The organism is Rhodanobacter lindaniclasticus, assembly GCF_004799035.1.
In the GTDB taxonomy this organism is placed as follows: Bacteria; Pseudomonadota; Gammaproteobacteria; order Xanthomonadales; family Rhodanobacteraceae; genus Rhodanobacter; species Rhodanobacter lindaniclasticus.
Map to the genome: position 1 here is coordinate 1 of NZ_MWIO01000025.1, position 57,671 is coordinate 57,671.

47 protein-coding genes, 1 other RNA gene, 1 pseudogene and 1 riboswitch (1 of these 50 running past the window's edge) are annotated in these 57,671 nt (G+C 69.4%); of the genes and pseudogenes, 19 read left to right on the forward strand and 30 right to left on the reverse strand.

Going from position 1 to position 57,671, the window contains the following annotated elements; translation table 11 throughout:
• The 16 genes and pseudogenes from B1991_RS07965 to rsmI form a co-directional block, all read right to left on the reverse strand.
• A pseudogene (locus tag B1991_RS07965) lies at nt 1-360 on the reverse strand (cell division protein FtsZ); the annotation flags it as partial.
• A 121-nt stretch (nt 361-481) separates the two neighbouring features.
• On the reverse strand, nt 482-1,714 hold the full coding sequence (ftsA, locus tag B1991_RS07970; protein ID WP_136258193.1) for a cell division protein FtsA: 1,233 nt from the start codon (nt 1,712-1,714) through the stop codon (nt 482-484).
• A 10-nt stretch (nt 1,715-1,724) separates the two neighbouring features.
• Entirely contained in the window at nt 1,725-2,459 is a 735-nt protein-coding gene (locus tag B1991_RS07975) for a cell division protein FtsQ/DivIB (RefSeq protein ID WP_136258194.1), read from the reverse strand.
• Nucleotides 2,456-3,487 carry a D-alanine--D-alanine ligase gene (locus tag B1991_RS07980; protein ID WP_246031109.1) on the reverse strand — a complete coding sequence of 344 codons (1,032 nt, stop codon included), beginning with the start codon at nt 3,485-3,487 and terminating at the stop codon, nt 2,456-2,458. Before B1991_RS07980 ends, B1991_RS07975 begins: the two co-directional genes overlap by 4 nt.
• Nucleotides 3,487-4,926, reverse strand: a complete 1,440-nt coding sequence (murC, locus tag B1991_RS07985) for a UDP-N-acetylmuramate--L-alanine ligase (protein ID WP_136258195.1) — start codon at nt 4,924-4,926, stop codon at nt 3,487-3,489. Before murC ends, B1991_RS07980 begins: the two co-directional genes overlap by 1 nt.
• On the reverse strand, nt 4,923-6,029 hold the full coding sequence (gene murG, locus B1991_RS07990; protein WP_136258196.1) for an undecaprenyldiphospho-muramoylpentapeptide beta-N-acetylglucosaminyltransferase: 1,107 nt from the start codon (nt 6,027-6,029) through the stop codon (nt 4,923-4,925). Before murG ends, murC begins: the two co-directional genes overlap by 4 nt.
• Before the next feature lie 23 nt (nt 6,030-6,052).
• Nucleotides 6,053-7,288 (reverse strand): putative lipid II flippase FtsW, encoded by a 1,236-nt coding sequence (gene ftsW / locus B1991_RS07995; protein ID WP_136258197.1) that lies wholly within the window; start codon nt 7,286-7,288, stop codon nt 6,053-6,055.
• Nucleotides 7,289-7,309: 21 nt separating this feature from the next.
• Entirely contained in the window at nt 7,310-8,410 is a 1,101-nt protein-coding gene (gene mraY, locus B1991_RS08000) for a phospho-N-acetylmuramoyl-pentapeptide-transferase (RefSeq protein WP_136258198.1), read from the reverse strand.
• Nucleotides 8,400-9,782 (reverse strand): UDP-N-acetylmuramoyl-tripeptide--D-alanyl-D-alanine ligase, encoded by a 1,383-nt coding sequence (locus B1991_RS08005; RefSeq protein ID WP_136258199.1) that lies wholly within the window; start codon nt 9,780-9,782, stop codon nt 8,400-8,402. The genes mraY and B1991_RS08005 overlap by 11 nt, the downstream gene beginning before the upstream one ends.
• Nucleotides 9,779-11,284, reverse strand: coding sequence for a UDP-N-acetylmuramoyl-L-alanyl-D-glutamate--2,6-diaminopimelate ligase (locus B1991_RS08010; protein WP_136258200.1), 1,506 nt, complete (start codon nt 11,282-11,284; stop codon nt 9,779-9,781). The genes B1991_RS08005 and B1991_RS08010 overlap by 4 nt, the downstream gene beginning before the upstream one ends.
• On the reverse strand, nt 11,281-13,095 hold the full coding sequence (locus B1991_RS08015; RefSeq protein ID WP_136258201.1) for a peptidoglycan D,D-transpeptidase FtsI family protein: 1,815 nt from the start codon (nt 13,093-13,095) through the stop codon (nt 11,281-11,283). The genes B1991_RS08010 and B1991_RS08015 overlap by 4 nt, the downstream gene beginning before the upstream one ends.
• Nucleotides 13,095-13,355: a cell division protein FtsL gene (gene ftsL / locus B1991_RS08020; RefSeq protein ID WP_168709606.1), complete on the reverse strand. Its 261-nt coding sequence runs from the start codon at nt 13,353-13,355 to the stop codon at nt 13,095-13,097. The genes B1991_RS08015 and ftsL overlap by 1 nt, the downstream gene beginning before the upstream one ends.
• 5 nt (nt 13,356-13,360) lie before the next feature.
• A complete protein-coding gene (gene rsmH, locus B1991_RS08025) occupies nt 13,361-14,320 on the reverse strand; it encodes a 16S rRNA (cytosine(1402)-N(4))-methyltransferase RsmH (RefSeq protein WP_210772104.1) in 960 nt (319 codons plus the stop codon).
• 26 nt (nt 14,321-14,346) lie between these two features.
• Entirely contained in the window at nt 14,347-14,793 is a 447-nt protein-coding gene (mraZ, locus tag B1991_RS08030; RefSeq protein ID WP_136258204.1) for a division/cell wall cluster transcriptional repressor MraZ, read from the reverse strand.
• Nucleotides 14,794-15,106: 313 nt separating this feature from the next.
• An RNA gene (gene rnpB / locus B1991_RS08035) (RNase P RNA component class A) lies at nt 15,107-15,469 on the reverse strand.
• Between the two features lie 68 nt (nt 15,470-15,537).
• Entirely contained in the window at nt 15,538-16,365 is an 828-nt protein-coding gene (rsmI, locus tag B1991_RS08040) for a 16S rRNA (cytidine(1402)-2'-O)-methyltransferase (RefSeq protein ID WP_136258205.1), read from the reverse strand.
• A gap of 74 nt (nt 16,366-16,439) precedes the next feature.
• Here rsmI and B1991_RS08045 point away from each other — a divergent pair, with 74 nt between their 5' ends.
• The 11 genes from B1991_RS08045 to dusB all read left to right on the forward strand — a co-directional run bounded on the left by B1991_RS08045 (nt 16,440) and on the right by dusB (nt 28,750).
• Nucleotides 16,440-18,332, forward strand: coding sequence for a penicillin-binding protein activator (locus tag B1991_RS08045; RefSeq protein WP_136258206.1), 1,893 nt, complete (start codon nt 16,440-16,442; stop codon nt 18,330-18,332).
• Entirely contained in the window at nt 18,332-18,688 is a 357-nt protein-coding gene (locus tag B1991_RS08050; RefSeq protein ID WP_136258207.1) for a YraN family protein, read from the forward strand. Before B1991_RS08045 ends, B1991_RS08050 begins: the two co-directional genes overlap by 1 nt.
• Nucleotides 18,689-18,714: 26 nt before the next feature.
• Nucleotides 18,715-20,085, forward strand: a complete 1,371-nt coding sequence (locus B1991_RS08055; RefSeq protein ID WP_136258208.1) for an FAD-binding oxidoreductase — start codon at nt 18,715-18,717, stop codon at nt 20,083-20,085.
• A 28-nt stretch (nt 20,086-20,113) separates the two neighbouring features.
• The gene (locus B1991_RS08060; RefSeq protein ID WP_246031100.1) at nt 20,114-20,731 is read left to right on the forward strand and encodes a uracil-DNA glycosylase family protein; all 618 of its coding nucleotides are present in this window, start codon (nt 20,114-20,116) and stop codon (nt 20,729-20,731) included.
• 106 nt (nt 20,732-20,837) lie between these two features.
• Nucleotides 20,838-22,118, forward strand: a complete 1,281-nt coding sequence (locus B1991_RS08065) for a nucleoside permease (protein WP_136258209.1) — start codon at nt 20,838-20,840, stop codon at nt 22,116-22,118.
• Nucleotides 22,119-22,193: 75 nt separating this feature from the next.
• Nucleotides 22,194-24,317 (forward strand): TonB-dependent receptor, encoded by a 2,124-nt coding sequence (locus B1991_RS08070; RefSeq protein ID WP_136258210.1) that lies wholly within the window; start codon nt 22,194-22,196, stop codon nt 24,315-24,317.
• Nucleotides 24,299-25,426, forward strand: coding sequence for a PepSY-associated TM helix domain-containing protein (locus B1991_RS08075; protein ID WP_136258211.1), 1,128 nt, complete (start codon nt 24,299-24,301; stop codon nt 25,424-25,426). The genes B1991_RS08070 and B1991_RS08075 overlap by 19 nt, the downstream gene beginning before the upstream one ends.
• A gap of 61 nt (nt 25,427-25,487) precedes the next feature.
• Nucleotides 25,488-26,108 carry a CDP-alcohol phosphatidyltransferase family protein gene (locus B1991_RS08080; protein ID WP_136258212.1) on the forward strand — a complete coding sequence of 207 codons (621 nt, stop codon included), beginning with the start codon at nt 25,488-25,490 and terminating at the stop codon, nt 26,106-26,108.
• The gene (locus B1991_RS08085; RefSeq protein ID WP_425466663.1) at nt 26,108-26,704 is read left to right on the forward strand and encodes a lysophospholipid acyltransferase family protein; all 597 of its coding nucleotides are present in this window, start codon (nt 26,108-26,110) and stop codon (nt 26,702-26,704) included. Before B1991_RS08080 ends, B1991_RS08085 begins: the two co-directional genes overlap by 1 nt.
• Nucleotides 26,701-27,642, forward strand: a complete 942-nt coding sequence (locus tag B1991_RS08090) for a phosphatidate cytidylyltransferase (RefSeq protein WP_136258214.1) — start codon at nt 26,701-26,703, stop codon at nt 27,640-27,642. The genes B1991_RS08085 and B1991_RS08090 overlap by 4 nt, the downstream gene beginning before the upstream one ends.
• A 121-nt stretch (nt 27,643-27,763) precedes the next feature.
• A complete protein-coding gene (gene dusB, locus B1991_RS08095) occupies nt 27,764-28,750 on the forward strand; it encodes a tRNA dihydrouridine synthase DusB (protein ID WP_136258215.1) in 987 nt (328 codons plus the stop codon).
• Between the two features lie 26 nt (nt 28,751-28,776).
• Here the strand turns inward: dusB and B1991_RS08100 are convergent, their stop codons facing one another.
• Both B1991_RS08100 and olsF read right to left on the reverse strand, forming a co-directional pair.
• Nucleotides 28,777-28,965, reverse strand: coding sequence for a hypothetical protein (locus tag B1991_RS08100; protein WP_136258216.1), 189 nt, complete (start codon nt 28,963-28,965; stop codon nt 28,777-28,779).
• A 232-nt stretch (nt 28,966-29,197) separates the two neighbouring features.
• On the reverse strand, nt 29,198-30,892 hold the full coding sequence (olsF, locus tag B1991_RS08105; RefSeq protein WP_136258217.1) for a bifunctional ornithine lipid synthase OlsF: 1,695 nt from the start codon (nt 30,890-30,892) through the stop codon (nt 29,198-29,200).
• Nucleotides 30,893-31,070: 178 nt separating this feature from the next.
• On the opposite strand from olsF, the gene B1991_RS08110 reads away from it, so the two are divergent.
• The 5 genes from B1991_RS08110 to B1991_RS08130 all read left to right on the forward strand — a co-directional run bounded on the left by B1991_RS08110 (nt 31,071) and on the right by B1991_RS08130 (nt 36,613).
• Complete coding sequence (locus B1991_RS08110) at nt 31,071-32,225, forward strand: transporter substrate-binding domain-containing protein (protein WP_168709604.1); 1,155 nt, start codon at nt 31,071-31,073, stop codon at nt 32,223-32,225.
• A gap of 164 nt (nt 32,226-32,389) precedes the next feature.
• Nucleotides 32,390-33,586: a methionine adenosyltransferase gene (gene metK / locus B1991_RS08115; protein WP_136258219.1), complete on the forward strand. Its 1,197-nt coding sequence runs from the start codon at nt 32,390-32,392 to the stop codon at nt 33,584-33,586.
• A gap of 114 nt (nt 33,587-33,700) precedes the next feature.
• Nucleotides 33,701-35,563 (forward strand): ATP-binding cassette domain-containing protein, encoded by a 1,863-nt coding sequence (locus B1991_RS08120; RefSeq protein WP_136258220.1) that lies wholly within the window; start codon nt 33,701-33,703, stop codon nt 35,561-35,563.
• Nucleotides 35,564-35,709: 146 nt separating this feature from the next.
• Nucleotides 35,710-36,339 (forward strand): glutathione S-transferase family protein, encoded by a 630-nt coding sequence (locus tag B1991_RS08125; protein WP_136258221.1) that lies wholly within the window; start codon nt 35,710-35,712, stop codon nt 36,337-36,339.
• Nucleotides 36,340-36,343: 4 nt separating this feature from the next.
• On the forward strand, nt 36,344-36,613 hold the full coding sequence (locus tag B1991_RS08130) for a GIY-YIG nuclease family protein (RefSeq protein WP_136258222.1): 270 nt from the start codon (nt 36,344-36,346) through the stop codon (nt 36,611-36,613).
• A gap of 63 nt (nt 36,614-36,676) precedes the next feature.
• On the opposite strand, the gene B1991_RS08135 is transcribed toward B1991_RS08130, so the two are convergent.
• The 11 genes from B1991_RS08135 to ppc form a co-directional block, all read right to left on the reverse strand.
• A complete protein-coding gene (locus B1991_RS08135; protein WP_136258223.1) occupies nt 36,677-36,997 on the reverse strand; it encodes a DUF5056 domain-containing protein in 321 nt (106 codons plus the stop codon).
• A complete protein-coding gene (locus B1991_RS08140; RefSeq protein WP_210772105.1) occupies nt 36,994-37,566 on the reverse strand; it encodes an RNA polymerase sigma factor in 573 nt (190 codons plus the stop codon). The genes B1991_RS08135 and B1991_RS08140 overlap by 4 nt, the downstream gene beginning before the upstream one ends.
• Nucleotides 37,559-37,930 (reverse strand): DUF6249 domain-containing protein, encoded by a 372-nt coding sequence (locus tag B1991_RS08145; RefSeq protein WP_136258224.1) that lies wholly within the window; start codon nt 37,928-37,930, stop codon nt 37,559-37,561. The genes B1991_RS08140 and B1991_RS08145 overlap by 8 nt, the downstream gene beginning before the upstream one ends.
• A 59-nt stretch (nt 37,931-37,989) precedes the next feature.
• Nucleotides 37,990-39,504, reverse strand: a complete 1,515-nt coding sequence (locus B1991_RS08150; RefSeq protein WP_136258225.1) for a serine hydrolase domain-containing protein — start codon at nt 39,502-39,504, stop codon at nt 37,990-37,992.
• A gap of 215 nt (nt 39,505-39,719) precedes the next feature.
• Nucleotides 39,720-41,054, reverse strand: coding sequence for a sensor histidine kinase (locus B1991_RS08155; protein WP_136258226.1), 1,335 nt, complete (start codon nt 41,052-41,054; stop codon nt 39,720-39,722).
• A complete protein-coding gene (locus B1991_RS08160) occupies nt 41,044-42,441 on the reverse strand; it encodes a sigma-54-dependent transcriptional regulator (RefSeq protein ID WP_136258227.1) in 1,398 nt (465 codons plus the stop codon). The genes B1991_RS08155 and B1991_RS08160 overlap by 11 nt, the downstream gene beginning before the upstream one ends.
• Nucleotides 42,442-42,546: 105 nt before the next feature.
• Nucleotides 42,547-44,967, reverse strand: a complete 2,421-nt coding sequence (locus B1991_RS08165) for an ADOP family duplicated permease (protein WP_136258228.1) — start codon at nt 44,965-44,967, stop codon at nt 42,547-42,549.
• A 2-nt stretch (nt 44,968-44,969) separates the two neighbouring features.
• Nucleotides 44,970-47,411 carry an ADOP family duplicated permease gene (locus B1991_RS08170; protein WP_136258229.1) on the reverse strand — a complete coding sequence of 814 codons (2,442 nt, stop codon included), beginning with the start codon at nt 47,409-47,411 and terminating at the stop codon, nt 44,970-44,972.
• Nucleotides 47,408-48,172 (reverse strand): ABC transporter ATP-binding protein, encoded by a 765-nt coding sequence (locus B1991_RS08175; RefSeq protein ID WP_136258230.1) that lies wholly within the window; start codon nt 48,170-48,172, stop codon nt 47,408-47,410. Before B1991_RS08175 ends, B1991_RS08170 begins: the two co-directional genes overlap by 4 nt.
• A gap of 42 nt (nt 48,173-48,214) precedes the next feature.
• Nucleotides 48,215-49,462 (reverse strand): efflux RND transporter periplasmic adaptor subunit, encoded by a 1,248-nt coding sequence (locus B1991_RS08180; protein WP_246031101.1) that lies wholly within the window; start codon nt 49,460-49,462, stop codon nt 48,215-48,217.
• 182 nt (nt 49,463-49,644) lie between these two features.
• The gene (gene ppc / locus B1991_RS08185; RefSeq protein ID WP_136258232.1) at nt 49,645-52,350 is read right to left on the reverse strand and encodes a phosphoenolpyruvate carboxylase; all 2,706 of its coding nucleotides are present in this window, start codon (nt 52,348-52,350) and stop codon (nt 49,645-49,647) included.
• Between the two features lie 110 nt (nt 52,351-52,460).
• Nucleotides 52,461-52,565: riboswitch (S-adenosyl-L-homocysteine riboswitch) on the forward strand.
• A gap of 81 nt (nt 52,566-52,646) precedes the next feature.
• Here ppc and ahcY point away from each other — a divergent pair.
• Together ahcY and B1991_RS08195 are read left to right on the forward strand one after the other, a co-directional pair.
• Nucleotides 52,647-54,086, forward strand: a complete 1,440-nt coding sequence (gene ahcY, locus B1991_RS08190; RefSeq protein ID WP_136258233.1) for an adenosylhomocysteinase — start codon at nt 52,647-52,649, stop codon at nt 54,084-54,086.
• A 163-nt stretch (nt 54,087-54,249) separates the two neighbouring features.
• Nucleotides 54,250-55,170 (forward strand): MurR/RpiR family transcriptional regulator, encoded by a 921-nt coding sequence (locus B1991_RS08195; protein WP_136258234.1) that lies wholly within the window; start codon nt 54,250-54,252, stop codon nt 55,168-55,170.
• 63 nt (nt 55,171-55,233) lie between these two features.
• On the opposite strand, the gene B1991_RS08200 is transcribed toward B1991_RS08195, so the two are convergent.
• Nucleotides 55,234-56,694: an APC family permease gene (locus tag B1991_RS08200; protein WP_136258235.1), complete on the reverse strand. Its 1,461-nt coding sequence runs from the start codon at nt 56,692-56,694 to the stop codon at nt 55,234-55,236.
• Between the two features lie 50 nt (nt 56,695-56,744).
• Here B1991_RS08200 and dgcA point away from each other — a divergent pair, with 50 nt between their 5' ends.
• On the forward strand, nt 56,745-57,671 hold the 5' portion of the coding sequence (dgcA, locus tag B1991_RS08205; protein ID WP_136258236.1) for an N-acetyl-D-Glu racemase DgcA. The gene runs 63 nt beyond the window's last position; 927 of the gene's 990 nt are visible here — the first part of the coding sequence; its start codon is at nt 56,745-56,747; its stop codon lies beyond the right edge, outside the window.

The window sequence follows — 57,671 nt, forward strand, 5'->3', positions numbered from 1 at the left end:
CAGTTGCGCCACCACCGGCGCCGCGCCGGTGCCGGTGCCGCCGCCCATGCCGGCGGTGATGAACACCATATCGGCGCCTTCGAGCATCGCCTCGATGCGTTCGCGGTCCTCCAGCGCAGCCTGGCGGCCGACTTCGGGATTCGCGCCGGCGCCGAGGCCCTTGGTCACGTTGCCGCCGAGTTGCAGGTGGGTGCGCGAGCCGCAGTTGGTCATCGCCTGGGCATCGGTATTGGCGACCACGAACTCGACGCCTTCGATGTTGGCATTGAGCATGTGCGCCACGGCATTGCCGCCGCCGCCGCCCACGCCGATCACCTTGATGACTGCATTGGGTGCAAGTTTATCGATCAGTTCAAACATTTCCCGTCCTCCGTAGAGTTGTTGTCGTTTTAACCATGGGGGACGACTCCTGTCGGTCCATGGTGGTGGGTGGATTTCCTTCCACCCTGGGCGGCAGCTCCCGCCGCCCGAAAACCGCTTGCTAGAAATTCCGGGTCAACCAGCCGCGCAGCTTGTCGACCATCCCGCCCATGCTGCCGCCGACCGGCCCACCGACCCGCGTGCCGCCGGCGCGCGCGCCATGCAGCAGCAGGCCCACGCCGGTGGCATGCAACGGGCTGGAGACCACCTCGCCGAGGCCGTCGACCTGCTGCGGCAGGCCGATGCGCACCATCTTGTGGAAGATCTCCTCGGCCAACTCCAGCGCGCCTTCCATCTTCGAGGCGCCCCCGGTCAGCACCACGCCGGCGGCGACCAGGCTCTCGTAGCCGGAACGGCGCAACTGGTCCTGCACCATCTCGAAGATTTCCTCGTAGCGCGCCTGTACCGACTGCGCCAGCGACTGCCGCGCGAGCCGGCGCGGCGGGCGATCGCCGACGCTGGGCACCTGGATGGTTTCCTCCGCGTGCGCCAGGCCGGTCTGTGCGCAGGCGTACTTGATCTTGATTTCCTCCGCGTGCGCGGTCGGCGTGTGCACGCCGTAGGCGATGTCGCTGGTGACCTGGTCGCCGCCGACCGGCAGCGAGGCGGTGTGGCGGATCGAGCCCTGGGTGTAGATCGCGATGTCGGTAGTGCCCGCACCGATGTCGACCAGGCATACGCCCAGCTCGCGCTCGTCGTCGGTCAGCACCGCCTTGGCGCTGGCCAGCGCGGAAGGCACCAGTTCGTCGACAGTGAGCCCGCAGCGCTGGATGCACTTGGAGATGTTCTGCACCGCGGCGGCCGCGCCGGTGACCAGATGCACGTTGGCCTCCAGCCGCACACCGCTCATGCCGACCGGGCGGCGGATGCCGTCCTGGCCGTCGATGCGGTATTCCTGCGACTCCTTGTAGAGCACCTTGCGGTCGGCCGGGATCGCCACCGCGCTGGCAGCTTCCAGCACCTGCTCCAGGTCGGCGGCGGTGACTTCGCGCTCGCGGATGGCCGCATTGCCGTGCGAGTTGCGCGTTTCCAGGTGGCTGCCGGAGATCGAGGCGTAGACCGAGCGGATGTCGCAGCCGGCCATCAGCTCGGCCTCCTCCACCGCGCGCTGGATCGAGTGCACGGTCGATTCGATGTCCACCACCGAGCCGCGCTTCATGCCGCGCGAGACGTGGGTGCCGATGCCGATCACGGTGATCGGCTCGCCCGGTTCGTACTCGCCGACGATCGCCACCACCTTGGAGGTGCCGATGTCCAGTCCGACGACCAGCTGCTTTTCGTTGCGCGTTTTCATGGCGAGACAGTCATGAGCGGGGTGAACCTCCAGCCGGGGCGCCAGCCGCGTCGGGCCAGCGCACGGCAAAACCGTTGGTGTAGCGAAGATCGGCGTAGACGAAGCCGTCGGTGTGGCCGGCGATCAGCTGCGGGTAGACGTCGAGGAAGCGATGCAGCCGGCGTCCAGCCTGCTCGCGGTCGCCGATCACGATGCGCGCGCCGCTGCCGGTGGTGACGCTCCAGCTGCCGCGCTCGGTCAGCGCCACGCCATTGATGCGCAGATGAGTGCCGGCAAACGCCTTGCTGACGTCGGCGTAGAAACTCACCACCTCGGCCAGCCGCGCATCCGGACCACTCAGGCCGGGCAAGGCGGTCAGCTGCTCTACGCCGGGGGCGTCGAACACGCGGCCTTGGCGGCTGATCAGCTGCTTGTCGTTCCAGCGCGCGAATGGCTGGCGCTCGTAGATACGCAGCTGCAAGGTATCGGGCCAACGCTTGCGCGCCTCCACCGACTCCACCCACGGCAACGCGGCGACGGCCTTCTGCACCGCGTCCAGATTCAGCGCGAAGAAACCCTTGCCCAGTCGCGGCAGCACCGCCGTGCGGATCTCGGCAGCGGTGACGTGCTTGAACTCCGCCTGCACGGTCAGCTGGGTCACCGGCCAGCGATCGGCGGCGAACCACCCGCGCAGCAGCCCGACGACCGGCAACGCGACCAGCGCGATGGCCAGGCACCAGGCGGCGAGGCGGATGGTTCCTTTCACCGGGCGTCTCCTTCGGAGTCGCGGGAATGGACAGAACCGGCGTTTGCCGAATCCCGTATCCCTAATCCCGCATCCCGGGCGAAGCTCGTCTCCAGCACCCGCCAGCACAGTTCCTGGTAGTCGATGCCGGCGGCGGCGGCAGCCTTGGGGACCAGCGAGTGCGAGGTCATGCCCGGCGCCGTGTTGACTTCCAGCAGCCAGTAACGGCCGTTGCGGTCGCGCATCACGTCGACGCGGCCCCAGCCGGCGCAGCCCAGCGCGTCGAACGCAGCCAGCGACAGCGCCGCCAGTTCGTCCGCCGCCGCACCTTCGGCGCCGGGGCAGAGATACTGGGTGTCCTCGGCCACGTACTTGGCGTTGTAGTCGTAGAACGCACCCTTGGGCACGATCTGGATGCTCGGCAGCACCTGGCGGCCGAGGATCGCGACGGTGAGCTCGTCACCCTCGATCAGGGTTTCCATCAGCAGGTCGCCCGGATAGCGCGCGGCCAGCTCGACCGCCGCCGCCAGGTCCTGCTCGGCGAACACCCGCGTCACGCCGACGCTGGAGCCTTCGCAGGCGGGCTTGACGATCAGCGGATAGCCGATCCGCCGCGCGGCGGCGAGCACGTCCGCGCCACGCGGCAGCGCGGCGAAGGTCGGCGTGGACAGGCCCAGTGATTGCCACACGCGCTTGGAGCGCGTCTTGTCCATCGACAACGCCGAACCGAGCACGCCCGAACCGGTGTACGGCACGTGCAGCGATTCCAGCGCTCCCTGCAGCACGCCATCCTCGCCGCCGCCGTGCTGGCCGTGCAGGATGTTGAACACGCGCGCGAAGTGGCCCGCACGCAAGGCATCGAGCAGCGCGGGAATGCCGTCGATCGCATGCGCGTCGATGCCGCGCGCGCGCAGTGCGGCCAGCACGTTGCGGCCGGAATCCAGCGACACCTCGCGTTCGGCCGAGCTGCCGCCCATGACCACCGCCACGCGACCGAATTGCGCCGGGTCGGTGATGTGCGGAGTGCCGGGATTCGTGATTGCGGCCATCATGCGGCCCCCTTCGTCTTGAGTTGGCCGGCGTTCGCCAGCTCGACCGCCGCCGCGCCGATGTCGCCGGCGCCGAGCAGCAGCAACAGGTCGCCATCGCGCAGCAGCCTGGGCAGGCTGGTGCGGAACTCGCGCGGATGTTCGACCAGCACCGGATCGACCTTGCCGCGCGCACGCACCGCGCGCGCCAGCGCACGGCCGTCGGCACCGGCGATCGGCGCTTCGCCGGCCGGGTACACGTCGGTCAGCACCAGCACGTCGGCATCGGCCAGCACGTTGGCGAAATCGTCCAGCAGGTCGCGCGTGCGGCTGTAGCGATGCGGCTGGAACGCCACCACCAGGCGCCGTTCCGGCCAGCCGCCGCGCACCGCCGCAAACACCGCGGCGATCTCGCGCGGGTGGTGGCCGTAGTCGTCGACCAGCAGCACGCGGCCGCCATCGATGGCGAGCTCGCCACGCCGGTGGAAGCGCCGGCCCACGCCCTGGAAACCCTTCAGTGCGGCGGCGATGGCCGCCACCTCGACACCAAGCTGCCAGCCGATCGTGGCCGCGGCCAGCGCGTTGAGCACGTTGTGCCGTCCGGGCAGGTTCAGGGTGACCGGAACGGCCGCTGCGCCATCGGGCAACTGCAGGTCGAAATGCATCTCGAAACCCTGCTGGCGCAGGTTCAGCGCGCGCACGTCGGCGTCGGCGCTGTCGATGCCGTAGCGGATCACGCGGCGATTGGTGGCCCTGGCCAGCGCGGCCACTTCCGGGTCGTCCACGCACAGCACCGCCAGGCCGTAGAACGGCAGCCGGTGCAGGAAATCGGCGAACGCCTTCTTCACCTCGGCGAAATCGCCGTGGTAGTTCTCCAGGTGATCGGCGTCGATGTTGGTGATCGCGGCGATCACCGGCGACAGCAACAGGAACGAGCCGTCCGACTCGTCCGCTTCGGCCACCAGGTACTGGCCGGTGCCGAGCCGCGCGTTGGCGCCGGCAGCATTGAGCTGGCCGCCGATCACGAAGGTCGGGTCGTAGCCGGCCTCGGCCAGCACGCTGGCGGTGAGGCTGGTGGTAGTGGTCTTGCCGTGCGTGCCGGCGATGGCGATGCCGCGGCGGAAGCGCATCAGCTCGCCCAGCATCTCCGCACGCGGGATCACCGGAATGCGCGCGGCCAGCGCGGCGGCCAACTCCGGATTGTCCGGTTTGATCGCGCTGGAGGTGACCACCACGTCCGCGCCGACCACGTTCTCCGCAGCGTGGCCCACGTACACGGTGAGGCCCAACTGCTGCAGCCGCTGCACCGTGGCCGAGCCGGCGCGGTCGGAACCCGACACCGCGTAACCCAGGTTGTGCAGCACCTCGGCAATGCCGCTCATGCCGACGCCGCCGATGCCGATGAAATGCACCCGGCGGAACGTGCTCATCGGGTCCTGCTGGGCGGAGAGCCGGCTCATGCGGCCACCTCCGTGCAGGCGCGCGCGATCACCTGCGCCGCATCGGGCTTGGCCAGCGTGCGCGCCGCTTCGGCCATCGCCAGCAAGGCGACCCGGTCGCCGAGCAGCACAGCCAGGCGCTGCGCCAGTTGATGAATGTCCAGTTGCTTCTCCTGCATGATTTCGGCGGCGCCGACCGCCGCCAGCACTTCCGCGTTGCGCGTCTGGTGGTCGTCCACGGCATGCGGGAACGGCACCAGCAACGCGCCCAGCCCCGCGGCGGAAAGCTCGGCCAGGGTCAGCGCGCCGGCGCGGCATACGGCGAGGTCCGCCCAGCCGTAGGCATCGGCCATGTCGTCGATGAAGGCCACCACGCGCGCTTCCACGCCAGCCTGCGCATACGCCGCGCGGGCCTCGTCGAGGCCGCGACTGCCGCACTGGTGCAACACCTCGGGCCGCTGCGCGGGGTCGAGTTGGGCCAGCGCCTGCGGCAGCGCGAGATTCAGCGCGCGCGCGCCGAGGCTGCCGCCCAATACCAGCAAGCGCGATGCGCCTGACCGGGCCGCCATGCGTTGCGCCGGTGGCGGCAGCGCAGCGATCGCCGCACGCACCGGATTGCCGACCCACTGCGCCTGCGGCAGCACATCGGCGAAACCGGCCAACACGCGGCGCGCCAGCGTAGCCAGCTTTCGATTGGTGAAGCCGGCCACGCGATTCTGTTCGTGCACCAGCAGCGGTCGACGCAGCAACCACGCGGCGAGCCCGCCGGGACCGGCCACGTAACCACCCATCGACAGCACGCTGCGCGGACGCAGCCGCCGCAGCAGCGCCAGCGAAGCGGCGAGCGCGCGCAGCAGCATCAGCGGGGCCAGCAACCGGGTCTTCCAGCCTTTGCCGCGCAAGCCGCCCACCGCCACGGTGTGCAACTCGATTCCGTGTGCCGGCACCACCCGCGTCTCCATGCCGCCGATCGCCCCCAGCCACGCCACCGGCACGCCCTGCCCGCGCAGGCATTCGGCCACCGCCAGCCCGGGGAAGATGTGCCCGCCGGTGCCGCCGGCCATGATCAGGACCGGCCGCGAATCGGCAAAAGCAGGCTGCGGCGCGCGCCGGCCTTGCTCCATTCTCGACTCCCGCGCTCCGGCGTTCATGCGGCCTCCGCATCGCGCGGCAGCACCGCGGCATTCGCATCGGCGGCGGTGACTGCTGCCGGCATGCGCGTCGCCATCTGGCGGGCGTCGAGTGCGCGGTTGATCTCGAAAGTGGCGCGCAGCAGCACGCCGGCCATGGCGCAGGTGAGCACCATCGACGAGCCGCCATAGCTGATCAGCGGCAAGGTCAGGCCCTTGGTCGGCAAGGCGCCGAGGTTCACGCCCACCGACACGATCGCCTGCATCGCCAGCATCAGCGATACGCCGAAGGCCACGTAGCCGGCGAAGCGCTGGTTCACGTCGACTCCCTTCAGGCCCATCTGCAGCCCACGCCAGACGGCGAGCGCGAACAGGCCGATCACCAGTACCACGCCGGCCAGGCCCAGCTCCTCGCCGATCACCGCGAAGATGAAATCGGTATGCGCCTCGGGCAGGTAGGAAAGCTTCAGCACGCTGGAACCCAGGCCCACGCCATCCCACTCGCCGCGGCCGATCGCCATCAGCGACTGGGTCAGCTGGAAGCCGTCGTTGAACGGGTCCTTCCACGGGTCAAGGAACGAGGTCAGCCGCTTCATGCGGTAGCTCTCGCCGGTTGCCGCGATGTACAGCAGCGGCATCAGCGGCAAGCCCATCAGGAACAGGAAGATCGGTCGTGCGCCGCCCAGCCAGACCATGGCGATGGTCACCGCAATCACCAGCGTGGCCGAACCGAAATCCGGCTGCGCCAGCAGCAGCAGCACGATGATGCCGGCCACGGCGATCGGCTTGATCAGGCCGAGGAAGCGGGTCTCCACGTTGACGCGGTGGCGCACCAGGTAGCTGGCGATGTAAATCACCAGGATCAGCTTCACCGCCTCCACCGGCTGGAACGTGGTCACCAGCAGGTTGAGCCAGCGCCGCGCGCCGTTGATGCGCATGCCCAGGTGCGGCACGAACACCGCCAGCAGCAGCACGAATGCCAGTGCCAGCAGCGGAAACGCGAACTTCTCCAGCAGCCGCAGCTCCGTGCGCATGGCCAGCCCGGCCGCGACCATGCCGATGCCGAGGAACACCAGGTGCCGGCGCAGGAAATAGAACGCGCCCAGGTCCTGGCTGTCCGCCACCGCGATCGAACTGGACGCCACCATCACCACCCCGAGACTGGCCAGCCCCACCAGCGCAACCAGCAGCCACGGGTCGAAATGCCCGCGCGGACCATTGCGACGACGAGCCTGGGAGGCAGCGTCAAACATGGACTTGCTCCCGGGCTTTCATCAGCGCACCTTCAACGTGGCAAGACCGACCAGCACGAGCACGACGGAGATGATCCAGAAGCGCACGATCACGCGCGGCTCGGGCCAGCCCTTCAGCTCGAAGTGGTGGTGCACGGGAGCCATGCGGAACACCCGCTTGCCGGTGAGCTTGTAGCTGGCCACCTGGATCATCACCGAGGCGGTTTCCATCACGAACACGCCGCCCATCACCAGCAACACGATCTCCTGGCGCACGATCACCGCGATGCAACCGAGCGCCGCGCCGATCGCCAGCGCGCCCACGTCGCCCATGAAGACCTGCGCCGGGTAGGTGTTGAACCAGAGGAAGCCCAGCCCCGCCCCGGCCAGCGCACCGGTGACGATGGCCAGCTCGCCCGCCCCGGGAATCGCCGGCACGCCGAGGTACTCGGAGAACACCCGGTTGCCGGCCACGTAGGCGAACACGCCGAGCGCGCCGGAGACCAGCACGGTCGGCATGATCGCCAGGCCATCCAGTCCATCGGTCAGGTTCACCGCGTTGGAGAAGCCCACGATCATGAAATAGCTGACCACCACGAAGAACAGCCCCAGCGGCACCACCACATGCTTGAACAGCGGCACGTACAGCGCGGTCTCCGCCACGGTGGCGCCATGCACCGCGTGCGGCGCGGTATGGAACAGGAACAGCGCGGCACCGAGGCCGAACACCGATTGCCAGAAATACTTCCAGCGGCTGGCAAGGCCGCGGCTGTCCTTCAGCACCAGCTTGCGGTAGTCGTCGTAGAAACCGATCGCGCCGAAGCTCAGCAAGACGCCGAGCACCACCCACACGTAGCGGTTGTGCAGGTCGGCCCACAGCAAGGTGGCCACGGTGACCGAGAGCAGGATCATCACGCCGCCCATGGTCGGAGTGCCGGCCTTGACCAGGTGCGTCTGCGGCCCGTCGCTGCGCACCACCTGGCCGGCCTTCAGCGCGGCCAGCCGATTGATCAGCCACGGACCGCACAGCAGCGACAGCGACAGCGCGGTGAGCGCGGCCATGATCGCGCGGAAGGTGATGTACTGGAACAGGTGCAGGGCGGTGAAATGCCGTGCCATCCAGTCGGCCAGCTCAAGCAGCATCGTTCGCACCTCCACGGGCAGGAGCGTCGACGAGCGCGGCCACCACCTGTTCCATGCCAGCCGAACGCGAACCCTTGACCAGGCAGGTGACGCCCGCATGCAGTTGCGCGCGCAGCGCGTCGATCAGGGCCGGCTTGCCGGAAAAATGCTCGCCGCCCGCCCCGAACGCCTCCACCGTGGCCGCGCCCAGCGGGCCGACGGCGAACAGCCGATCGACGCCGCGCTCGCGCGCCCGCGCGCCGATGCCGGCATGCAGCGCGCGCGCGTCCGGACCCAGCTCGGCCATGTCGCCCAGCACCAGCCAGCGCTCGCCCTCGGCCAGCAGCAGCGTGTCGATGGCAGCGGCCATCGAGCCGGGGTTGGCGTTGTAGCTGTCGTCGATGATCGTCCAGCCCCCGGCGGCAACCAGGCGGCGCAGGCGTCCGGCCACGCCGGGCACGTGCTGCAGGCCGGCGACGATGGTCGCCAGCGGCACCTGCAGCGCCAGCGCCACCGCGGCGGCGGCCAGCGCGTTGGCGACGTTGTGGCGGCCGGGCAGCGGCAAGTTCACCTCGGCCTCGCCTGCCGGCGTGTGCAGCATGAAGCGCGAACCGTCGGCGCGCAGTTCGATCGCCCCGGCGCCCACGTCGGCCGGTTGCTCCAGGCCGAAACGCAGCGTCTTGCGCGCACCGGCGAGCCCGCCGAAGAAGCTGGCAAAAGCGTCGTCCGCGTTGATGATGGCGATGCCGTCGGCCGGCAAGGCCTGGTACAGCGCGCCCTTGGTTTCGGCCACGCCCTCGATGCTGCCCATGCGCTCAAGATGGGCCGGCGCGATGAGCGTGACGAGGCCGATATCTGGCCGTGCGATGGCAGCGAGGTAGGCGATGTCGCCGGGCTTGCCGGCACCCATCTCGAACACCGCGTACTCCGTGTCGACCGGCATCGCCAGCAGGCTCAGCGGCAATCCCAGCTCATTGTTGAAGTTGCCGCTGCTGACGTGGGTGCGGCCGTGGCGCGACAGGATCGAGGCGACCAGGGTCTTCACCGTGGTCTTGCCGTTGGAACCGGTGATGCCGACCACGCGCACGTCGCGTTGTGCGCGCACGGCGCTGGCGAGGTCGCCCAGCGCCACCTCGACGTCGTCCACGCGCAACTGCGGCAGCGCGCTGTCGACCGGATGCGTCACCAGCGCCGCCACCGCGCCGCGGGCCAGCGCATCGTCCAGGTAATCGTGGCCATCCACGTGCTCGCCCTTGATCGCCGCGAACAGCTCGCCCGGGCGCAGCTTGCGCGTATCGATCGCCACGCCGGTGATCTCGGCCTGTTCCAGCGCGGCGGCGTTACCGAGCAGGCGGCCGTGCAGCCACATCGCGATGGCGCCCAGCCGCATCATGCGTGCGACTCCCGGCCCAGTCGATCCAGCGCGGCGCGTGCCACCGCCAGATCGTCGAACGGATGCTTGCCGGTGGCGCCGTCCTGATAGGTCTCGTGGCCCTTGCCGGCGATCAGCACGACGTCGCCGCTGCGCGCCAGCTGTAGCGCGTCGGCGATCGCCACCGCGCGATCGCGTTCGACCGCCATGGCCTTCGCGTCAGCCATGCCGGCCACGATTTGCGCCACGATCGCGTCGCCATCTTCGCCGCGCGGGTTGTCGTCGGTGACGATGGCGATGTCCGCCAGCCGCGCCGCGATCGCGCCCATCAACGGGCGCTTGCCGCTGTCACGTTCGCCGCCGCAGCCGAACACGCAGATCAGCTTGCCCGCGCAGTGCGCGCGCAGGGCGGTCAGCGCCTGTTCGAGCGCGTCGGGCGTGTGCGCATAGTCGACCACCACCAGCGGCAGGCCGTGCAATCCGCCGAGCCGGTTCATCCGGCCGTTGACCGGCTGCAACTGCTCGCTCACCTGCACGATGCGCTCGAACGGCTCGCCCAGCGCACCGAGGCAGGCGATCACGGCGAGCAGGTTGGCGACGTTGAAGCGACCGAGCAGATGGCTGTGCAGCGTGCGGCTGCCCCAGGGCGTGCGCAACTTGAAAGTAAGCCCGCTGGCTGAGGTCACGACATCTTCGGCGGCGACATCTGCCGCGCCGTCACCGGCTGCGCTGAAGCGCAGCACGCGCAGATCCTCGGGCAACGTGCCGACCAGTTCGCGGCCGAACGCGTCGTCGCCGTTGAGCACCGCCACGCGCAGGCCGGGCATCGCAAACAGCTTCGCCTTGGCCGCGCCGTAGGCTTCCATCGAGCCGTGGTAGTCGAGATGGTCACGGGTGAGGTTGGTGAACGCTGCCGCCTCGAACTCCACCGCAGCCACACGGCCCTGGACCAGCGCGTGCGAGGAGACTTCCATCGCCACATGGCTGACGCCATCGTCGCGGAAGCGCGCCAGCAAGGCGTGCACGCTGATCGCGTCGGGCGTGGTGCGCTCGCCTTCGAGCAACTGGCCGTGCACGCCGGAGCCCAGCGTGCCGATGGTGGCGGCGCGGTGACCGAGCAGCGTCCAGGCCTGCGCCAGCAACTGCACGCACGAGGTCTTGCCGTTGGTGCCGGTGACGCCGACCACGCGCATCGACTCGCTGGGCCGGTCGTGGAAGCGCGCAGCGATCTCGCCCACCTGCGCGTGCAGGTCGTCGATCCACAGCACCGGCACGTCAAACTCCTCGACGTCCTCGACCGGTGCTTCGGCCAGCACCACGCGGGCGCCGCGCTGCACCGCGCCGGCGGCGAACGCGATGCCGTGCGCACGACCGCCGCGCAGGGCGAAGAAGGCGTCGCCGCGACGCACCTGGCGCGAGTCCAGGGTCATGCCGGACACCACCATGCGCGCCGCTGCCGGGTTCGCCGCCAGCTGCGCGTCGGCGATCCCCAGCAGCAGCTGGTCGAGGTGGACGGTGCTCATGGCGTGCCCTCGTCGATCGGCGCGTCGTCGATCGGCGCCTCCACCGGCGGCTTGCTGCCGGCGAGTCCGCCGGTGCCCTGCAGCGGGCCGCCGACGTACCAGCGCCCGATGTTGTCCGGCGGCACGTCGAGCAGGCGCAACGCACCGCCCATCACGCGCGAGAACACCGGCGCGGAGACCATGCCGCCGTAGTAGCTGCCCTTGCTCGGGTTGTCGACCACCACCACGCCGACCAGGCGCGGATTGCTGGCCGGCACGATGCCGGCGAAGGCTGCGGTGTAGCTGTGCTTGTCGTAGCCGCCGGCATTGGCCTTGTGCGCGGTGCCGGTCTTGCCGGCGACGGCGTAGTTGGCGATGCGCGCCTGCGGCGCGGTGCTGCCCGGGCCGGTCACGGTCTCCATCATCCCGATCAGCTCGTGCGCCACCTCGGGCGAGATGATCTGGCGCGAGGGCGTGTCCGCGCCCTTGATGAAGCTCGGGCCGTGCATCAGGCCGTTGTCGGCGATGGTGGCGTAGGCGTTGGCCAGCTGCAGCACGGTGACGTTGAGGCCGTAGCCGTAGCCCAGGATGGCCTTCTCCAGCGGCCGCCAGTCGGCGCCGATGCGCAGGTAGCCGGAGGCTTCGCCGGGGAAGCCGCTGTTGGTGCTGTTGCCGAAGCCGAACGCGCGGTAGGTGTCGTACATCAGCGTGGTGTCCAGATCCATCGCGATGTGTGCCGCACCCACGTTGCTCGACTTGGTGATCACGCCGGTCGGCGTCAGCAGGCCGTAGTTGTGCGTGTCGTGGATGTCGTGGCCCTGGAAGTACCAGTGCCCGCCGGTGGTGTCGATGATCGGGCTGGTGGGGGTGAACTTGCCGCTGGACAGCGCCGCGGCCATCAGGATCGGCTTGACCGTCGAGCCCGGCTCGAGCACGTCGGTCATCGCGCGGTTGCGGCGCTGGCCGGCGCGACTGGAGTCGAGCGCGTTGGGGTTGTAGGTCGGCAGGTTGACCATCGCCAGCACCTCGCCGGTATGCACGTCGAGGATCACCATGGAGGCCGAATCGGCCTGGAACTTGTCCACCGTGTTCTTCAGCTCGCTGTAGGCGAGGAACTGGATGCGCCGGTCGATGCTGAGGGTGAGGTTGCGTCCCGGCTTGGGTGCGCGCACCTGCTCGACGTCCTCCACCACGTGGCCCATGCGGTCGCGGATCACCCGCTTGGCGCCCGGCTTGCCCGAGAGCCAGTCGTCGTAGGCCAGCTCCAGCCCTTCCTGGCCGTGGTCGTCGATGTTGGTGAAACCCAGCACGTGCGCGGTCACCCCGCCGGACGGGTAGAAGCGCTTGAACTCGCGCTGGCCGTTGATGCCGGGGATGCCCAGGTCCAGCACCGCCTGTGCCGCCTCGGGCGACATCTGCCGGCGCAGGTAGACGAACTCGCGGTCCGAGCGTTGCGCCAGGCGGCTCTTCAGCTCGTCCGCGTCCACGCCGAGCGCGTGCGCCAGATCCGGGATGCGCTGATCGTTGTCCAGCACCTCGGAGGGATTGGCCCAGATCGAGGTCACCGGCGTCGACACCGCCAGCGGCTCGCCGTTGCGGTCGAAGATGGTGCCGCGCGAGACCGGGATCGGCATCTCGCGCAGGAAGCGCGCGTCGCCCTGGCGCTGGTAGAACTGCTTGCGCACCACCTGCAGGTCGAACGCTCGCGCGACCAGGCCGGTGGCGGTAAGCCCGAGCAGGCCGGCGACCAGATACATGCGCCGGCGCGCGCTGGGGCCGCTCGCCTGGCGGCGACCGCGTGCTGCTGGCTTGGCGTGTTTGCGCATGTCCATCAGCGCAGCAACCGGATGTCTTGCGGGCGCGGATCGACCATGCCCAGCATCTGCCGCGCCTCGTCGTCGATGCGACGCGGCTCGGCGTAGGTGGCCTGCTCCAGTTCCAGCCGGCCGTATTCGATGTTGAGGTCGTCGCGCTGGTTCTGCAGCTGGGTCAGTTGCACGAACAGCACGCGGCTTTCGTGACGCGTCCACACCACGCCCAGCGCGCTGGCCACCGCAGCCACCAGCAGGAGTGCGCAGATCACGGTGCTGATCAGCTTCACGCGGCGACCTCCCGCGGCAGTTTCTCGGCCACGCGCAGCACCGCCGAACGCGAACGCGGATTGGCCGCCAGCTCGGCCTCGGACGGGAATTGCGCCTTGCCGACCGCCGCCAGCTGCGCCGGCGCGCCCTGCACCGGCGGCCCGCGGCGACTGTTCTGCACGCGACCGGAATGGTCACGGATGAACAGCTTCACCGCGCGATCCTCCAGCGAGTGAAAGCTGATCACCGCCAGCCGCCCGCCGGGCTTGAGCCGCTCCAGCGCGGCATCCAGACCCTGCTGCAGCGCGTCCAGTTCGCCATTCACGCGGATGCGCAGCGCCTGGAAGCTGCGCGTGGCCGGATGCTTGCCCGGTTCGCGCCGGCCCACGATGCGCTCGATGAGTGCAGCGAGCTGGCCGGTACGGGTGAACGGGGTGGCGTCGCGATCGGCCACGATGGCGCGGGCGATGCGCCGGCTGTGGCGCTCCTCGCCGTAGTGCCACAGCACGTCGGCAATCTCGCGTTCGCTGGCATGGGCCAGGAAATCGGCGGCGCTCTCGCCTTGCGTGGTGTCCATGCGCATGTCCAGCGGCGCATCGGCCATGAAGCTGAAGCCGCGCGCTGCCTCGTCCAACTGCGGCGAGGACACGCCCAGGTCGAGCAGCACGCCATCGAGACCGGCGGCGGTCTCGTCCCACTCGGCCAGGCTGGAAAAGTTGGCGTGGCGGATGGCCACGCGTGCGTCGTCGGCAAATTCGGCGCGCGCGGCGGCGATCGCGGTCGGGTCGCGATCCATCAACAACAGCCGGCCGGCCGGGCCCAGGCGCGACAACACGACGCGCGCGTGACCACCGCGCCCGAACGTGCCGTCCAGATAGCGCCCGTCTGCATGCACGGACAATCCCTCCACCGCCTCGCCCAGCATCACCGGGACATGCTGCAATTGCACCGAGCGCACTCCCGTCCCATCCCGCATGATTCCGCCACGCCCGCACCCGTGGATTACAGGCGCAGCTCTGCCATTTCGCTGGTGATCTCGTCTTCGCCGATGCTCTGGCGGATCTTGGCCAGATGCGCCTGTTCGCTCCACAGCTCGAACTTGTTGCCCATGCCGAGCAACACCGCCTTCTTCTCGATGCCGGTGGTGGCGCGCTGGCTGGCCGGCAGCAGGATGCGCGCGGCGCTGTCGGGCTCGACCACCGCGGCAGCGCCGACCAGCTTCATCTGCATGTCGCGATGGGCCGCCTTGACCTTGGGCAGGAGGTTCACCTGGTCGCGGACCTTCTCCCACTCGTCATGCGGAAACAGCCACAGACAACCCGATTCGAAGGGGTTGTAGGTGACCACCAGACGATTGGCGCACTCGCCCGCCACCTGCTCCCGATACGCGGTCGGGATGGCCAGGCGGCCCTTGTCGTCGATGGTGATGGCGGTTTCGCCCTGGAACACGGTCAGCAGACTCCACTAAAACCCACGATTTCACACTGAAAGCCACGATAGTCTCGCCCGCTGAGACTGTCAAGCCGAAATTGCTTGTGAATCAAGGAGTAAAGGCGAAGTCTGAATGTATATGCAGGATATTCTCAGGAAGGCCGACAAGGTGTTTGAAAGCAGGGAATTTTTTGTAGCGGCAGCCCGGCCGGTTGCCGGCTACTCGCCCGCCCCGCACCCGCTGGACGGCCGAGCGGGGATGAATCGCCGTTCATCGGCGCGCCAGCCGACGCCGCGACTGTCCAGTCGCGGCGTCGGCTGTACGGGAAAGAGGTGGAGTCGGCCTGTAAGCCGGGTTCTGTACGTCTTGCGACGCGACAGTCATTCCTCTCGGCCAGGCGTCGCCGCCTGGCTCCAGCAACCTACCCGGGAACAACGCGGGCCGCGTTATCGTTCCCCTATTTGGTCTTGCTCCGAGTGGGGTTTACCGTGCCGTACGGCGTTGGCCCCGTACGCGGTGCGCTCTTGCCGCACCCTTTCACCCTTGCCTGTGCCCTTGCGGGCCATCGGCGGTCTGCTCTCTGTTGCACTGGCCGTCAGCTCACGCTGCCCAGGAGTTACCTGGCACTCTGCCCTGTGGAGCCCGGACTTTCCTCGATGCGCTTGCGCGCGACGCGACTGTCCGGCCGACTCCGGCGACCATTGTAATGGCCGCGATCCGCGATAGGGGAGATCGGCCGCCGGCAAAGCACGAATCCGGCCTCACGATTCATACAACGCTTTGCGCGGTGCGCCGCTGATCGCCGCGGCGAGCTTGGCGGCCCTGGCCGGCGGCAGTTCCTCGCGCAGGATGGCGAAGACGCGCTGGCCCTCGGCAAGCCTGGCGTCGGCTTCCTCGCCACGACCGGCAACCACGATCACATGCTCGCCGCGCTGCTGGTCGGGATCGGCGGCCACACGCGCCGCCAGTTCTGCCAGCGGTTCGTCCAGCACGGTCTCGAACATCTTGGTCAGTTCGCGCGCCAGCACGGCTTCGCGTTCGGCGCCGAACACGTCGCGCATGTCGGCCAGGCTTTCGGCGACGCGGTGCGAGGACTCGTAGAAGATGATCGTGCGCGGCTCGCCGGCCAGTTCCTGCAGTCGGCTGCGGCGTGCGGCAGCCTTCGGCGGCAGGAAACCCTCGAACACGAAACGGTCGCTGGGCAGCCCGGCGACGGACAGCGCGGCGATCGCCGCGCAGGCGCCTGGTACCGGCGCACAGCGGATGCCTGCCGCGCGTGCCGCGCGCACCAGGCGGAAACCCGGATCGGAAATCAATGGCGTGCCGGCGTCGGAAATCAGCGCCACCGACTCGCCGCCCTGCAGCCGCGCCACCAGCGCGTCGACCACCTCGCGCTCGTTGTGGTCATGCAGCGCGACCAGCGGCGTGGCGATGCCGTGGTGGAGCAGCAGCGGGCGACTGTGGCGGGTGTCTTCGGCGGCGATCAAGGCCACTGTGCGCAGTGTCTCGATGGCGCGGGCGGACAGGTCGTCGCGATGCCCGATCGGCGTCGCCACCACCCACAGGCAGCCGGGTTGAACACGAGACATCGGACACTCCATGGGCCGGCGGAACGATCGGCTATCATCGCGCATTGACGACCATGACGACCAAGGGACTTCCCATGCGCTTCATGCGCCTCGCGCGAGTCATCCTCACGACCCTGCTGTTCGCGCTCGTACTGAATGCGTGCGTGCCGACCGGTGCGGTGCGTTCACCGGCGGAAATCGCCGCCGCCCAGCACGCCAGCGCGCTGGCACAGCAAGGCCAGTTCGACCAGGCCGCGCAGGCCTGGCTGCAGCTTGCCACGCAATCGTCCGCGCACGCCGACAGCTATCGCCTGCAGGCGGCCGAGGCGTGGCGCCAGGAAGGCCGGATCGAACAGGCCGCGCCGGTGTTGGGCAAGATCCGGCGCGAGCGGCTGAACGGCGACGAACCGCTGCGCCTGGACCTGCTGCGGGCGGAGCTGGCGCTCGACCAGCACGACGCGCGCACCGCCCTGCGTCTGACCAGCCAGCCGAACGTATCGGTGCCGCCATCGCTGCAGACGCGCCTGCTGGAATTGCGCGCGCGTGCGATGAAGGATTCCGGCGACCTGTGGGGTGCCGCCCGCACCCGCGTGCAGATGGATGCGGAGCTGCAAGGCTTCGACCAGGCACAGAACCGGCGCCAGGCGCTGGACCTGCTCGCCAAGCTTGGCATCGCGCCGCTGCAACACCGCGCCGCGGCGATGAAGCCCGGCGATCACATGCTGCCGTGGATCAGCGAGGCCTTGCGCCAGCTCGGTGTCAGCGTGGCGCAGCCGCAGCCGGAGTTGCAGCAAGCGGTGGGCATGCTGCTGCCCGAAGCCGGCGCCAACGTGCGCGAAGGCTACAAGGTGCCGGCCCAGGTCGCCCTGCTGTTGCCGGCCGACGGCGACTACGCCGCCGCCAGCACGCCGATTCGCCAGGGCTTCTTCGCCGCGTATTTCGATGCGGGTCGCAACCACGCGCCGCGTCCCACGGTGCGCAGCTACAACAGCCACGGCACCGCCGACGGTGCGGTGCAGGCCTACCAGCAGGCCGTGCGCGACGGTGCCCGGCTGGTGATCGGCCCGCTGACTCGCGGTGAAGTCGCGGCGGTGTTCGCGCTGCCGCAACTGCCGGTGCCGGTGCTGGCGCTGAACCATCCGGACGACCGTCAACTGCCCGCCGGCAACGCCAGCGAGTTCGGCCTGCTGCCGGAAACCGAGGGCGCGCAGGTCGCCGACCACATGGCCGAGCGCGGCCTGCTGCGCGCCTACGTGATGATCTCCGGCGACGACTTCGCGCAACGCGCGGCGGACGCCTTCAAGGCGGAACTGGTCTCGCGCGGTGGCGAGGTGATCGCCACGACGGTGCTGCCGACCGGTGCTTCCAGCTTCGCCGACACCATCAAGAACCTGCAATTGCCCACGACCAGCGCCGCGCCAGTCGCGGCGGGTACGGCTGATGCGGCCGCCGAGCCGGCGGGAGCCGGCGATACCGGCATCTTCATCAGCATGCGTCCCAACCAGGCGCGCTTGCTGATGCCGCAACTGCGCATCGCCCAGGTCGGCCTGCCGGTATTCGCCACCTCGCACGTATACGCCGGCGGCGACGACGTGCCATCCAATCGCGACCTCGACGGCGTCGAGTTCTGCGATGCGCCGTGGCTGTTCGATGCGCAGCCCGGCCTGCCCGACCGTGCGGCGATCGCGGCGAAGCTGCCCGCTGCCCGTGACGGCGCCGCGCGCCTGTTCGCCTTCGGCATGGACGCCTGGGGGCTGGTACCCTACCTCGACTGGCTGAAGGCGCATCCGGGCAGCTACATGCCTGGCGCCACCGGACAATTGGCGGCCGATCCATTCGGCCGCATCCGCCGCGTGCTGACCTGGGCGAAGTTCGAGAACGGTGTGGCGCGCCCGCTCAGCGGCAACCTGCAGATCGACACGATGCCGTCGCCGCCGGCCGAACCGGCGCCGGCCAGCTCAAGCGCCGACGGCAACCCCGCCGGCTGATGCGAGCGGCCGGCGACGACTTCGAACAGCGCGCCTGCGTCGCGCTCGAAGGCGCCGGCCTGAAGCTGCTGGCGCGCAACTACACCACCCGCCACGGCGAGCTGGACCTGGTGATGCGCGACGGCGACACCGTCGTGTTTGTCGAAGTGCGCTATCGCAAGAGCGCCAGCCACGGCGACGCCGCCGCCTCGGTCACCGCAGGCAAACAGGCCAAGCTGATCCACGCCGCGCAGCACTGGCTGGCCGCCCACCCGCAGCATGCGCGACGGCCATGCCGCTTCGACGTGGTCAGCTACGACGGCCCGGTCGACGCGCTGCAGCGGCAATGGTTGCGTGGCGCGTTCGAGGCGGGCTGAACCCGGCGCGGTGCGATAATCGCGGCATGGCCCTGCCCGTCCCCCTGCTCGACACCCTGCGTGCGATCTTTCCCGGCGACGCGCTGGACAGCGGCGACGACGCCCTGCGCCTCGCGGCGCGCGACCACTCGCGCCACGCGCATCGGCCTGACGTCGTGGTCTATCCCGCCACGCACGCGCAGGTAGAGTCGCTGGTACGCGCCTGCCGCGAACATCGCGTGCCGCTCACCGCGCGCGGCGGCGGCACCAGTTCCACCGGCGCCTCGGTGCCGCTGGCCGGTGGCGTAGTGGCGAATTTCCAGCGCATGGACCGCATCGTGCGCATCGCGCCGGATGATCGTCTCGCGGTGGTCGAGCCGGGCGTCACCAACGAAGCCCTGCAGCAGGCGCTGGCGCCGCACGGATTCTTCTGGGCACCCGATCCCGGCTCGGCGCCGTGGTGCACCGTGGGCGGCAACCTCGCCTGCAATGCGGGCGGGCCGCGCGCGCTGAAATATGGCGCCACCCGCGACAACGTGCTGGGCCTGCGCGCAGTGGCCGGCACCGGCGAAGGTTTCATCGCCGGTACGCACACCACCAAGGATTCCACCGGCTACGACCTGACGCGCCTGCTCATCGGCTCGGAAGGCACGCTGGCACTCGTCACCGAGGCCACGCTTAAACTGACGCCGCGGCCCGGCGCCGTGCGCTCGCTGCGCGCCACCTATCGCGACACGGCCAGCGCGGCGCAGGCGGTGGCGCGCATCATGGCGCAGCCGGTGACGCCCGCGGCGCTGGAGTTCATGGATGCGCTGGCGCTCAAACTCGCCCGCGATCACGCACCGGATGCCGACGTGCCCGAAGCGGGTGCGCTGCTGCTGATCGAGGTCGACGGCACGACGGAGACCGTGGGCTTTGCCCAGGACGCAGTGGCTCGTGCGGCGCGCGGCGAAGGCCTGCTCGCGCTCGACGTCGCGGCCGACGCCAGCGACAACGCCGCGCTGTGGGCCGCGCGCAAGGCGCTCTCGTTCGCCCAGCGCGCGGTGACCGAGCACAAGATCAACGAGGACGTGGTGGTGCCGGTGACCCGCCTGCCCGAACTGGTCGCCGGCGCACAGGGGCTCGCGGCAAAGCACGCGGTGCCGCTGGTGTGCTTCGGCCACGCCGGCAACGGCAACCTGCACGTGAACCTGCTGCCGCGCGACGTGGAAGAAATCGAGCGTGGCTACGCGATGCTGCCCGAGCTGTTCGCGCTGGTGATCGCGCTGGGCGGCACGCTGTCGGGCGAACACGGCATCGGCGTGGTGAAACGCGACTACCTGCCGCTGGTGCTGGGCGAGTCGACCATCGCACTGATGCGCGCGGTCAAGGCCGCGTTCGATCCGGACGGCATCCTCAACCCCGGCAAGGTGGTTTGAGGGCGGGGAACAGGCAATGGAGAAAAGAATGAAGGTGGACCCGGCGCGACAGTCACAGGCCATGGATGCCTTGCTGGCGGAGATCCGCTGCGGGCATACCTGCGCGATGCAGCAGCCGCCGGGACGACGGCCGGTGCTGCAGGCATCGACGCGCTCGCGGCTGCTGATCGTCAGCCAGGCGCCGGGGCGCAAGGTGGAGGAGAGTGGCATCCCCTTCGACGACGTCAGCGGCGAGCGCCTGCGCGACTGGCTGCGGATCGATCGCGCCACCTTCTACGACGCCGAGCGCGTGGCGATCGTGCCGATGGATTTCTGTTTCCCGGGCAAGGGCAAGAGCGGCGACCTGCCGCCGCGGCCGGCGTGTGCGGCGATCTGGCATCCACGCCTGTTCTCGCTGCTCACCGGCGTGCAACTGACGCTGGCCATCGGGCAGTACGCGCAGGTGGGCATGCTCGGCGACGCGCGCGACGCCACGTTGACCGACACCGTGCGCAACTGGCGCACGCATCTGGCCCGCGGCGTGCTGCCGCTGCCGCACCCGAGCCCGCGCAACCGGCCATGGGTGATGCACCACCCGTGGTTCGAGGCCGAGTTGCTGCCGGTACTGCGCGAGCGCGTGGCCGCGGCGCTGGCCGACAAGGATTGAGCTGCCGCATTGCACCTTGCCGCTTGGCGGCAGCGTCGTCTAACCTGCGCCGCTACGATAGCGTGGTCACGGGGCCGGCCCCGGCCTTGCAGGGGAACCCTCGTCCATGAGCCTCAAGCTCCGCCTCACCGTACTCAATTTTTTCCAGTACTACATCTGGGGCGCGTGGCTGCTGACCATCGGCACCTGGTGGTTCCAGACCCAGCACTGGTCGGGTACCAGCTTCGGCGCGATCTTCTCGACCATGGGCATCGCCTCGCTGTTCATGCCCTCGCTGGTCGGCATCGTGGCCGACAAGTGGATCAACGCCGAGCGCCTGTACGGCATGTTGCAGATCTGCGGCGCGGTGGTGTTGTTCTCGATCCCGCATGTGCGGGGTCCGGAGCAGATGTTCTGGGTGATGCTGCTGAACATGTGCTTCTACATGCCGACCATCTCGCTGGCGATCACGGTGGCCTACAACGCGCTCAAGCAGGATGGCCTGGACGTGGTGAACACCTACCCGCCGATCCGGGTGTGGGGCACGATCGGTTTCATTGCCGCGACCTGGACCACCAGCCTGCTCGGTTTCAAGGCCTCGCCCGCGCAGTTCCACGTGGCCGCGGCCGCCTCGCTGCTGCTGGGCCTGTATGCGTTCACCCTGCCCAAGTGCCCGCCGCGACTGCGCGGCGCGGCAGGCCGCGGCCTCGCCGATCGGCTGGGGCTGACCTCGTTCACGCTGTTCAAGAACCGCAACATGGCGGTGTTCTTCATCTTCGCCATGCTGCTGGGCGCGGCGCTGCAGCTGACCAACGCCTATGGCGACGCCTTCCTCAGCGACTTCGTCAAGGTGCCCGCGTACGCCAACCTGCTGGCGGTGAAGTACTCGACGATCATCATCTCGATCTCGCAGTTCTCCGAAACCGCGTTCATCCTGACCATCCCGTTCTTCCTGAAGCGCTTCGGCATCAAGGCGGTGATGACGATGAGCATGCTGGCCTGGGTGCTGCGCTTCGGCCTGTTCGCGTTCGGCGACCCGGCCGGCGGCCTGTGGATGATCGTGCTCTCGTGCATCATCTACGGCATGGCGTTCGACTTCTTCAACATCTCCGGTTCGCTGTTCGTGGAGAGCCAGGCCGACCCGAAGATCCGCGCCAGCGCGCAGGGCCTGTTCATGCTGATGACCAACGGCGTGGGCGCGGTGCTGGGCAGCCTGATCGCCGGTTTTGCCATCGACCACGTCTTCACCGATCACACCTGCAACGACGCATTGCTGATCTGCAAGGACTGGCGGGACATCTGGCTGGCCTTCGCCGGCTACTCGCTGGTGATGGCGCTGCTGTTCGTGCCGCTGTTCAAGCACCGGCACGACCGCGCCGCCGCGCAACGGGTCGTGCCCACGCACTGAGTGGTCCGCGGGCGTCGGCAATTGTTATTGCGAATCATTTTCATTTAACATGCGCCTCCCTATTCCGGAGGTCCCATGTCCCTTGCCGTTCGCCCACTCGTCCCGTTGCTCGCCCTTGCCCTCGCCGGTACCGCCCAGGCCGCCGACCAGATCTCGGCGGTCACGCTCGAACGCGTCGAGGTTTCCGAAAGCACGCTGCGCATGCCGCAGAGCCAGGGCGCGCTGCCGACCACCATCACGGTGATCACCGCCGAGGACCTGCGCCAGCAGCTGGCGATCAACCCGGACCTCTCCGACGCCATCGGCGCCTTGCTGCCCTCGTTCGCGCCCTCGACACAGAAGCTCAGCTCGCGCGGGCAGACCCTGCGCGGGCGCAACCCGCTGTACATGATCGACGGCGTGCCGCAATCGAGCCCGCTGCGCAACGGCTCGCGCGATGCCTACACGATCGACCCGGCGATGATCGAGCGCATCGAGATCGTCGAGGGATCCAACGCGATGCAGGGCCTGGGCGCCGCCGGCGGCATCATCAACATCATCACCAGGCGCGCGCCGAAACGCGATGGCGTGCGCCAGGAAGTCACCGCCAACGCCAGCGCGCCGACCCGCGGCGGCGACGGCCTGGGCTACGGCGCCTCCTACCTGCTCGCCGCGCGCAGCGGCGCGTTCGAGCTGGTCGCGGGTGCGGCATGGCGCCAGCGCGGCATGTACTCCGACGCGAAGGGGCGGCTGATCGGCGTCGACGGCACCCAGGGCGACCTGATGGATTCGACGAGCACCGACGGCTTCCTCAAGCTCGGCTACGACTTCACCGACACGCGCCACCTGCAGCTCACCGTCAACCGCTTCGACCTCAAGGGCCACGGCGACTACACCGCCGTGCCCGGCGACATGGCCAATGACCTGCCGACCACCTCGGTACGCGGCAAGCAGCCCGGCGACGCGCCGCGCAACCGCGTGCTGACCAGCAGCCTCGACTACCGCGACACCGCGCTGGCCGGCGGCGAACTGCGCGCCCAGCTCTACCACCAGAAGAACCGCGAACTGTTCGGCGGCGGCACGTTCGGCACCTTCCAGGACCCGGACTATGGCCCGGGCCTGCTGTTCGACCAGTCACAGAATGTCTCGACCAAGGACGGCGCCCGCCTGTCGTGGGCACGGCGCGGCCTGCTCGACGACAAGCTCACCGTGCTGGCCGGCGCCGACGGCTACCGCGACACCACCTTCCAGGAACTGACCCACACCGGCCGCCACTGGGTACCCGACAGCACCTACACCGGCTGGGCGCCGTTTCTGCAGGCCGAATACTGGCCGCTGCACACGCTGTCGCTGTCCGGCGGCCTGCGCCGCGAGCACGGCACGCTCGACGTATCCACGTTCCGTACCCTGGCCGCCTACAACGGCGTCACCGTGCAGGGCGGCTCGCCCAGCTTCAGCAAGACGCTGCCGAACCTCGGCGCGGTCTGGTACCTCACCGGCCAGCTCAACCTGTTCGCCAGCTACGCCGAGGGCTACACCCTGCCCGACGTCGGCCGCGTGCTGCGCGCGATCAACCAGCCCGGCCAGAGCGTGGCCGACTTCCTCGACCTGAAACCGGTGGTCTCGGACAACCGCGAGGCAGGCGTGGAGTACCTCGGCGAACGCGCGGGCGCGCGACTGAGCTACTACGTCTCGCGCTCGCGGCTGGGCTCGGTACTGGTGTTCGATGCACCCAACCAGGTCTACAACGTGATGCGCCAGCGCGTGTCCATCAGCGGCTGGGAAGCGCGCGCGAACTGGCAGCCGCTGGACGGCACCCGGCTGGACGCCTCCTTCGCGATCAACCGCGGCCGCTCAGACCGCAACGGCGACGGCCGGATCGACTCGGACCTGGACGGCGCCAACATCGCGCCCAACCGGCTCAACCTGTCGTGGACGCAGCGCTGGAACGACGCCTGGTCGAGCTACCTGCAACTGAGCCACCTGTACAGCCGCGACTTCAGCACGCTGGGGCAGCGCACGGCGCATTTCGACGGCTACGGCACCGCCGACGCCTACGTGAAGTGGCACACCGGCAGCGCCGGCGACTGGACGCTGGGCGTGCAGAACCTCGCCAACAAGCAGTACATCAACTATGTCTCGCAGACCGTCGGCGATGACGACTCGTACTACGCCGGCCGCGGCCGCGTGGTTTCGCTGACATGGCAGCAGGCGTTTTGATCCAGGCCGACGCCACGGTCACGGCCAAGCCCTGGCGCCTGCGGGGGCGGCCGCGCCAGTGGCTGCAGCGACTGCACCTGTGGCTCGGCCTCAGCGTGGGCCTGGCGTATGCGCTGATCGCGCTCAGCGGCAGCGCGCTGGCGTGGCAGAAACCGTGGCTGCGCGCCGCCTACCCGCAACTGGCCGGGCACGCGCTGCCCGATGCGGCGCAGCGCGCGGCGGTGCTGGCGCGCATCACTGAGCAATGGCCGGCGCAAGGCCTGCGTGCGGCCGACCTGCCGCTGGCCGGGCTGCCGGTCTGGCAGCTGTATTTCGCCGACGGTACCCGGCGCTATCTCGATCCGGCCAGCGGCGACCTGCTGCTGACGCGCCCGCCGGACGGTGATGTGCTGGCGTTGCTGTACGACTGGCACCTGCACCTGCTTGCCGGCGAAACCGGCGAGGAAGTGCTGGGCGTGCTGGGTTGGCTGGCGTTGTTCCTGCTGGTATCCGGGCCGCTGCTGTGGTGGCCCGGCCGCCGCAACCTCGGCGCGAGCCTGCGCCCGCATGCGCAGCCACCCACGCGGCGCTGGCTGAGCTGGCATCGCAGCATGGGCGTGCTGACCTGGCCGTTGCTCGTGCTGGTCAGCCTCACCGGCACGCTGATGATCTACGGCACCGGCACCGGCCGATTGCTGCGCGCCGTGTTCGCCGACCCGCCGCCCCCACCGCGGCCGGCAGCCATCGCCTGGCGCAATGCGCCGATCGACTGGGCCGAGGTGCTGGATGCGGCGCAACGCGCCCTGCCCGGCGCCGCCCTGCACCGCGTGGCGCTGCCGCAGGCAGGCAACGGCCAGGTATCGATTCGCGCGCAGGCACGGGGCGAATGGCACCAGGTCGGACGCAGCACGATCTGGCTCGACCCCTGGACCGCCACCGTGCTGGGCCACTACGACGCCACTGCCGACGGCCTCGGCACGCGCATCAACCAGGCGGTCTATCCGCTGCACTCCGCCGGCGTCGGCGGCCGCGCATGGCGGATCGCGGTGACCGCGACCGGCGTGCTGCCGGCATGCTTCCTGGTGACCGGCTTCCTGTTCTGGCGCGCGCGCACGAAACGGCGCGGCTGAGGCCGATACCGGTGGCGGGGCGCCCCGCGCTAGCATGCGCGCTGGACACGGGGGACACGCCATGCAGGACGCCAATCGACGACCCATCGCCGTGCGCGGCAGCGGCTGGGCGCAACGCAGCGCCGCGATGCTGGCGCGCAGCCGGCTGACGCCCAACCAGATCTCCGTGCTCAGCGTGCTGTTCGCGCTGGCCGGCGCCTGGGCGCTGCTGGCCCTGCCCGGCGCGGCCGGTGCACTGCTGTGCGCGCTGGCCATCGGCCTGCGGCTGCTGTGCAACCTGTTCGACGGCATGGTCGCCGTCGAGGGTGGCAAGGGCACGGCGACCGGCGCGCTCTACAACGAGCTGCCCGACCGGCTGACCGATTCGCTGTTCCTGGTGGCGCTGGGCTACGCGACCGCCCTGCCCTGGCTCGGCTGGCTGGCCGCCCTGCTGGCCGCGCTCACCGCCTATATTCGCGTACTGGGCGGCGCGCTGGGCCAGGCGCAGGATTTTCGCGGACCGATGGCCAAGCCGCACCGCATGTGGCTGCTCGGCGTGGCGCTGGTGCTGGCCGCGCTGCTGCCGGCGTGGCGCCAGCCGATCCTGCTCGCCACCGCGGCGCTCATCGCCGCCGGCTCGGCACTGACCTGCGTGACGCGCACCCGCGCGATCGGCGCGCGGCTGAAAGGCGCCGGCGCATGATCACCGCGCGCCTCCTGGTCGGCCTGGTGCGCCTGCTGGTGGGAGCGCACGGCCGCTGGCTGGGCTGCGAACCGAAGCCGGTGCAGCGCATCTACTTCGCCAACCACAGCAGCCACCTGGACACGCTGGCGCTGTGGGCCGCGTTGCCGCCGCTGCTGCGCCAGCGCACGCGCCCGGTCGCCGCGCGCGACTACTGGGGCAAGGGCGGCCTGCGCGGCTTCATCGCCGAGCACGGTTTCCGCGCCGTCTACATCGAGCGCGACCGCGAGCGCCGCGAAGGCGACCCGCTGGAACCGTTGTGCGCGGCGCTGGCCGCAGGCGATTCGCTGATCCTCTTCCCCGAAGGCACGCGCAGCCCCGATCCGCTGCCGCAGCCGTTCAAGGCCGGCCTCTACCACCTGGCCCGGCGCCACCCGCAGGCCGAACTGGTGGCGGTCTACCTGGACACGCTGCACCGCGCGATGCCCAAGGGCAGCCTGCTGCCGGTGCCGCTGACCTGCATGGTGCGCTTCGGCCGCGCACTGCAGCTGGCCGAGGGCGAGGACAAGGAAAGCTTCCTGCAACGCGCCCACGCGGCGGTAGTGGAACTGGCATGAGCCTGCAACAGAAGTTCTGGACCGTGATGGGCGCCGTGCTGGCGCTGCTGCTGGTCGCCAGCCTGGTCGGCTGGGTACTGTCGCTGCGCGCGCGCAGCGACAGCTCGCGCGAGGTCATCGCCAACTTGAACGCACGCATCGGCGCCTGGTGGTGGATGGTGGCGATCCTGTGCGTGTGCTTCCTGCTCGGACGCGTCGCCACGCTGATGCTGTTCGCGCTGGCCTCGTTCTTCGCGCTGCGCGAGTTCCTCACGCTGACGCCGGCCCGCCGCGGCGACCACCTGCCGCTGGTGCTGTGCTTCTACCTCGCCATCCCGCTGCAGTACTGGCTGATCGGCATCGACTGGTACGGGCTGTTCGCGATCTGCATCCCGGTCTACGGCTTCCTGCTGCTGCCGGCGGTCACCGCGCTGGGCGGCGACACCGAATCGTTCCTGGAGCGCACCACCAAGATCCAGTGGGGCCTGATGCTCACCGTCTACTGCATCAGCTACGCGCCGGCGCTGTTGCTGCTGCACGTGCCGGGTTACGAGGGGCAGAACCTGTTGCTGCTGCTGTACCTGCTGCTGGTGGTGCAGATCAGCGACGTGCTGCAGTACGTGTTCGGCAAGCTGTTCGGGCGGCACCAGCTGGCACCGTCGGTGAGCCCGTCCAAGACGGTCGAGGGGCTGGTCGGCGGCGGGCTGTCGGCCGTGGCGGTGGGCGCGGGCCTGTGGTGGATCACGCCGTTCTCGTTGTGGGGTTCGGCCGGGATGTCGCTGCTGATCGTGGTGGCCGGCTTCCTCGGCGGGCTGGCGCTGTCGGCGGTCAAGCGCAGCCTGGGCGCCAAGGACTGGGGCCAGCTGATCGATGGCCACGGCGGCATGCTGGACCGGCTCGACTCGGTCAGCTTCGCCGCGCCGGTGTTCTTCCACGTGGTGCGTTACGCGTTGATGTGACGCCTCCATTTTTGCAGGAGCCCACTGGTGGGTGATGCCTTTCTTCGGAACCCGGAGCAAGAGCATCGCCCACCAGTGGGCTCCTGCGGGAGCCGGCCGCCCGTGACGGTACAATGCGCGGATGCAGATCGGCCCCTACCTCATCGACCCGCCGGTGGTGCTCGCACCGATGGCGGGCGTCACCGACAAGCCGTTCCGCCTGCTGTGCAAGCAGCTGGGCGCGGGGCTGGCCGTGTCGGAGATGACCAACGCCGACCCGAAGCTTTGGCATACGCGCAAGTCGCTGCGCCGGATGGATCACGCCGGCGAGCCGGAGCCGGTCAGCGTGCAGATCGCCGGCTACGACCCGGCGATGCTGGCCGAGGCGGCACGCTTCAACGTCGCCAACGGCGCGCAGCTGATCGACATCAACATGGGCTGCCCGGCGAAGAAGGTGTGCAACGTGTGGTCGGGTTCGGCGCTGCTGCAGGACGAGCCGCTGGTGGCGCGCATCGTGAAGGCGGTGGTCGACGCGGTGGAGGTGCCGGTGACGCTGAAGATCCGCACCGGCTGGAACCGCGACAACCGCAACGCACTCAATATCGCCCGCATCGCCGAGGATGCCGGTATCGCCGCGCTGGCCGTGCACGGCCGTACCCGCGCCGACAAGTACGAAGGCGAGGCCGAGTACGAAACCATCGCCGCGGTGAAGGCCGCGGTGCGTATCCCGGTGCTGGCCAACGGCGACGTGTGCACGCCGCAGCAGGCGAAGCAGGTGCTCGACACCACCGGCGCCGACGCGGTGATGATCGGCCGCGGCGCGCAGGGTCGACCGTGGATCTTCCGCGAGATCGCCCACTATCTGGCCAGCGGCGAGCTGCTGCCCGAACCGGAACCGGCCGAGGTCGCCGCGATCCTGCTCGGCCACCTCGAACACCTGTACGCGTTCTACGGCGAGCAGGCCGGCGTGCGCATCGCGCGCAAGCACCTGGGCTGGTACGCGAAGGACCGCGCCGAGAACGCCGCGTTCCGCCAGGTGGTCAACCGCGCCGAAAGCGCCGGCGAACAGCTGCGACTTACCCGCGATTACTTCACCGCGCTGGCGAACGGCCTGGCCATGGCGGCCTGAGCCCGGGCCGGCTCGCGCGTCTTTTTTCAGGCGGCTTCCAGCCGATGCGGCATCAGCGCCGCCAGGCGCAACCGCGGCGGCAATTCGGCCCGTACCGCACCGCGATGGCCGAGCAGGCGCAGCGCGCCGTCCGCGTCCTCCGTCAGCACGGAGAGGCTCTCCACCCCGTCGCCATCGCTCGCGCAGACCAGGCCGTCGTGCTGGATCAGCGCCACGCGACGGATGCCCGCAGAGGATGCCGTCGAGCCGGCGCCGCGCGAGATTCAGCCACCGCTTGCAGCTCGGCAGGCGGTAGTCGATCCAGTCGCCCAAGGGCTCCCGCTGGCCACCGCACTGGTTGATGTTGTCGTAGTCGTCGCGGTGGCTCACCGGCAGGCGGCCGTCCGCGGTGACATGCACCATGCGCCGGCGCACCCGCAGGCCGGGCACCAGTGGGCGCCGTGCGTTTCACGCCGCCGCCTGCTCGCGCTGCAGGTAGCGCTGGCGCTTGCGTGGGCGCAGCTGCTCCAGGTCCACCTCGATCAGGCCATCGATGGAACCGCTGAAATCCGGATCCACGCCGAAGGCGAGGAAGCGCGCGCCGCCGGGTTCGCACAGTTCGGTGTACTGCTTGTACAGCGTCGGCACCGAGGTGCCGAGGCGGGCCAGCGTGGCCTTCATCGCATCGAACGCGGCGGCGATGTCGAGGCCGTCGAAGGTCGGCGCCGGCGCCTCGAAGGCGAACGGCCGGCGCGCGCTGGCCAGTGCCAGTTCGCTGCCGTAGAAGCGCTGGTAGTAGCCGACCAACTGTTCGCTGGCATGCCGCGGCAACGCCGCGCTGATGGACACCGCGCCGTAGAGGTAGCGCACGCCCGGATGGCGCTGCAGGTAGGCGCCGATGCCCTGCCACAGGTAATCGAGGCTGCGGCTGCCCCAGTAGTCCGGCACCACGAAGCTGCGACCCAGTTCCATCCCCGCCGCCAGCCGCGGCACGGCCGCGTCGGCGTAGCGAAACAGCGAGGCGGTGTACAGGCCGGCGCAGGCCAGCGCCTCGGCGCCGCGCATCACGCGGTAGGCGCCGGCGATGCGGCCGGCCTGCGCGTCCCACACCAGGATGTGGTCGTAGCTGGCATCGTAGCGGTCGAGGTCGCGGCTGCAGCCGGTGCCCTCGCCGACCTGGCGGAAGGTCAACTCGCGCAGGCGGCCGATCTCCTGCAGCAGCGGCGAACCGCCGGCATCACGCGCCAGGCGGATCTGCTTGCCATCACTGGTGGCGCCGAGCAGCTCGGTGGCCTCGACGGCGCGCCGCAGTTCGCGCGCATCGATGGCAGGCGCCAGCGGCAACGGGCCTACCGGTGCGGACGCTCCGGCGCGGCCGGCGCCATCCAGCGCATGGCGGACGCGCCGCACGGCCGCGCGCTCGCCTTCACTCTCGCCGACCGTCAGCAATTCGCCCACGTGCAGGCGCAGCGGGCGGCGGTGGCGAATGAACATCTCGCGCGCCAGCAGCGCGGCCGATGCCGGCCGGCACAGCGCCGAGACGCCGTAGAACAGCGCGGAATTTCGCGCCTCGATACGCACCGGCAACACGGGTGCCGACGCGCGCCGCGCAAAACGCAGGAAGCCGGCACGCCAGCGCCCGTCGCGCACGCCGCGCAGGCCCAGCCGCGACACTTCGCCGGCGGGAAACACGATCACGCATTCACCCCGGCGCAAGGCACGCTCGACCCGGCGCAGCTCGACCACGCTGGCGCCGCCGCCGAACACGCGCACCGGCAGCAACAGTTCCGCCAGCGGTTCCACCAGCGCCAGCACCTCGTTGGCAACCACCCGCACGTCGCGCCGCACGCGTCCCACCATGTCCAGCAGGGCCAGCGCATCGAGTGCGCCACAGGGATGATTGGCGACCACCAGCAGCGGACCTTGCGCGGGTATGCGCATCTGCGCGGCGGCGTCGACCTCGTGGCGCGGATCCAGTTCGCGCAAGGCGGCCTCGATGAAAGCCAGCCCGCGCAGGTGCGCATGCCCGGCATGGAACGCGTCGACCCGGTCGAGACCCGACCAGCGCACCCACCGCTGCAGCAAGGTTGCCGCGAAACGCCCGCGCCGGCCAAGGAACCAGTGCGGATAGCGCTGCCGCAGACGCTGCTCGATGGTTTGCATGTCGCGACCCTCGCGTTGGCCTGTCGCCAGCTTGCGGAGCTTCCGCGGCACCACGATTGCCCGGGTGCGACAACGGCATGACAGCCGCCGCGTCGAACCACTCCGTCACGACACGCAGGCCATGCCTGCGTTAGGCTCGGGATTGCCGTGCCCGCATCCGGACGTCCGAGGAGTACCGATGAGAAAGCGCCTGTGGCCGCTGTGCCTGCTCTCCCTGCTGGCGCTGATGCCCGCCAGCGGAGTCCACGCCGCCGGTCAGACCGCCAAGGTCTACCCGATCGCCGCCGGCACCGCCGCAACGGTGACGCCGGCGACCGAGCTCAAGCGCGCGAACCAGCCGCTGCTTGTCGGGGTGAAAGTGGCGCCGCCGTTCGTGATCGAGGATCACGGCCACTACAGCGGTCTGGCGATCGACCTGTGGCAGGAGATCGCCGCCGACCACGGCTGGAAATACGTCTACCAGCCCTATGATCTGGACGGCCTGCTGCAGGCCGTCAGCGACAGCAAGGTGGATGTGGCGCTGGGCGCGATCACCGCCACCGCCGCGCGCGAGCAGCGCATGGATTTCGCCCACCCGCTCACCAGCTCCGGCCTGGCCGTGGCGGTGCGCGGCGGGCAGACCGCCGGTTGGCTGGCGGTGGCGCAGGCACTGGTGTCGCCGGCCTTCCTCAAGGTGATCGGCTCGCTGGCGCTGCTGTTGCTGGTGGTCGGCTTCCTGGTCTGGCTGCTCGAACACAAGCGCAACCCGGAGCAATTCGGCGGCAGCCGCAGCCAGGGCATTTTCTCCGGCTTCTGGTGGGCGATGGTGACCATGACCACGGTCGGCTACGGCGACGCCGCGCCGCGCACGGTCGGCGGACGCATCATCGGCCTGGTGTGGATGCTGGCCGCGCTGCTCATCGTGTCGTTCTTCACCGCGGCGATCACCAGCGCGCTGACTGTCGGTCAGCTCAGCGAGCGCATCCGCAGCGCCACCGACCTGGGCGGCATGCGCATCGCCAGCGTGCCGGACAGCACCAGCGCCGCCTGGCTCGACCGACAGCAGCTCTCCTACGCCAGGGCCCGCGACGTCGATGCCGCGCTGGTCGAGCTGGCTGCCGGTCGCGTCGATGCGGTGGTCTACGACGAGCCGCTGCTGCGCTGGGACATCCGCTGGCACTATCGCGGCCAGCTGGAGGTGTTGCCCCTGCTGCTGGAACGACAGGACTATGCTTTCGCCCTGCCCACCGGCAGCCGGCTGCGCGAACCGATCGACACCTCGCTGCTGCAGAGGATCAACGCGCCGGACTGGCCGCAGCGGCTGGACAAGGCTTTCGGCGCGACCGGCCAATGAACGGCCCGACGCGCGACGCCCGCCCGTTCGGCCGTCCAGACGGCTGAACGAGTACCTACCCCCGCCGCGGGCTCCCGGGCGGGGAAGCTGCAAAGTCGAAGTGGTCGATGTATCATGCCCGACCTCTTTTATCTTTCTATCCGTACAAAGGGATATAAACCGCGATGTCCAACTACCTGTTCACCTCCGAATCGGTCTCCGAAGGCCATCCGGACAAGGTCGCCGACCAGATCTCCGACGCCGTGCTCGACGCGATCATCGCCCAGGACCCGCGCGCCCGCGTGGCCTGCGAAACCATGGTCAAGACCGGCGTGGCGATCGTCGCCGGCGAAATCACCACCAGCGCCTGGATCGATCTCGAGGCGATCACCCGCAAGGTGATCCTGGACATCGGCTACAACTCGTCCGACGTCGGTTTCGACGGCGCCACCTGCGGCGTGCTGAACCTGATCGGCAAGCAGTCGCCCGACATCAACCAGGGCGTGGACCGCAAGAAGCCGGAAGACCAGGGCGCGGGCGACCAGGGCCTGATGTTCGGCTACGCCACCAACGAGACCAAGACCTTCATGCCGGCGGCGATCCATTTCTCGCATCGCCTGGTCGAGCAGCAGGCCAAGGTGCGCAAGCAGAAGAACTCGCCACTGCCGTGGCTGCGCCCGGACGCGAAGAGCCAGGTCACCCTGCGCTACGAGAACGGCAAGGCCGTGGCGATCGACGCGGTAGTACTGTCGACCCAGCACGATCCGGGCGTCAAGCAGAAGGACCTGATCGAGGCCGTGCGCGAGACCATCCTCAAGCCGGTGCTGCCCGCCAAGTGGCTGCACAAGGGCACCAAGTTCCACATCAACCCGACCGGCAAGTTCGAGATCGGCGGCCCGGTGGGCGACTGCGGCCTGACCGGCCGCAAGATCATCGTGGACACCTACGGCGGCTGGGCCCGCCATGGCGGCGGCGCGTTCTCGGGCAAGGATCCGTCCAAGGTCGATCGTTCGGCCGCCTACGCCGCGCGCTACGTGGCCAAGAACATCGTGGCTGCCGGCATCGCCGACCGCTGCGAGGTGCAGGTCAGCTACGCAATCGGCGTGGCGCACCCGACCTCGATCTCGGTCACCACCTTCGGCACCGGCAGGATCAGCGACGACAAGATCGAGAAGCTGATCCGCAAGCACTTCGACCTGCGCCCGTACGGCATTTTGCAGATGCTCGACCTGATCCACCCGATGTACCAGCAGACCGCCAGCTACGGCCACTTCGGCCGCACCCCGGTGCAGCTGAAGGACGCCAGCGGCAAGGCCTTCACCGCGTTCTCGTGGGAGAAGACCGACCGCGCCGAGGCGCTGCGCAAGGATGCGAAGCTGTAAGGGAAGGCAATGGCGCGCGAACACCGCGCAGCCGACGAAACGGGCCGCCTCGCGCGGCCCGTTTCTTTTGGATGACCACGCGGACCACGGCATTGCTGCCGCTACAATGGGCGGATGTCCCTGATCCAACTGCAACGCGTCGACTTCAGCATCGGCGGCCCGCTCCTGCTCGAACATGTCGATCTCTCGATCGAGGCGAACGAGCGGGTCTGCATCGTCGGTCGCAACGGCGAAGGCAAATCCACCCTGATGAAGCTGATCGCCGGCGAGCTGCACGCCGACGACGGCGAGGTGCGCATCCAGAACGGCGTGGTGGTCGCGCGGATGGCGCAGGAAGTGCCGCAAGGCACCGAAGGCAGCGTGTTCGACGTGGTCGCCGAGGGACTGGGTGATCTCGGCCACCTGCTGGCGCGCTACCACCACCTGCTGGCCGAGGGCGACTTCGACGCGCTGGGCGACGTGCAGCACCAGATCGAGGCGCAGCACGGCTGGGACCTGGACCGCCGCGTGGGCGACGTGCTGACCCAGCTGGAACTGCCCGGCGAGACCGACTTCGCCGCGCTGTCCGGCGGCATGAAGCGGCGCGTGCTGCTGGCCCAGGCGCTGGTGCGCAAGCCGGACGTGCTGCTGCTGGACGAGCCGACCAACCACCTCGACATCGAGGCGATCGGCTGGCTGGAAAGCTTCCTCAAGCAGTTCTCGGGCAGCATCGTGTTCGTCACCCACGACCGCAGCTTCCTGCGCGCGCTGGCCACGCGTATCGTCGAGATCGATCGCGGTGCGCTCACCGACTGGCCCGGCGACTACGACAACTACCTGCGCCGGCGCGAGGAACGCCTGCACGCCGAAGCACAGGCGAACGCGCTGTTCGACAAGAAGCTGGCGCAGGAGGAAGTGTGGATCCGCCAGGGCATCAAGGCCCGGCGCACCCGCAACGAGGGTCGCGTGCGCGCGCTGAAGGCGCTGCGCGTGGAACGCGCGCAACGGCGCGAACTGGGCGGCAACGTGAAGATGACCGCGGCCAACGCACAGGCCTCCGGCAAGAAGGTGATCGAGCTCAAGCACGTGCACCAGGCCTACGACGGCCGCGTGCTGATCGACGACCTCACCACCACCGTGATGCGCGGCGACCGCATCGGCATCATCGGCCCGAATGGCGCCGGCAAGAGCACGCTCCTGAAGATCATGCTGGGCGAGCTCAAGCCGCAGCGCGGCAGCGCGGAGCTGGGCACCGGCATCCAGGTCGCCTACTTCGACCAGCACCGGCTGCAGCTCAACGACCAGCTCAACGCGCTGGACAACGTGGCCGAGGGCCGCGAATACATCGAGCTCAACGGATCGCGCAAGCACATCATCGGCTACCTGCAGGATTTCCTGTTCTCGCCCGAGCGGGCGCGCGCGCCGATCACCCGCCTGTCCGGCGGCGAACGCAACCGCCTGCTGCTGGCCAAGCTGTTCGCCCAGCCGTCCAACCTGCTGGTGATGGACGAACCGACCAACGACCTCGACGTCGAGACGCTGGAACTGCTGGAAGAACTGCTGACCGACTACCAGGGCACCCTGCTGCTGGTCTCGCACGACCGCGCCTTCCTCGACAACGTGGTCTCCAGCACCCTGGTGCTGGAAGGCGAAGGCCGCATCGGCGAATACGTGGGCGGCTACAGCGACTGGCTGCGCCAGCGGCCGGCGCCGCGCAGCACGGCCACCGCCGGCAAGCCTGTCGCGCCGTCACCGGCACCGGCCGCGGCGGCCGCGCCGAAGCGCAAGCGCAGCTTCAAGGAGCAGCACGAACTGGAACAGTTGCCGAAGCGCATCGAGCAACTGGAAGGCGACATCGCTGCACGCACCGCCGCGATGAACGAACCGGCCTTCTTCCAGCAGGACAGCGCCGCCATCGTCAAGGCAAACGAGGCGCTGGTGGCGCTGCAGGCGGAGCTGGATGCGGCGTATGCGCGCTGGTCGGAGCTGGACGGCTGAGAAGAGGAGCGAGTGGAGTGGAGTGGCAGGGGGAGAGCGCCAAAGCGGGCGCACTCCTGCCTTCTCTCACTTCTCGCTCATCTCCTCCCACTCCTGCTGCAACGCCCAGGCGTATCATTCGTGGATCCCCTCACGGACAACCACGCATGTACACGCTCTACTACGCCCCCGGCTCGGCCAACCTGCTGGTGCACCTGGCCTTGCTGGAAATCGGCGCGCCGCACGAACTCCAGCGCGTCGATCTCGACAAGGGCGAACAGCGCAGCGCCGCGTACCTGGCGATCAACCCGAACGGCGTGGTGCCGACCCTGGTGGTCGACGGTGTACCGCACAGCGAAGCCGCGGCGCTGGCGATGCTGCTGACCGAACGCCATCCCGACGCCGCGCTGGCCCCGGCGCCGGGCAGTACCGGACGCGCCGACTACCTGCAGTGGATGCTGTACCTTGCCAACAACCTGCAGCCGCTGTTCCGCCAGTGGTTCTACCCCGGCGACCACCTGCCCGAGGGCGCCGACACGGTCAAGCAGGCCGCGCGCGCCGGCATCGAGAAGTGCTGGTCGAAGATCGACGCACACCTCGCCGCGCACGGCCCGTACATGCTCGGCGCGGACTTCAGCCTGGTCGACCTGTACGCGCTGATGCTGATGCGCTGGTCGCGCAACATGCCTAAGCCCGCCACCGAATGGCCGCAGCTGGCGGCACTGGCCACGCGTCTGAAGGCGCGACCGTCGTGGAAGCAGGTGTGCGCGGCCGAGGGCCTGGTCGAGTGGGCTTGAGCCCATGAGCGACGGCGCCTGGGCCGTCTACCTGCTCGAATGCGCCGACGGCCGCGTCTACACGGGCATCGCCCGCGACCCAGCGCAGCGCTACGCGAAGCACCTCGCCGGCAAAGGCGCGCGCTTCACCCGCGCCAACCCGCCGAAGCAACTGCTGGGTTGGGTATGGGTCGCCAACCACGGCGACGCGCTGCGACTGGAAATGGCGTGGAAGAAGCTGCCGCGCGCCCAACGCATCGCCGCCCTGCACGCCCACCCCGCCACCAACCCGTAGGAGCCCACTGGCGGGCGATGCTTTTGGCTCTTGCGAATCCTGAATCCCAAATCCCGAAGCGATTCAGCGGCCATCGGCTTCCGTCATGGCCCACCATGCCGCCGTCAGCGACATGCCTGCCACGGTCAGCAGCAAGGTGATCGCGGGTACTGACAGCTCGCCATCCACCCAGTCCTGCCAGCCGGCGAAGAGCCATGGCGAGAACTGCAGGCTGAACCAGCTCGCCCCCGCACCTGCCAGGACGCCTGTCCACAGCGGCCAGGCGGTACGACGACGTGATGGCAATTGCTGCATCACGCGCCCGGAAAATCCGTCGTCAGCTACCGGGCCATCGAACTGCCGGCGCAACAGCGCCTCGATCGCTTCGTCATGCGACGCATTCATGATGTTCGCTCCTCGTCGGGAACCGGACGCCAGGCGGCCAGCCAATTCTTCAGTTTTGCCTTGCCACGGGTTGCATGGGTTTTCACCGTACCGAGCGGCATTCCCAGCACGTAGGCCGCCTCGTCATGACTCAGGCCCAGCTGCACGCAGTGCAGCAGTACCGCCTGCTCTGCGGTGGACAGGCGTTGCATGGCCCGCTCGAGATCCAGCTGCAGATCGATCGAGCGCGACATCGCCGGCAGCCGATCGACCTCGCCATCGTCCGCGTCGCCGGCAACCACGGACTTGCGGCATGCCTGCAGGAAACAGGAATAAGCGATGCGGTACAGCCACGTGGAGAAACGCGCGTCGCCGCGAAATTGGTCCAGCTTCCGCCAGGCCAGCAGGAAAGCCTCTTGCGCCAGGTCGTCGGCCATCGCCTCGTCTCCGCGCAGCAGCCGCCGCAACTGGGCGCGCACCATGCCCTGGTGACGGCGCAGCAGCTGCTCGAACGCGCGGCTGTCGTTGCCCAGCAGCGCCCGGGCCACCAACGCCCGGTCGATGCGAGCCTCCGCGGCGCTGTCAGCCACGCACTTCCCCACCCCGGTTCAGCCACCAGCTGGCGAGATAGCCCAGGCCCGTCATCAGCGGCAACAGGCCCAGTCCCCACAGGCTGGCGATGCTGTGACCGTTGTCGAGCTGGCCCGGCAAGGCCAGCAGCATCGCCATCCAGCCCAGACCCCCACTGATCAGCACCAGAGCGCGGCGTCGTTCGCAGTAAGCCACGTGGGGTTCCACCAGCAACTGCGGCGGCAGGTCCACACCCTTGTCGGCCAGCTGGAGCAGCATCCGGTAGCGCGCCTGCGTCTGCCGGTAGCGGTACCGCAGCATGATCAGGACGATCAAAACCGGCGCCAGCGTGAGCACGAGGGGAATGAAGACAAAGGGTTCCATGGTCGGACTCTCGATGTTTGCAACGGTGGTGGATGGTGGTTCTGATACCCGCCGCACGCTCAGGGTTTCACGCCCTCGGCGGCGAGCAGGTCGGCGATGTGCTCGGCCAGCAACCACGTTTGCGCTGGCCCCTCGTTGCTGGTCAGCGCCACGGCGGCCCCGGTTTCCCAGACCATCTGCAGGTTCGCATCCGTACCCTCGATGCCGCCCGCATGCCCACGGATGTGACGGCCGTGCGAGAGGCGATCGCCGAAGCCGGCCGCATACCCTCCGGGGCCGGCGGGCACTTCGCCATCGAACATCCTGGCCAGGGTCGCTGGCTTGACCAGCTTGCCCTTGTGCAATGCGCCGGCGAAACGCAGGAGGTCCGCATTGGTCGAATAGCCACCGCCTGCCGGACCGCTTTTGAAGCCGAGTTTCAGCCAGGCCGCTTTCCACGTGCTTGAAAACAATTCCTCGTGGAAATAGCCGACCGCCAGTTTCGGCGTGATGTCCTCCACGCCGTCAAAGCCACTGGCCGTCATGCCGGCGGGTGCAAAGACGTGTTGCTGGACATAGTCGAAATAATTCTCGCGGGAGACGTTCTCGATGATGCGGCCGAGCAGCATGTAGCCGGCGTTGCTGTAGTTCCATGCCTTGCCGGGTTCGCCCACCCTGGGTTGCCGGGCGATGAGGCTGAGGTAGTCGACAGGATTGACGTACTTCTCCCGCTGCCGGAAGAACTCCGGCACCAGGAAATCGCCCAGACCCGCCGTGTGATGCAACAGCTCCCACACGGTGATGTGCTTCGCCGCCGCATGATCGGGATACTCCGGTACCAGCTGGTCAAGCGTGGCATCCCACGACAGCTTGCCGGCTTCGACGAGCTGGGCGATCGCCACGGCGGTGAACATCTTGCCGATCGAGCCGACAGCGAATTTCGTCTGGTGATCGATCGGAACGCCGAAGCTGCGCTCGGCGAGTCCCCTGCATTCGTCGAATACCGTCTTGCCTCCGTCGGAAACCGTCAGGCAGCCGGAAAAATCGGAAGTCCGCACCAGACGATCGAGCGCCGCCCTGATCAGCCGCGCCATCTCCGCGTGCGATACCGCGCCTTTCGGCCAGCCGGCATAGAGTGCCGGATCATCCATCGGGAAGATGCTCGCCTGTGCGAGCTTGCCGGCATGCGCCGGATCGGCGGCCACGACGAACAACGCCCATTGCCCGGTACGGTGCGTTTTCACGGCCAGCTGGAGCAGGCCCGGTTGATGCGGGTTGCTGCGCACGTCGGCCAGGTCCATGCCGCCACTGTCACGGGCCGCCGAAACCAGGCTGCTGACGAAATCGGCCTGGTCGGTCTGGTCCATCGCAGGCGACAGAACCGCTGCCGCCCATTGCCGGATCTGTTCGGGAGTATCGGTATTCACATGACGTATCAGCTCGCCACCGAGCTTGCCTGCAGGCGTATCGGGCAGGCCCGCGGAAGCGGAAGCCGAGGCCGCGAAGGAAGCGGTCGCGAAGGCGATAAGTGCGAGAAGCGTGACTTGGCGGCAGCGGCGGGCGCCGGGCGGCACGATTCGGTTGGGCTTGTCCATTCTGAGGTTCCTGTGCAAATCCAGTCCACTCGCATGCGGAAGGCGAGGCCGGCCCCGCGGTACCCCGCGGTGTCGGAAGCTTGGATGCAGGCAGAGCTCCGGCTGGATTCACTTCGCCACAAAATATCGCCGACAGCGTTTTGTGCAGGCACCCGCTTGCGCGATGCTTCTGCGCCAAGAGACTTCGGAACAAGGCATCGCCTGCGAGCAGGCTCCTACGACAGCGGGAGCCACAGGGTTGCGAGGGCTCCGCTGGCGTCGTCGCGAGCGCTCAGGCTGACGCCGCCTTCGTGCGCTTCGGCGATCTGCCGCACCAAGGCCAGGCCGATGCCGGAGCCGCCGGGTTTGGTGGTGAAGAACGGCACGAACAGGTTGTCGCTGCCGGGCAAACCCGGACCGTCGTCGAGAATTTCGATCAGCGCGCGCTCACCCTCGCTGCGCCAGCGCATCAGCACGGTGCCACCGGTGGGCAGGCTGGCCTCGATGGCGTTGCGCAGCAGGTTGATCAGCGCCTGTTCGAGCTGGTCAGGATCGGCCTGCACCGGCAGCGGCGCGCCCTCCTCCACGGCCACGGTCATGCGCTGTTCCAGCCGCGCCACCGCCGGTACCAGTGCGGCCAGGTCAAGCTCGCGTTTCTGCGGCGGCGGCAAGGCCGCCAGTTTGCTGTAGCCGGCCAGGAAGCGGCCGAGCGCTTCGGCGCGGTTGCCGATCACCTGCAGGCCGCCGCGTGTATCCTCGCGCCAGTCCTCGGCCAGCGGCTCGCGCGCGATCAGGGTAGCCAGCGTGCCGGCCAGCGAATGGATCGAAGCCAGCGAGTTGTTGACCTCGTGGCCGAGCACGCGCAGCAGGCGCTGCCAGGCCTGACGCTCCTCTTCGCGCAACACGCGCCCGACGTCGTTGATCACCAGCAGCTGGCCGCTGCGGCCTTCGTTGCGCAGCGGCGAGTGGCGAATCTCGAAGCGGCCGCTGCGGCCGGGAAAGGCGTGCCGGATCACCTGCGCATTCGGCCCGGCAAGCAGCGCATCAAGACCGATCTCGTCGGCGCGACGACCGAGCGACGCGGCGCGGTCGCGGCGCAGCAGCTGCTGCGCGGCCGGGTTGAGCAGGCGCAGGCGCGCGTCGTGGTCGAACACGAATACCGCGCTGTCCAGCGCGGCCAGCGTCTTGCCGAGCAGGCGCGAGGCATCCTCGAACTGCAGCCGCTCCTGCTGCAGGCGGTCGGCCAGCGCGTTGATGTCGTAGATCGCCCCGCCCAGCACGCCGCCCTGCACGCCGCGCATGCTGTAGTCGCCCTCACGCAGCGCCTCGAGCAGGCCGGCCAGGGTGTACAGCGGATACACCACGCGGCGATGCTGCCAGCGCGCGACCCACGCGGTGGCCAGCAGCACGGCGATCGCCAGCAGCCAGCACAAGGCGCGCTCGGGCACGCCGACCGACAGCAGCACGAGCATGCCGAGCAGGGCCGGCAGCGCCACCAGCCAGCTGCCCAGCAGCACGCGTCGCTCGAACGCGGGCAGCTGGCCGCTGCGGCGGGCGGGGTCAGTCGGCATCGTCGGGCGACGGATCGCGCAGGCCGTGCTTCTCCAGCCTCCGGTACAGCGTCTGGCGGGTGATGCCGAGCGCGTCGGCGGCGTGCTGCAGGTTGCCGCCGTGGCGTTCCAGCGCGCGCCGCACCAGGTGTGCCTCGGCCTGCTCGATGGTCATGTCCTCCAGCGCCGCGGACGCGTTGCCGCCGGCCGGACCGGGGCCGAACGCCAGCGCCGAGTCGCTGACCAGGTCCTGTTCGGCCAGCAGCGCGGCGCGCTCCATCAGGTGGCCCAGTTCGCGCACGTTGCCCGGCCAGCGCCAGGCCAGCAGCGCGCGTTCGGCCGACGGCGCCAGGCGCAGGCCGTGGCGGCCGTAGCGCAGCGCGCTGCGCTCGAGAAAACCGCGCGCCAGCGGCAGGATGTCGTCGCGCCGCTCGCGCAGCGGCGGCAGACGGATCTCCAGCGTGTTGAGGCGGTACAGCAGGTCCTTGCGGAAGCGCCCGGCCTCCACCTCGACGGCGAGGTCGGCATTGGTGGCCGACACCAGCCGCACGTCCACGTTCTGCGTGCGCGAGGAGCCCAGCCGTTCGAACTCGCCGTCCTCCAGCACGCGCAGCAGTTTCGGCTGCTGCGAGGGCGGCACGTTGCCCACCTCGTCGAGGAACAGCGTGCCGCCATCAGCCAGCTCGAAGCGGCCGATGCGTTCGCCCTTGGCGTCGGTGTACGCGCCGCGCACGTGGCCGAACATCTCCGACTCGAACACGTTCTCGGCGATGCCGCCCATGTTGACCTTGACCAGCGCCTTCGCCGCGCGACGCGACTGCGCATGCAGCGCCTGCGCGATCACGCCCTTGCCGGTGCCGTTCTCGCCCAGCACCAGCACGTTGGCGTCGCTCGGCGCCACCCGTGCGACCAGCTCCATCACCCGCCGCATCGCCGGCGACTCGGCGATCAGCGCCTCGCCGCCGCCGCGCAGCAGCGCGTTCTCCGCCTCCAGCCGGCGCTGCCGCCGCGCGCCTTCGCCCAGCGCGATCTGGGTGCGCACGATGCTGAGCACCCGCGCGTTGTCCCACGGCTTCTCGATGAAATCGCCGGCGCCGCGGCGCAGCGCATCCACCGCCAGCGGCACGTTGCCCCACGCCGTCATCACCACCACCGGCAGTTCCGGCGCCTGCTGGCGCAAGGCATCGAGCAGGGCCAGGCCCTCCTCGCCCGAGGTGGTGTCGCGGGTGTAGTTGAGGTCGATCAGCGCACAGCCGAAATCGCGCTGGCGCACTGCCTCCAGTGCGGCCGCCGGGCCGTCGACGCCCACGCTGGCGAAGCCCTCGGACTTCAGCAGCAGGCGCAGCGCCTCGCGCACGTCGGCCTGGTCGTCGACCAGCAGCACGATGGGATGGGTTTCGCGTGTCATGTCTTCCAGCATAGGGTAGGAGTCCGCTCGCGGGCGATGCTCTTGGCGGGCGATCGAAAGATCAATCGCATCGCCCGCGAGCGGGTTCCTGCGAAAGACACCGCGTCACTCGTGGCGCAGCGCGATCGCGGGATCGACGCGCAGCGCGCGCAACAGCGGCACCAGCGAAGCGATCAGCGCCACCAGCAACACGATCAACAGGACCGGAGCGAACACCCGCAGGTCGTGCGCCCGCGTATGCAGCCCGGGATCGGCCAGCAGTGCCGACCACGGCCACGCCAGCAGCAGGCCGATGCCCAGCCCCAGCCCGAGCTGCCACAGCAGCTGCCGCCCCACTTCGCGCATGATCGCGCGGTTGCCCGCGCCGATGGCACGGCGGATGCCGATCTCGCGGGTGCGCTGGGCCACCGAAAACGCCAGCACGCCATACAGGCCCGCGCCGGCCAGCAACAGCGCGACCAGCCCCAGCGCGCCGAATACGGTACTGAGCACGGTCAGGCCCACCCGGGCCTCGGCCATCGCGGCGGCCTGGCTGCGCACGCCGTACACCGCCGCCTGCGGCTCGACCGCGTGCACGGCATCGGCCAGTTGCTGCGCGGAAAGGCCACCAGCAACATGCGCGCGCACCGCCAGGCCCACCGCATGCAGCGGCGACTGGCCGGCCGACTGGCCCAGCGGCAGCAGCAGGCTGGGCCGCGACTTTTCCAGCACGCCATCCAGCTGCAAGGGCTCGATCACGCCGATCACGGTCAGGGTGAGGGCAAACGGACGGCCTGGCCACAGCACCAGCTTGCGGCCCACGGCGTTGTCGCGCGGCCACATCGCGGCCGTCATCTTAGCGTCGACCACCGCCACCGGCGCGCTGTCCGCACGGTCGCGCGGGTCGAAGAAGCGACCTTCGCGCAGGTGCACGCCGTAGGTCCCGAGGAAATGCGGATCGACGATACCCATCTGCGCGCGCGGCCAGCCATCCGCGGGCTGCGGGTGGCCCGGCAGCGAGACGTCCTCGTGGCTGCCCAGCACCGCGCCGGGCACGGTATCCGACACGGTGGCGTCGACCACGCCCGCATCCTGGCGCAGGCGCTCGCCCACCGCATCGAAGAAGCGGATGCGCCGCGCGTCGTCGGTGTAGCTGGCCGCCGGCAGCATCACGTTGGCGGTGAGCACCTGTGTCGCGTGCGCCGCGCCGGCTACCGGCTGCGACAGCACGCTGCCCACCGCGCGCAAGAAAGTGCCCGCTCCCACCAGCAACACCACGGTCAGCGCGACTTCCGCCACCACCATGATCCGGGTCACGCGGGCGAAGCCGGCACTCGAACCCTTGCCGCCGTCGCGCAGCACGTCCTGCAGGTCAGCGCGCGCGGCGCGCCAGGCGGGTATCACGCCCGCCAGCGCGGTGCTGAGCACGGCAGCCACGAAGGCCGCCACCAGCACCCGGCCGTCGAGGCCGAAATGATGGAAGGGCGCGGCGCCCGACGCATCGTTGAAGTAGACCGAGACGATCCAGCGGTTGCCCCAGTGCACGATCGGCAACGCCACCGCCAGCGCGGCCAGGCTCAGCAGCAGGCTCTCCGTCAGCGCCGCGGACACCAGCCGCGCGCGGCTGCCGCCGAGCGCGCCACGCAGCGCCAGCTCGTGGCGCCGCTGCAGGGTCTGCACCAGCTGCAGGTTGGCCACGTTGACGCAGGCCAGCAGCAGCACCAGCGCGGCGGCGCCGAACATCAGCCATACCCACTGGCGCATGTCCTCCGGCACGAAGCTGAACTTCCACGGTTTGAGCGTGACACCACGGGTGTGCTTCCCCGCCGGCAGCGCGGCCTGCAGGCGCGCCGCCCACGCGTCCAGCTCCGCGCGCGCCTGCGCCAACTGGTGGTCGGGCGCCAGGCGAACCACGCCCCGGACTTCGCGGTGCTGGCCGGGTGGCAACGTCAGCGGCAGCCAGACCTCGCTGCCGCTGACCGGCATGTACGCCGCACTGGCCGGCAACACGCCCACCACGGTGGCCCATTCGCCATTGATCCGCACCGCCCGGCCCGCGATGTGCGGATCGGCCTTGAAGCCGCGCCGCCACAGGCTCTCGCCCAGCAACACCACGTCCGGGGCACCGGGCGCCTCGTCCGACGGCAGCAGGCCGCGCCCCAGCAACGGCGTGACGCCCAGCAGCGGCATCATCGAGGCGGTCACGCGGCTGCCCGGGTAGTACCTTGCGCCGCCGTTTTCCTCCACCCCGGCGCCGATGGGGACGTAGGCGCCCACCTCGTCGGCGCTGCGCAGGCCGTCGCGCAGGGCCAGGTACTGGTCGCTGTCGAGGCTGTCGATGCCGTTGCCGCTGTGCGACGGCTCGCCCAGCGCCATCAGGCGTTCGGGATGCGGTACCGGCAGCGGTTCGAGGATCAGCGTGTTGACCAGGCTGAACAGGAACAGCGTCACCCCCAGCCCCACGCCCAGCACCGCCACCGAGAGCAACGCATAGCCGGGCCGCCGCGCCAGCCGCCGCCAGGCTTCGCGAAATTCACGCACGATCATCGTCACTCTCCCCTCAACGCGCGCATCGGCGCCACGCGTGCCGCACGCAGCGCCGGCAGCATGCAGGCCAGCAGGCCGGCGAGCGCCAGCACCACGCTCACCCCGGCCATCACCAGCGGGTCCAGCGCACCGGCGCGGCCGATCAACCCCATCAGCACCTGCGATACCGCACGCGCCACCAGCCACGCCCCGGCCATGCCCAGCACCAGCCCCGCCGCAATCTGCAGCAAGCCGCCGCGCAGCACCAGCCGCAGCAGTCGCGAAGGTCTGGCACCCAGCGCCATGCGCACGCCGAACTCGCGTTCGCGCGCGGCCACCGCCACCGCCATCACGGCGTACAGCCCGGCCGCGGCGAGCAGCAGCGCCAGCGCGGCGAACAGACCGATCAGCCACAGGCTGAGCCGTGCGCTCGCCGTGGTCTGCTGCACGACGTTCCGCATCGTGCGCAGGTTGGCGATGGGCTGCTCGGGCGCAATCCCGGCCAGCGCCGCGCGCACGCCAGCCTGCCAGTCCATCGGGTTGCCATGGCCGCGCAGCGCGAAGCGCAGCGGCTCCAGGTGACGAACCAATCCCATCACCGGATCGGGCATCTGCGCCAATGGCACATACAGCACCGGCTGCATGGGCTGCAACGGCCCCTTCTGGTAAGTGGCGCCCACCACGCCGACGATGTGCAGCGAAATGAGCTTGTCGTCGACGCCCGTCATCTCGATCCGTTTGCCCACCGCATGACCGTCGTAATACCTGTCGGCCAGATCCTGGCTGGCGATGGCCACCAACTCGCCTCCCCCCGTGTCGTCACGCGTGAAGCTCCGCCCCTCGAGCAGCGGGATGGAGAACAGGCGGAAAAAACCATCCCCGATGCCGTGGTACTGGGACGCGAATTCTTGCCCGTCCGGTGTGTGCAGGGTGGTTTGCAGCTGACCCATCATGCCGTTGCTGGCGGGCAGGTTGGTGGTCACCACGGCGTCGGCGACACCCGGAATCACGCGCAGCCGCTGCACCAGCCGCTGCGACATGGCCCACACCGAGGCGACGTCCGGGTAATCGGCCCGCACCGGCGCCAGGTCGAAGGTGAGCACATCGCCGTCGGCAAAGCCAAGATGCAGCCGCGAGGCGTCGTACAGGCCGTGCATGAACACGCCGGCCGCGCACAGCAGCACCGCCGCCAGCGCCACCTGTGCCACCACCAGCACGCGGCCCAACCGCCCGCTGCGCAGGCTGATGCCGCTGCGGCCGCCCTCGCGCAATTCGTCCACCGTGGTCGCGCTGCGGCTGCGCCACAGGGCCAACCCCGCTGCCAGCAGCGCGCCGAGCATGCCCACCGCGAAGGCCAGCAGCCACGCTGAAGCATCGACATGCAGGCGCCCGCCCCACAACCACTCGGCGGGAATGAAGTCTTGCAGCAAGGCCAGGCCCGTCATCGCCAACGCCATGCCCGCCAGCGCGCCCGCGCCACCCACCAGCAGACCATCGCCCAAGGCCGGCAGCATCAGCCGCAGCAGCGGCGCACCCAGTGCGCCGCGCACTGCGACGTCGTGGTTGCGCGACAACGCACGCAGCAGCATCAGGTTGGCGAGGTTCACCAGCGCAATCAGCAGCACCAGCATCGCGCTGGCCATGAACAGCAGCAGCATCGGCCGCGCGTCATGCCGCATGACGGACGCCAGATGCAGGGCGCCGAAGCGCGGCTTCTTCCAGTTGCCGCCCATGCCCATGTCGCGGTACATCGCGCGCTCGCGCGCATCGGTTTGCGCCGACACCGCGGCGATCTCGGCACCGGGCGCCAGCCGCGCCAGCGCCAGGGTGCCGTTGTGGCTGTAATCGCGGCTGCCCACCGGCACCGCCGTCGGCAACACCACGTCGCCCGGCCCCAGCACCGTGTTGAAGGCGGCCGGCAGCACGCCCACGATGGTGTGCGGCACGCCTTCCACCCGCAGGCTGCGGCCGATCACGCTGCGGTCGCCGCCGTAGCCGCGCAGCCAGAAGCCGTAGCCGAGCATGACCACCGGCGGGCCGTGCGGATGATCCTCCTGCGCATCGAAGTTGCGCCCCAATACCGGCTGCAGATCCAGCGTGGGCAGCAACCCCTGGTCCATGCGGATCAGCGGCACCTGCGCCGGCGCACTCACGCCGGCGACATTCACCATCGAACCCGGCCACCACAAGCCCAGCGAGGCCACGCCGTCGAGCTTGTCCAGGTACTGGTATTCGTGCGGCGAGATGCCGCCCACCTGACTGGTGTCACGGATCTGGCCCAGCACCACCAGTTGCGACGGTTGTGGCACCGGCAGCGGCCGCCACAAGCTGTTCTGGATCAGCGTGGTCACCGCCACGCTGGCGCCGACGCCGAGGGCCAGCACGCCGGCAGCCAGCAACAGGAAGCCGGGCCGGCGCAGGCTGGCGCGCCACGCCCTCCAGATCTCCGCGAGCCAGACGTTCACGCGCCGACTTCCACGCGCTGGCCGATCAGCGCATCCAGGCGCTGCTCGTCTTCATGGCGCAGGCGCTCGTAGGTTTCCTCGTCGACCACGCGGCCGTCGAACAGGCGGATCTTGCGCTGCGCGAGTTCCGCGTAACGCGCGTCGTGGGTGACCATGCAGAGGGTGGCGCCGCCCTTGTGCAGTTCGTCGAGCAGGGCCATGACCGCCTCGCCGTTGCGCGAATCGAGGTTGCCGGTGGGCTCGTCGGCAAGCAGGATCGCCGGCCGGCCGACCAGCGCGCGCGCCACCGCCACGCGCTGCTGCTGGCCGCCGGAGAGCTGCGCCGGATAGTGGCGCATGCGATGCGACATGCCGACGCGTTCCAGCGCTTCCTGCACGCGCTCGCGGCGCTCGCTCGCACCGATGCCGGCGCGATAGGTCAGCGGCAGCTCCACGTTCTCCTGCACGCTGAGGTCGCCGATCAGGTTGAACGCCTGGAAGATGAAGCCGATCTCGGCGTTGCGGATGCGCGCGCGCTCGGCCGCGTTCAGCGCCGCGACGTCATGCCCGTTCAGCACATAGCGGCCGGCACTGGCGGTGTCGAGCAGGCCGAGGATCGACAGCAGGGTGGTCTTGCCGCAGCCGGACGGCCCGGAGATGGAGACGTACTCGCCGCGCGCGATGGACAGATGCACGTCGGCAAGCGCATGGGTTTCCACCTCGTCGGTCTGGAATACCTTGCGAATGCTGTCGAGGGTGATGACGGAGGCCGGTTCGTTCATGCGGTGGTCCCTGTTCGGAGTGTTCCGGTTGGTTGGCGAGGTTCAGCGCAGGCGCAGGCGGTCATATTTGTCCCACTGGCTGGTGTCGGACAGGATGACCTTGTCGCCGGCTTTCAATCCACGCAACACCTGCACGCGATCGGCCGAGGCGCTGCCGATGCGTACCGGTACGCGGGTGGCGGTGTCGCCGTCGGGATCCAGGCGAAACAGGCTGAGGTCGCTGCCGGCGGCAGCCAGCGCAGGACGCCCTACCGACAGCACGTCGTGCAGTTCGGCGATGCGGATGCGGCCATCGACCGAGAGATCCGGGCGCGCGCCGGCCGGCAGCTTGCCGGTGAGCGTCACGTCGACCTGCACGCTGCCATTGCGCACCGCCGGATCGATGCGTTCGACCTTGCCGGCAATCACGCCGTCGTGGGTATCCACGTTCACCGCCATGCCCATCAATACATCCTTGGCCTGTACTTCAGGCACCTGCAATCGCGCGATCAGCACGTCGGTGCGCGCCACCCGCGCCAGGTTGGCACCGGCGGCGACCTGCGCACCTTCCTGCACGGCCACCTCCTGCAGCACGCCGGCGATGCCGGCGCGCACCCGGAGCGCATCGGCCTGGCGCTGGCGCAGTTGCAGGTTGCTCTGCTGCTGCAGCAGTTTCGCCTGCACCGCATCCAGCTGCGCCTGCATGCTGCCGCCGAACGCCCGCACGCGCTGCTGCTCGACCTGCAGGCGGTTCTTCAACTGGGCCAGGGCGATCTGTTCCTGTTCGTAGCGCACCTCGGGAATCAGGTGCCGGGCCACGGCCTTGGCGTCGGCATCGGCCTTGACCTTGGCCGAGGCGTAGTCGGCCTGCGCCTGCGCCTGGGCCGAGCGGTGGTCGAGCAACTGCGACCGCAGTTCGGCACGCCGGGCGGCCACCTCGGCGCGCGCCGCCGCCACCTGGGCCTGGGCGTTGCGCAGGCTGTCCTGCACCTCGGGGTTGGCGAGGGTCATCAGCACGGTGTCCGGCTTCACCACCGTGCCCGGCCACACCAGGATCCGGTCCACCTGGGCGGCGGTGGCCGCCGCCAGCCAGCGCGAAGTGCGTGGCACCAGGGTGCCGGTGGCGCGTACCTCCTGCAGCATGTCGCCGCGCTGCACGGTGTCGATCCACAAGCTGGCACGATCGGCCCGCGGCAACGCCGGCCCGAGGCGCAGCAGCAACACGGCCAGCATCGTGACGAGCACGCCGAGCGCCGCGGCGAGCAGGAGCCGCCGCCGGCGCTTGCGCAATTTCAGGGTGGGGTTGGCCATGTCCATGGAGCGGGGAGAGCAAGCCCCGTGCCACGACGCCGAACGCGCTCCGCACAAGGATTTGGCGCCCTGCCGGGCGCCGGCGTCGTTCGCCAGCGGACACCCGTGTCCGGGTTCGTACGCGCATGCCGGGGCCGATGTCCCGCACCCGCCGACGCGGGCCACGCCTGCCGTTGCCGCCCTCAGCCGGTATTCTGCAGCCCCTGCGCAACACCATTGACGCAGGCGACCAGGGCCTGCAGCAGCGCGTCGTCCTCGCGGTCGCTCTCGCGCCAGCGTTGCAGCAGATCGACTTGCAGCAGGCTCATCGGGTCCACGTACGGGTTGCGCAGGCGGATCGAGGCAGCCAGTCGCGGTGCGTCCTGCAGCAGCGCGCGATGGCCGTTCAATTGCAGCAGCGCGCGGCGGGTGCGTTCGAACTCGCCGCGGATCAGGCCGAACATCTCCTCATGCAGCGCCCCGGAAAGGCGCGAGAACGCCTCGGCGATGTCGAGGTCGCACTTGGCCAGCACCATTTCCACGTCGTCCAGCATGTTGCTGAAGAACGGCCAGTCGCTGGCCATCTCGGCCATCGCCTGCTCGCCGAACTCGTGCATGCCGCGCTGCAGCGCGCTGCCGAGGCCGTACCAGCCGGGCAGGATCGAGCGGCACTGGGTCCAGGCGAACACCCACGGGATCGCGCGCAGGTCCTGCACGCCCTGCATGCTGCGCCGGCTGGCCGGGCGCGAGCCGAGGGTCATGCGCTCGATCACGTCGATCGGCGTGGCGCTGCGGAAGTACTCCACGAAGTGCGCATGCTCGACGAAGGTGCGGTAGGTCTCGCGGCTGGCAGCCGACAGCACGTTCATTCGCGCGCGCCACTGCTCCTCGCGCGGGTCGTCGGCGCGCGGGCGCAGCGAGGCCCGCAGCACGGCGCTTACGGTCTGCTCCAGGTTGCGCAACGCCAGCGCACGGATGCCATATTTTCGATGGATCACCTCGCCCTGCTCGGTCACCCGCAGCACGCCGGCCACCGATCCCCGCGGCGAGGACATCAGCGCCGGCGCGATGCGCACACCGCCGCGGCTGGCCGAGCCGCCGCGGCCGTGGAAGAAGGCCAGCTGGATGCCGGCCCGGCGCGCCACCTCCAGCAACTCCACCTGCGCGCGCTGCAGCCCCCAGCGCGAGGCCAGCGTGCCGCCGTCCTTGCCGCTGTCCGAGTAGCCCAGCATCACCCACTGCTGGTCGTCGCGTGCCGCCAGGTGGCGGCGATAGACCGGATCATCGAGCAGCGCCTGCAGGGTGGCCGGCGCGTTCTTCAGATCGTCCACCGTCTCGAACAGCGGCGCGATGTTGAGCGGCACGTTGTCGTCCTGCACCAGCCCGCCATAGCGCGCCAGCGCCAGCACGGCCAGCACGTCGGCCGCGCTGCGCGCCATGCTGATGACGTACAGCCCCACCGCCTCGCTGCCGTAACGCCGGCGCGTGTCGCCCAGAGTGGCGAACACGTCGTACAGCGCGGTGACCACCTCGGCGTGGCTGATCGCGAAGCGTGCATCGCCGCTGGCGTAGTCGCGCAATTGCCGCGTGCGCTCGGCGGCCGGCCGCGCGGCCCAGCCCTTGTCGTCGAACAGCGCGGCCAGCGCGTCATCGTGCACGCGCGAATCCTGACGCACGTCGAGCCGCGCCAGGTGCAGGCCGAAGGTGCGCACGCGCTGGACCAGCCGCTGCACCGCGTAGGCGCCGGCGTGCAGCCCGCGGTGGGCGATCAGGCTGTCGGCGATCAGTTGCAGGTCGGCTTGCAGCTCGGCGGACGAGGCGTAGCCGTCGGCGTCCTCGTCGCGCAGGCTGGCCTCCAGCCGCGCGCCGATCAGGGTGAGCAGGCAGCGGTACGGCATGTCGGCGTGGCGCGGGCGGATACGCTCGGCGGCCCGCGGAAAACGTTCTCGATAATCGGCCAGCCGCTGCCGCAGCGCAGGCGCCACCTGCACCCGGCCGTCAGTCTGGCTGAGCAGGCGCGCCAGGTCGGCAACATCCGCCACATAGTGCTCGATCACATGCGCGCGCTGGGTGGCCAGGCTGGCGGCGATGGTGTCGGCGCCGACGTTCGGGTTGCCGTCCATGTCGCCGCCGACCCAGGTCGCGAAACCCAGCAGGCGCGGCAGCTCGACCGCCACGCCGTAGACCGTCTGCAAGGCCTCGGCCAGCGCCTCGTACAGCGCCGGCACCACCCGGTACAGCGGATTGGCCAGGTAGAAGCCGACATGGTGGTGTTCGTCCTGCACGGTGGGCCGGATCGGCGAGGCCTCGGCGGTCTGCCAGCCGGCGGACAGCGCCATGTAGATGCGCTCGTCGTCCGCGGCGCGCTCCTGCGGCGTGCGCGCGGGGTCGAAACCGTCGACCAGCGAACGCACGATGGCCTGCTCCTTCTCCAGCAAGGAGCGGCGCACGGCCTCGGTGGGATGCGCGGTGAACACCGGCTCGATCCACAGCCGATCCAGCCAGCCCAGCAACTCGGCCGCATCCACGCCTTGCGCCTTCAGCTGGCCCAGCGCGTCCAGCAGCGACTCGGGCTGCACCTGGTCGCTTTCGCGCTGGTAGTCGCGGCGACGGCGGATGCGATGCACCCGCTCGGCGGTGTTGACCGCGTGGAAATAGGTGGCGAACGCCCGCGCCAGCGCCTCGGCACGGTCGGGTTCGAGGCCGGCCAGCGAATGCGCCAGCTCGTCGGTGGAGGCACCCTCGGCGCGCCGCCGGATCGCCGCCGTGCGCACCTGCTCGACCCGCTCGAAGAAGGCCTCGCCACCCTGCTCGGCCAGCATCCGGCCGACCATGGCGCCGAGCCTGCCCACGTCTTCGCGCAGCGGACCGTCGTGCGGCAGGAATTCGGGTTCGCGATCTGTCTCCACGCCGTGCTCCACGTTGCGACCAAGCGCCCAGCCTACCGAATCGACGCGGCCGCGGCACCACGCCGGCGGGCATAAGCTTATGTCTGCCGTTACAATGGCAAACTGCACTGCCCGCCGAGGGGCGCTGCGACCGTTGGCGTGAAGGCAGATCCATCTGCAGTCCCACGCATCGGCCAGGCTCGGCGCGGCACGTTCCACAACGGCGCTCTGTGCTTTACGCGAGTCCCTTCGCGAAGCAAGACCGGCCATCTATGGCCGGACTCTTCACAAGAGCCTCGCACCAACCGGAGATATTGATGAACGCCGCACTGAAAGAAAACGCCACCGACTACAAGATCCGCGACATCTCGCTGGCCGATTTCGGCCGCAAGGAGCTGGACATCGCCGAGCACGAGATGCCCGGCCTGATGTCGATCCGCCGCAAGTACGCGCCGGACGCCCCGCTGAAGGGCGTGCGGGTGACCGGCTCGCTGCACATGACGATCCAGACCGCGGTGCTGATCGAGACGCTGAAGGACATCGGCGCCGACGTGCGCTGGGCCTCGTGCAACATCTTCTCCACGCAGGACCACGCCGCCGCCGCGATTGCCGCCACCGGCACCCCGGTGTTCGCCTGGAAGGGCGAGACGCTGGAGGAATACTGGGACTGCACGCTGGACGCGCTGTCCTTCCCCGACGGCAAGGGCGGCTTCCTCGGTCCGCAGCTGGTGGTGGACGACGGCGGCGACGTGACGCTCTTGATCCACAAGGGCTACGAGCTGGAGAACGGCTCGAACTGGGTCAACGAGAAGGCCTCCTCGCACGAGGAGCAGGTGATCAAGAATCTGCTCAAGCGCGTGCACACCGAGCGCCCGGGCTACTGGCACACCGTGGTCAAGGACTGGAAGGGCGTCTCCGAGGAGACCACCACCGGCGTGCACCGCCTGTACCAGCTGGCCGAGACGAAGTCGCTGCTGGTGCCGGCGATCAACGTCAACGACTCGGTGACGAAATCCAAGTTCGACAACCTGTACGGCTGCCGCGAGTCGCTGGCCGACGGCCTCAAGCGCGCGATGGACGTGATGCTGGCCGGCAAGGTGGCCGTGGTCTGCGGCTACGGCGACGTCGGCAAGGGCTGCGCGCACAGCCTGCGCGCGTACGGTTCGCGCGTGGTGGTGACCGAGATCGACCCGATCAACGCGCTGCAGGCGGCGATGGAAGGCTTCGAGGTCAACACCGTCGAAAGCACGCTGGGCCGCGGCGACATCTACGTGACCACCACCGGCAACAAGGACGTGCTGACGCTCGATCACCTGAAGTCGATGAAGGACCAGGCGATCGTCTGCAACATCGGCCACTTCGACAACGAGATCCAGGTCGATGCACTGAATGCGATGGCCGGCGTGGAAAAGCTCAACATCAAGCCGCAGGTGGACAAGTACACCTTCAAGGACGGCCGCTCCATCTTCCTGCTCGCCGAAGGCCGCCTGGTCAACCTCGGCTGCGCCACAGGCCATCCGAGCTTCGTGATGTCCAACTCGTTCTCCAACCAGACCCTGGCGCAGATCGACCTGTGGGCGCACAAGGACAGCTACGAGAACAAGGTCTACATCCTGCCCAAGAAACTGGATGAAGAGGTCGCGCGCCTGCACCTGGAGAAGATCGGCGTGAAGCTGACCACGCTCACCCCGACCCAGGCCGCCTACCTCGGCGTGCCGGTGGAAGGCCCGTACAAGCCCGACCATTACCGCTACTGAGCCGCTGGCGGATCATCCATCGGCTGCAGCAGAACGGGCGCCAAGGCGCCCGTTCTGCCATCGCCGGCTCACCACCGGGCAGCGCGCACCATGCGGCCTGCGCTGCGCCGGATCATACTTTCGTACCGATCCAGCACGGACGAACCCGAGGGAGACGGCGTCGATGTCGCCAAAGCAAAGCAGCGCCGACCGGCGATTGTTCAGCCAGCTCCGCAGCGAAATGGACCGGATGACCGCGTCCGAACGGGTGATCGCGAACTTCCTGCTCACCAACCGGCAGGCGGTGCCGTTCGAGACTGCCAACTCGCTGGCCGCCAAACTCGCCATCAGCGCCGCGACGGTAGGCCGATTCTGCCGTCGCCTCGGCTACCGGAATTTCCGCGAGCTGAAGGCAGCGTTCAAGTTCGACGTGGCCGTCGCGCCATGGCCGATCGGCGAAGGCCTGCGCTCGATGCTGCAGACCGGCGGCGGCGAGCCGGCGCTGCAACGCGACCTGGACCTGACCATCGCCGGCATCATCGAGGTCTACCGCCGCGCGGAAACGCGTGAATGGCAGGATATGGTTGCTCTCCTGGCACACTGCTCGACATTGCACATCGTGGGATTCCAGACCGAGCGCGGGCTTGCGGCCCACTTCGCCAGTTTCCTGCAATACGTGCGCCCGGGGGTGCGGGTGGCCGACCTGGCTACCGGAAGCTTCTCGGAGGTGCTGCTCGACGGCACCGGCAAGGATTGCGTCGTGATCGTGGAGACGCGTCGCTACTCGCGCCAGGCACAACTGCTCGCCCGTCATTGCCGGCAACGCGGGCTGCCGCTGGTGATGATCACCGACAAATACTGCCACTGGGCCAGCGAATACACGCCGCACATCCTGGCATTGCCGACGGAAAGCGGGATCTTCTGGGGCACCACCGTTCCGATCCACGCGGCGCTGGCGCTGCTGGTCAACGGCGTGGTTCTCGCACTCGGCGACCGCGTGGAGCAGCGCCTCGCCCACGTCTCCGACCTCTACCAGGAATTCGTCGGCCATGTCGGGAAACCCGCGCGCGGGCCGCGCAAGAAGGGTGGCGACATCGAGCCTTGAGCATGCAGCGCACCGTCGGGCCGAGGCCCGGCGCTTGTGCGGAACCAGGATCGCCGCTCCCGTTCAGCGCGAGCGCACGTAGACCACGTAGATGACCAGGCCGGCCGCGAAGTAGCCGCCGACGATCGCCAGCGGCAGCACGTCGCCGCGCGTTGCGCGCAGCACCATGTCGATCAGCAGCGGCAAGCCCATCATCGCGGCGAAGGCGATGCCGAGCGCCGGAATGATGCCGATCCACCAGCCACGCACGCGGATGCCGCCCAGCGGCACGCGGAACGAGCGCGGACGATCGGGCTCGACCACGCGCAGGCGCATGACCGCCGCACAAACGATCGCGAACGCGACCGCCGTGCCGAGGCTGATCAGGTCGCCGAGCAGGCTGATCGGCAGGCACGCCGCGAGCAACGCCATGGCCACGCCGGTATAGATGGTGCCGACCCGCGGCGTGCGCGTCCTGCCGTCGATCCGGGCGAACACCGGCGGCAGCATGCGATCGCGCGCCATCGCGTAGAAGATGCGGGTCTGACCGTAGATTGACGTCAGCAGCACCGAAAGCAGGCCGATCACCGCAGCGGACTTGACCGCGATGCCGAACATCGGCAGCTGCATCGCGTCGACGGCGACGGCAATCGGGTCGGCGACGCCGAGCCGGGCGTAGGGCACGATGCCGGTCATCACCGCGGCGACGGCCATGTACAGCACGGTGCAGACCGCCAGCGTCATGAAGATGCCGATCGGCAGGTCGCGCTGGGGGTTACGCGCCTCGGCCGCGCTCGTGGACACGGTCTCGAAGCCGACGTAGGCGAAGAAGATCGCCGAGGCGCCGCGCAGCACGCCGGGCCAGCCGAACTCGAAATCGCCCCGCGCCGGCGGCACGAACGGCGTGAGGTTGGCCGGGTCGATGAAGGCAATGCCGACCAGCACGAAGGCGACCAGCGCAGCAATCTTGAGCAGCACGACGGCCGTGTTGAACGCGAACGACTGCGTCACCCCGCGCAACAGGACAGCCGTCACCACCAGGATCGCGCCGGCGGCGACGAGGTTGATGCCGCCGCCGAACTGCAGGCGGTTGCTGCCTCCGTCGGTGCGGAAGTCGAGCATCGGCGTGGTGATCGACGCCGGCAGGTGCAGACCGAACTGGTCGAGCAACGCCACCGCGTAGCCGGCGAAGCCGACCGCGACGGTCGCCGCGGCAATGCCGTACTCGAGCAGCAGCAGCCAGCCGGCGCACCACGCGGTGAAGCGGCCGAACGTGAGCAACGCATACGAATAGCTCGAACCGGACAGCGGCATCGTGCCGGCAAGCTCGGCATAGCAGAACGCGGTGAAGCCGCAGGCGATCGCCGCCACCACGAACGACAGCACCACCGCCGGCCCGGCATGGGTCGCCGCCGCGGTGCCGGTCATGACGAAGATGCCGGCGCCGATGACGCAGCCGACACCGATCATCGTCAACTGGAGCGGACCGAGCGTGCGCGCCAGCTCCGGTTCGTCGCCATCCGCTGTTTGCAATTTTTCTTTCATGGAAGTTACTATGATATAAATTGTGCATCCACGTCCAGAGGCCGGCTTGCATGCAGACCGAAGTTCGCCACGAACGCTGGGATCTCGCCGCGCCATTCGTCATCGCGCACGAGACCTACCTGCATGCCGACGTCATCGTGGCAACGCTGTCGTGCGATGGCGCCGTCGGCCGCGGCGAATGCACGCCCACGGCGTTCTACGGCGAGAGCGTGGACGGCGTGATGAAGACCGTGCGCGAACTGCTCGTCCGCCTCGCCCGCGGCGAGTCCTGGGACCGCATCCACGATCGCGTGCCGGCCGGCGCCGCGCGCAACGCGGTCGACTGTGCGTTCTGGGATCTGCGCGCGAAACTGGCGAAGCGGCGTGTCTGGGAACTGGCCGGAATCCCCGCCCCGGCCCAGGTGCGCACCGCGCAGACCATCAGCGTGGGCGAGGCGGCGCAGCAGGCGGACAAGGCGCGCGCGATCGTTGCCACCGACGGCGACCGCGCCCTGATCAAGCTGAAACTCGATGTGCACGACGTCGTCGCCCGCGTCGCGGCCGTGCGCGACGCCGCTCCGGCCGCGACCCTGATCATCGACGCGAATGAATCCTGGGACCCGGCGCTGCTCGACGGCGTCATGCCGGCGCTGCAGGCCGCGCGTGTCGCGATGGTCGAGCAGCCGCTGCCCGTGGGCAAGGACGACGCGCTGGCGCGGATCAAGCGCCGCGTGCCGGTCTGCGCCGACGAGTCGGCCCACGTCGGCGCCGACCTCGACGCGCTGTGCGGCCGCTACGACCTGGTCAACGTGAAGCTGGACAAGACCGGTGGCCTGACCGAGGCGCTGCGCATGACTGCCCGCGCGCGCCAGCTCGGCTTCGGCTTGATGGTGGGCTGCATGGAGGGGACGTCGCTCGGCATGGCGCCGGCCACGCTCGTCGCCGGTACCGCACGCTTTGTCGACCTCGATGGCCCGCTGCTCATCGGCCGCGACCGC

Coding starts and splice junctions, on each gene's coding strand:
- B1991_RS08055 (WP_136258208.1), top strand. CDS start 18,715: ATGGCCCTGCCCGTCCCCCTGCTCGACACCCTGCGTGCGATCTTTCCC.
- ahcY (WP_136258233.1), top strand. CDS start 52,647: ATGAACGCCGCACTGAAAGAAAACGCCACCGACTACAAGATCCGCGAC.
- B1991_RS08125 (WP_136258221.1), top strand. CDS start 35,710: ATGTACACGCTCTACTACGCCCCCGGCTCGGCCAACCTGCTGGTGCAC.
- B1991_RS08160 (WP_136258227.1), bottom strand. CDS start 42,441: ATGACACGCGAAACCCATCCCATCGTGCTGCTGGTCGACGACCAGGCC.
- olsF (WP_136258217.1), bottom strand. CDS start 30,892: ATGCAAACCATCGAGCAGCGTCTGCGGCAGCGCTATCCGCACTGGTTC.
- B1991_RS08120 (WP_136258220.1), top strand. CDS start 33,701: ATGTCCCTGATCCAACTGCAACGCGTCGACTTCAGCATCGGCGGCCCG.
- B1991_RS08145 (WP_136258224.1), bottom strand. CDS start 37,930: ATGGAACCCTTTGTCTTCATTCCCCTCGTGCTCACGCTGGCGCCGGTT.
- B1991_RS08075 (WP_136258211.1), top strand. CDS start 24,299: ATGGCAGCAGGCGTTTTGATCCAGGCCGACGCCACGGTCACGGCCAAG.
- B1991_RS08150 (WP_136258225.1), bottom strand. CDS start 39,504: ATGGACAAGCCCAACCGAATCGTGCCGCCCGGCGCCCGCCGCTGCCGC.
- metK (WP_136258219.1), top strand. CDS start 32,390: ATGTCCAACTACCTGTTCACCTCCGAATCGGTCTCCGAAGGCCATCCG.
- B1991_RS08200 (WP_136258235.1), bottom strand. CDS start 56,694: ATGAAAGAAAAATTGCAAACAGCGGATGGCGACGAACCGGAGCTGGCG.
- ftsA (WP_136258193.1), bottom strand. CDS start 1,714: ATGAAAACGCGCAACGAAAAGCAGCTGGTCGTCGGACTGGACATCGGC.
- rsmI (WP_136258205.1), bottom strand. CDS start 16,365: ATGTCTCGTGTTCAACCCGGCTGCCTGTGGGTGGTGGCGACGCCGATC.
- B1991_RS08110 (WP_168709604.1), top strand. CDS start 31,071: ATGAGAAAGCGCCTGTGGCCGCTGTGCCTGCTCTCCCTGCTGGCGCTG.
- B1991_RS08090 (WP_136258214.1), top strand. CDS start 26,701: ATGAGCCTGCAACAGAAGTTCTGGACCGTGATGGGCGCCGTGCTGGCG.
- B1991_RS08195 (WP_136258234.1), top strand. CDS start 54,250: ATGTCGCCAAAGCAAAGCAGCGCCGACCGGCGATTGTTCAGCCAGCTC.
- B1991_RS08070 (WP_136258210.1), top strand. CDS start 22,194: ATGTCCCTTGCCGTTCGCCCACTCGTCCCGTTGCTCGCCCTTGCCCTC.
- B1991_RS08080 (WP_136258212.1), top strand. CDS start 25,488: ATGCAGGACGCCAATCGACGACCCATCGCCGTGCGCGGCAGCGGCTGG.
- B1991_RS08045 (WP_136258206.1), top strand. CDS start 16,440: ATGCGCTTCATGCGCCTCGCGCGAGTCATCCTCACGACCCTGCTGTTC.
- B1991_RS07980 (WP_246031109.1), bottom strand. CDS start 3,487: ATGGCCGCAATCACGAATCCCGGCACTCCGCACATCACCGACCCGGCG.
- mraY (WP_136258198.1), bottom strand. CDS start 8,410: ATGCTGCTTGAGCTGGCCGACTGGATGGCACGGCATTTCACCGCCCTG.
- B1991_RS08135 (WP_136258223.1), bottom strand. CDS start 36,997: ATGAATGCGTCGCATGACGAAGCGATCGAGGCGCTGTTGCGCCGGCAG.
- rsmH (WP_210772104.1), bottom strand. CDS start 14,320: ATGCGGGATGGGACGGGAGTGCGCTCGGTGCAATTGCAGCATGTCCCG.
- B1991_RS08180 (WP_246031101.1), bottom strand. CDS start 49,462: ATGGCCAACCCCACCCTGAAATTGCGCAAGCGCCGGCGGCGGCTCCTG.
- B1991_RS08130 (WP_136258222.1), top strand. CDS start 36,344: ATGAGCGACGGCGCCTGGGCCGTCTACCTGCTCGAATGCGCCGACGGC.
- dusB (WP_136258215.1), top strand. CDS start 27,764: ATGCAGATCGGCCCCTACCTCATCGACCCGCCGGTGGTGCTCGCACCG.
- murG (WP_136258196.1), bottom strand. CDS start 6,029: ATGGAGCAAGGCCGGCGCGCGCCGCAGCCTGCTTTTGCCGATTCGCGG.
- B1991_RS08010 (WP_136258200.1), bottom strand. CDS start 11,284: ATGAGCACCGTCCACCTCGACCAGCTGCTGCTGGGGATCGCCGACGCG.
- B1991_RS08015 (WP_136258201.1), bottom strand. CDS start 13,095: ATGGACATGCGCAAACACGCCAAGCCAGCAGCACGCGGTCGCCGCCAG.
- B1991_RS08065 (WP_136258209.1), top strand. CDS start 20,838: ATGAGCCTCAAGCTCCGCCTCACCGTACTCAATTTTTTCCAGTACTAC.
- B1991_RS08005 (WP_136258199.1), bottom strand. CDS start 9,782: ATGATGCGGCTGGGCGCCATCGCGATGTGGCTGCACGGCCGCCTGCTC.
- B1991_RS08165 (WP_136258228.1), bottom strand. CDS start 44,967: ATGATCGTGCGTGAATTTCGCGAAGCCTGGCGGCGGCTGGCGCGGCGG.
- B1991_RS08050 (WP_136258207.1), top strand. CDS start 18,332: ATGCGAGCGGCCGGCGACGACTTCGAACAGCGCGCCTGCGTCGCGCTC.
- B1991_RS08060 (WP_246031100.1), top strand. CDS start 20,114: ATGAAGGTGGACCCGGCGCGACAGTCACAGGCCATGGATGCCTTGCTG.
- B1991_RS08175 (WP_136258230.1), bottom strand. CDS start 48,172: ATGAACGAACCGGCCTCCGTCATCACCCTCGACAGCATTCGCAAGGTA.
- B1991_RS08155 (WP_136258226.1), bottom strand. CDS start 41,054: ATGCCGACTGACCCCGCCCGCCGCAGCGGCCAGCTGCCCGCGTTCGAG.
- ftsW (WP_136258197.1), bottom strand. CDS start 7,288: ATGTTTGACGCTGCCTCCCAGGCTCGTCGTCGCAATGGTCCGCGCGGG.
- murC (WP_136258195.1), bottom strand. CDS start 4,926: ATGAGCCGGCTCTCCGCCCAGCAGGACCCGATGAGCACGTTCCGCCGG.